Genomic DNA, 57,671 nt, shown 5'->3' on the forward strand with positions numbered 1-57,671 from the left:
CATGATAATACCTAAATCATTAGGAGAAAGCATGGATAAAAACAGCCGTCGTCCTGCTAAAAAACAGGATTGTAAGGTAAAAAAAGAAGGGCAATTTCTTGCCCTTCCTGAAAAAATCGATATTGGAACTACTCGGATATTCAAACCTTCGTATGAGGCAAAAGAGGCATTTGTAGATGTCAATGACATTACTCCTAATCTGCTATTGAAGGTTGTTAGATACATGCTTAAGCATTAGTTCTTCTCGTAATAGAAAGAGTAACGACGCTTATATCCAAGATCTTTGTAATTAATAACCTGCTCTGTAGAGCCAATAAATAGAATGCCACCAGGACGAAGTGATTTGCAGAATTTGTCATATACTTCGTCCTTTGCTTCATCTGTGAAATAAATCAATACATTTCGACATACAATCATATCATAGTTTGTAGGATATGAATCGCGAAGCAAATTATGCTCTTTAAATTCTACACACTTCTTTATCTCTTCACTAATCTGGAACGAATTTCCAACTGGTGTAAAATATTTCTTTTTTAAATCTGCAGGAACGTTAGCAATACTCTTGGCATTATATAAGCCAACCTTTGCAGTTGCGATAACCTGTTTATCAATGTCTGTGGCAAGAATCTTAATCTTGTTAAGAGGAAGATGCTGTGATAATGCCATTACTAACGAATATGGCTCATCTCCAGTAGAACATGCAGCACTCCAAATCTTAAGATTCTGGCCAGAATGTTTCATTAATTCTGGAATGAATTCTTTTGTAAGAAGGTCCCACTGCTCTGGATTTCTATAGAACTCAGAAACATTAATGGTAAGGAAATTTACAAACTCATCAAAAACTTCCTTATCACTCTTTAAAAGTGCAACATAATCGTGATATTCCTTACATTTATGTTTTGTTACAAGAGAATCTATACGTCTACGCATCTGTTTCTCTTTATAGGAACTTAAATCGATTTTAGTGAGATCATAAACCTCTTTCTTGAATCCATCGTAATTCTCCATGCAATCTTCTCCTATCTATATAATTTATATCCTTCTGTAACTCGTAATAGATACATTATATACATCATTTGTGTATTTATTGTTATTTTTCTAAGAATAATTTCACTCTAAAAGAAAAAAGGTCTAGATTTAAAACCTAGACCTTAAAATAGCCAACGAATTATTCTTCTGTAGCAGCTACTTCTTCGATATTTACATCTGCAACATCTGCATCATCAGAAGCTTCTGGCTCAAGAAGTGCCTTTATAGAAAGGCTAATCTTCTTCTCAGCATCGTTGAATTCAACAACCTTTGCTTCGATATCCTGACCAATTGTAAGAACATCTGAAGGTTTTTCAATACGATCCTTAGAAATCTGTGATACGTGAAGGAGTGCATCGATTCCAGGAGCAAGCTCTACGAAAGCACCAAAGTCCTTCATACGAACTACTTTACCCTTTACTACAGAACCTACTGCATACTTATCTGCAGCGCCATTCCATGGATTCTCGTCATCGAACTTGCAAGAAAGAGCAATTTTGCCATCCTTGATTTCCTTAACGAATACTTTGATTTTATCGCCAACGTTAAGAGTCTTTGTAGGATTCTCAACACGGCCCCAGCTCATCTCTGAGATATGGAGAAGACCATCAGCACCACCTAAATCGATGAATGCACCGAAGTCTTTAACATTCTTAACTGTTCCTTCGAATTCCTGTCCAACAGCGATCTTAGCCATAAGCTCTTCCTGAGCCTTTGCTCTATCAGCAACAAGAAGTGTCTTTCTGTTACCAATGATTCTACGACGCTTTGGATCGAACTCTGTGATTACAAAGCTGATTTCCTGACCCTGGTACTTTCCAAGATCCTTTTCATAAACATCTGATACGAATGAAGCTGGAATAAATACTCTAGCCTCATCAACAACAACTGTAAGGCCACCCTTAAGAACCTTATCAACTGTAGCTGTAAGAACCTCTCCACTTTCAAAAGCTTCTGCAAGTCTTTCGTTGCCCTTTTCCTGAGCAAGTCTCTTGTATGAAAGAAGAACCTGACCTTCACCATCATTTACCTTGATTACGATAGCTGATAAAGGATCACCAACTTTAACTACAGTAGTAAGATCGACGTTTGACTCATTTGTGTACTCTGAACGTGTTATGATACCATCTGACTTGTAACCGATATTTAAAACGATTTCATCTGGCTTTACGCTAATAACAGTACCGTCTACTACCTCTCCATTGTGTATAGTTTTAAATGATTCCTCCAACATTTGTTCAAAACTCATTTCTGACATTTCTTTTGAACCTCCTCGATAATATTGTTTGGGGTGGATGCCCCTGCGGTAATACCTACACTTTCAATGGAACTAAGGTCAGATGGCTGGAAATCATCAGCCGTCTGTATATAGTAAGTATTGTTGCATCGTGTTTTGCATATTTCGTACAACTTTTGTGTATTGGATGAATTTTTACTTCCAATAACAAGCATAGCATCGACCTGTGACGCAATGTCAAAAGCCTCAACCTGCCTTTTATTAGTCGCATCGCATATTGTATTCAAAACAATAATATGATAACCTTTTTGCTTTATAATTTCAACTAATTCTTGAAATTTATTGTGGTTAAAGGTGGTTTGAGAAACAATACAAATAGTATCATGAGAATTAACTGAAAAGTCTTTAGCGCTTTGCTCTCCTGAAATGACAGTATATTTATCTCCGTTAATCCATCCAACTATACCTCGAACCTCAGGATGATCAGGATTTCCAATGATTACAATGTACTCACCATTCTTAGAATGTTCATCAACTGCACGATGAATCTTTTTTACAAATGGACATGTTGCATCAATAACATTGTGACCAGCAGCCTTCAAACCTTCCTCAACAGCTTTTGTGACACCGTGAGAACGAATTATAACAGTTCCTGGTTTATAATTTTCATTAGAATCCTCTTCCATAACCTGAACGCCATGACTTTCAAAGTCTTTTACAACTTCTTCATTATGGATAATAGGGCCATAGGTATAAAGTGGAGAAACTCCCTCTTCTATTTGTTTGTTTACAACATCAACAGCTCTTTGTACTCCAAAACAAAAACCTGCAGATTTAGCTAAGATTACTTCCATATAAAATACCTTTATTTACATAAATCTATAATTGCAGCAACTACTTCATCAATAGTCATATCTGAGCTATCAACTAATACTGCATCGTCAGCCTGCTTCAATGGGCTTATCTCTCTATGAGAGTCTCTGTAATCTCTCTCTTCGATATCTTTTGCGATCTGATCAAAATCAGGATTTGCACCCTTAGCTTTAAGCTCATCAAAACGTCTCTTTGCTCTGCACTCAACAGATGCTGTAAGAAATACCTTAACATCAGCATTAGGAAGAACTACAGTACCGATATCTCTTCCGTCCATAATTACGTCTGTAGTTTTAGCAAGCTCCTGCTGTAAAGCAACAAGCTTTGTTCTAACTGCAGAGTAAACAGAAGTTGCACTAGCCATATTGCCAACCTCTTCTGTTCTGATGAGACCTGTAACATCCTCGCCATTAAGAATTACATGCTGAGCACCGTCTTCATATTTAATAGAAACAACTATTTCATCTACCTTTTCAGAAATAGATTTCTCATCGTCAGAAGCGATACCTGCTCTAAGGAAATAAAGTGCCATTGCTCTATACATAGCACCAGTATCTACATATACATATCCTTTCTTTGCCGCAACAGCTTTTGCTATTGTAGATTTACCTGCTCCTGCAGGTCCGTCGATTGCAACATTCATTGCCATAATATATATCCTCCGTAAATTAATTAAATACTAAGTCCAGCAAGATAACCTGTAGACCATGCTATCTGAAGATTGAATCCACCTGTAAATGCATCCAAATCCAGAACCTCTCCAGCAAAAGAAAGGCCATTTATATTTTTACATTTCATAGTGGATGGGTCAATATCCTTGACGCAAACTCCACCCTGAGTGACAATTGCTTCTTTGAATTCTCTCAGTCCTGTAATAGTAAAAGGGAAATTCTTAAGGAGCTTAATAATATTGTTTCGCTCTTCCTTGGTGATTGAGTTGATCTGTCTATTGTCATCGATATCTAATAATTCGATAAAGACAGAAACCATAGATGAAGGAAGAAGTCCTCTAAGAACGGAACTAAGATGCTTATTCATATTGTCATTAAAGTCCCTAAGTATTCTGGCATCCAACTCCTCAACAGAAAGCGCAGGCTTCAAGTCGATAAAAGCATTAAGCTTACCTTCGCTCTGTAAAGTCTTTCCGATAATAGAGCTGGCAGAAAGCACCAGCGGGCCGGAAACACCAAAGTGAGTGAATAGCATTTCACCGAAATTATCATAGAGCTTTTTCTTTCCATTATATATAGAAAGATTTACATTTTTCAAAGAAAGGCCCTGCATAGACATAACATAGTCTTCTTTTACATTAAGCGGAACTAAAGCCGGTCTTGTATCGGTAACACCTATACCGATTTTTTTAGCCCAGCGAAGACCATCACCTGTAGAACCGGTGGTCTGATATGAAAGCCCTCCCGTGCAAACAATAACATGGTCAGCCCTTAACTGAGTTTTATCCTTAAGTGATACTCCAACAGCTGTATCATTTTCTATTATTATATTAGAAACTTCCGTGTTAAGAAGAATTTTTACATTGTATTCATCAAGACCGTTTTTTAAGGCCTTCGTAATATCTGAAGCGTGGTCTGAAACTGGAAAAGCTCTATTTCCTCTTTCGACTTTTGTCTCAGTGCCATGCATATCAATAAAGCCAATCATAGCATCGGAATTGAAGGTATACAGTGCACTGTATAAAAACTTAGGATTGCTAACGACATTCTTGAAGAAATCTGTTTCATCGCAGGCATTGGTGAAATTACATCTACCCTTGCCTGTTATATAAATCTTTTTTCCAAGCTTTTCGTTTTTTTCTAACAATGTGACTTCATGACCACACATGCCAGCAGCATAAGCTGCCATCATGCCGGCAGCTCCGCCGCCAACAACAATAACTTTACTCATTAAAAATCTCCTGAATAATTCATTTTAATAGAATCATCCACCAAATCTATTTCATCATTTTCGTAGAATTGATAATCATTCCAAATGTTTTCTATCATATCTAAATTGTTTGCAACCGTAGCTTGATTACGATTACAAAGCTCAACGATTAACGCATTTATAACAGACAAAGGAGCCACTAGCGAATCTACTACATAATGCATTCCGCTTTCTGCAATAAGATTGCAAGAACTGTAAAGGTTCATAGGGGAATGAATGGAATCTGTAATAGTAACAACATTAGCTCTTCGATTATTTGCAAACTCCAAAGCCTTCAATGTACGCATTGAATAGCGTGGGAAGGAAATACCAATGATACAATCCTCCTCACTAATATGAATCATCTGCTCAAAAAGCTCAGAAGTAGAGCTTGTTTGAAGATTAATTACATTATCAAATATCATATTTAGATAAAATGCTAAAAATGAAGCCAATGGCGCGCATGTACGCAAGCCTACGATGTATATTCTTCTGGCACTATTAATTGCTTCAACTGCATTTTCAAAAGCAGCTTCATCAATGGACTCCATGGTGTTTTTAACCTTTAAAGCATCTGCGGATAATACAGAACGCAAAACTCCATTTTGCTCGATGCCTCCATTTGTAAGCTCAATTCTATCTGTTGTATTGAGCTTTGTGCGAACCATTTCTTCTAATGCTTGCTGGAACTCTGGATAACCTTTATACCCAATAAAAGAAGCAAAACGAACTACCGTGGATTCAGATACACCGATAATATCCCCTAATTTAGCAGCAGTAAGAAAAACAGCCTTATCAAAATTATCAATAATATAATTTGCAAGAAGCTTTTGTCCCTTTGACATTCTGCCATAATTTTCATTAATTTTTGATATTAAATCAGTTGTAGTAGCCATAAATACTCCTTTTACTAATCATTGAGATATTTATTATACTATGCAAAAAAAGGCAATGCAAGAAATCTTGCATTGCCTCATCAATGTTGAAATTAAACTGGATAAGCTTTATTTTCCTTATCTGCCTTTGCAGGATCAATCTTTGTCTGCTGAGCTTCACGATACTCGAAGAACTCTGTAGCAACCTTTGGGAATAATGCATATGATAACACATCCTCATCCTGCTGTTTCCATCTAGCACATTCCTCTTCAAACTTCTTAAGTCCTGGCTCAAGTAAGTCTGCTGGACGGCATGTGATAGCTTTATCTTTGTCATCACCAAGTGCCTTCTCTACAACCTCTGGGTTGAAAGGCTTAACTGTCTGACCGTATTTTCCAAGGAGAATATCCTTTGTCTGCTCTGTAACAACCTTGTATCTCTCACCCATAAGAACATTGAATACAGCCTGTGTACCAACAATCTGAGAAGAAGGTGTAACAAGTGGTGGCTCACCAAGATCCTTACGTACACGTGGTACTTCTTCAAGAACCTCACGAAGCTTATCTTCCTTGCCCTGCTCTTTAAGCTGGCTGATAAGGTTTGAAAGCATACCGCCTGGAACCTGATAACGAAGTGTGTTGATGTTTACGCCAAGTACCTTTGTTGACATAAGGCCACTCTCGATGCACTCTTCTCTGTATGGTCTGAAGTAATCAGCAATTTCTGAAAGAAGTTCCTGATCAAATCCTGTATCATAAGGTGTTCCTTCGAATGCTGCAGCCATAACTTCTGTTGCAGGCTGAGATGTACCAAGTGCGAAAGGTGAAATTGCGCAGTCGATAATATCACAACCAGCTTCTACAGCCTTTAGGTATGTCATACTAGCAACACCTGATGTGTAGTGAGTATGAAGCTCGATAGGAAGGCTTGTAGATTCTTTTAATGCTGAAACAAGCTCTGAAGCCTTAGCTGGAACAAGAAGACCAGCCATATCCTTGATACAGATTGAAGATGCACCCATATCTTCGATACGCTTTGCAATATCCTTCCAGTAATCAAGTGTATAAGCCTCTCCAAGAGTGTATGAAAGGGCAACCTGTGCATGTCCTTTCTCTTTGTTTGTAGCATTAACTGCTGTCTGAAGGTTTCTGATATCGTTAAGGCAGTCAAAAATACGAATGATATCGATACCATTTGCAATTGACTTCTGAACGAAGTATTCAACAACATCATCTGGATACTGGCTGTATCCTAAGATGTTCTGACCTCTAAAAAGCATCTGAAGCTTTGTATTCTTAAATCCATCACGAAGCTTTCTAAGTCTATCCCATGGATCTTCCTTAAGGAAACGAAGACATGCATCAAATGTAGCACCACCCCAGCACTCTACTGCGTTATATCCAACCTGGTCCATTTTATCAATGATAGGAAGCATAATTGAGGTAGGCATACGTGTTGCTATAAGAGACTGATGTGCATCACGGAGCACTGTCTCTGTAATTTTAACTGGCTTTGGACTAATATCTGCCATTTGTAATTCCCTCCTGAATAATTAATATGTAAGAACTAAACACCGAAAATTGCCATAAATACACCGGCTGCAACGGCTGTTCCGATAACGCCTGCTACGTTAGGTCCCATAGCGTGCATAAGCAAGAAGTTTGTAGGATCCTCTTCTGCACCAACCTTCTGTGAAACACGGGCTGCCATTGGGACAGCAGAAACACCTGCTGATCCAATAAGTGGATTAATTTTTCCGCCAGTAACATGGCAAAGAATCTTTCCGAATAATACACCAGCAGCTGTACCAAAAACGAATGCAACAAGACCAAGAACAACGATCTTGATTGTAGCTGGATTCAAGAATGCTTCAGCTGATGTAGAAGCTCCTACTGATGTACCAAGTAAAATAACTACAATGTACATAAGAGCATTTGATGCTGTCTCTGTAAGCTGATTTACAACACCTGACTCCTTGAACAAGTTACCAAGCATAAGCATACCAACAAGAGGAGCTGTTGTAGGTAAAATCAAACATACAATAATTGTAACAACAATTGGGAAGAGAATCTTTTCAAGCTTTGATACAGGTCTAAGCTGTGCCATCTTGATTGAGCGCTCTTCTTTTGTTGTAAGTGCCTTCATAATTGGTGGCTGAATGATTGGAACAAGTGACATATATGAGTATGCTGCTACAGCAATAGGTCCCATAAGCGCTGACTGTCCAAGTTTACCAGCCAAGAAAATAGATGTAGGTCCATCTGCTCCACCGATGATTGATACAGCAGCTGCTGCCTGATCTGAGAATCCTAAAAGGATTGCAAGAAGGTAAGCTGTGAAAATACCAATCTGTGCTGCAGCGCCAAGCCAAAAGCTTATTGGATTGGCGATAAGTGGACCGAAATCTGTCATAGCTCCAACGCCCATGAAAATAAGCGAAGGAAGAATTGAATACTCATCAAGAGTATAGAAATAATAAAGCAAGCCGCCTACACCATTAGATGTTTCCTCTGGTGATGCAATAATGTCAGGGTAGATATTAACCAACAACATACCAAATGCAATTGGTAACAAAAGAAGTGGTTCATAACCCTTTTTGATTGCAAGATAAAGGAAAACACAGGCAACCGCTATCATGACAAAGTTTCCCCAAGTCAAATTTGCAAATGCAGTTTGACCGGCGAGATTTAACAATGTCTCTCCAACGTAACTCATGTGTAATCCTCCTATTAGTTCATAGTTGCAAGTAATGCACCAGCCTCAACCTGCTGTCCTTCGTTACAATTGATTGATGCAACAGTACCATCCTGTGGTGCAACAACAGGTGTTTCCATCTTCATAACCTCAAGTACTACTACAGGATCACCCTTCTTTACTGCTGTACCAGCTGCAGCTGCAATCTTTACAACCTTACCAGCTGCTCCAGCTTCGATTTTAACACCGCCTGCAGCGCCTGTAGCAACTGGAGCTGGTGCTGCTGCCTTAGGTGCAGCTGCAGGAGTAACTGGGGATACGCCAGAACCTCCCTTATCTTCTACAGTAACATCATAAACTGTTCCATTAACAGTGATTGTATAATTTTTCATGGAAAAATCCTCCTAATTCTAATGTCTTTTCTTGATAGAACGAACTACAAACGAATCTGTAGAAGCTCCTGTACTAGCAGCGATTGCTGCGGCAATTACAGCTACAAGCTGTAAATCATCTGTTTCGTTTTTAACTGGTGCAGGTGTCTTGCTAACAACTGGAGCAGCCACAGCACCCTCTTTCTTTTCTTTAGATTTCTTTTCAAGCTTTGGAATAATTTCAAAAAGCTTGATTACACCAGACATAACAATAAGCATAATGAATACAATCAAAATACCCATAACTGTATTCAAACCGGCTTTTTGCATTGTCTCCCCTAAAGTGTATACTGGCTCGATGTTCATTGCTGTTGGAGTAGATGCATCTAAAGTGCTGTATACAAATGTCATCTTTAAATCTCTTTTTGAGTAATCTCCAACAAGTGTTGCAGTGATTGTCTTGCCAGATTTTTCGACATTAAATTCGCCGATGCCAACATATTCATTGGCCTCATCATAACAATCCTTGTAATCCTCAAGAAGTGTTACAAGTGTTGCACCATCTTCATATGACGAAATATATGAAATATTGTAGTCAATTGCTGCTTCATCAAGTGTTGAAAGCTGTGTTAACATACTAGACAATTCTGATTGGTAGTCAGCTTCTGTACGACCACCTAAAGTATCGTCCTTTTGACCGCCACACGCCATCAAACCAAGAGCAAGCGCTAAGGTGCATAAGCAAATCTTTAATTTATTTTTCATATGTTCACCTTCCTGCTCTTAAAAGAACATTTCAAATCCTGCAATAATATATTTTCTAGCATCTGCCATTGAAACTATTCTATCGATATGTCCGTGAGCAGCTGCTGTAAGGGCACTATCCTGAAGCTCAGCATAATCTTTCTCGATTGCTGCAGCATCTGTACCATTATCTGCAAGAATTTTTGCAGCCTTAGAAGCTTCCATTGCTCCAACAGATGTGCTATCAAAAGCGTAAACTAAATCTGCACCAAGTGACTTTGAATTCATAAGTACATATGGTGTGCCATAGCCCTGCTTTGTAATAAGGTTAATCTTTGGAACACTAGCATCTACAAAGCGCTGTGTCATTTGAGAAAGAGCTCTTGGAAGTCTCTTTTCCTGACATGTGCATGATTTGAATGCTGCAACATTTGTAATTGAAAGAACTGGGATTTCATACATATCACAAAGATCTACGAAATCAGCTGCTTTCTCACAGCCAGCAGCTGAAAGAACTGCCTCACCATCAATCTCTCTATTACCAACAACGCCGATAGTAACACCATCAAGCTTAATAAGACCTGTTACCATTTCCTTGGCAAAGCCAGCCTTAAGTTCAACAAACTGTCTGTTATCTGCAAGCTCTGTTGCAACTTCAGCTGCATCTGTAAGCTTGCTCTCAAGACCTTCTGCTGCTCTATTAAGATCATCACTTGCTTCTACGATATCGTTTGGAATCATAGAAATAACCTGTCTCATAGATGAAACAACCTCTGCAAGTGAACCATGCATGTCAACTGTACCAGCCTCTTCAAACTGGAATTCTGCTGAAGAAGTATCGCATTTATCAGAACTGTTTCCAGAAATTGTATCTGGTGAGTTAATGAAAAGCTTTGCTCCATCAACCATAAATGTGAAATCTGCAAGTGCAGGTAATACTGAAAGACCTCCACCACAGTTGCCAGCTACACAAATAAGCTGTGGAATAACCCCTTTAACATCGGCAGCTCTTTCAATAACAGAACCAAGTGCCTCAAGTGCATCAAATGACTCCTGAAGACGAACTCCGCCGCAATCAATAAAGCCAATTACTGGTGCACCAACCTTAAGTGCCATGTCGTATACAGAAAGAATCTTTTTAGCGTGCATTTCGCCAATTGTGCCACCCAAAACATCGGCATTCTGGCTAAATACGAATACTAAAGTTCCATCCACAAGACCATGTCCGATAATTACTCCGTCTGATGGTTCCTTTTTCGCATCAAGGTTAAAATCAGTGTTGCGACTTGTTACTAATGACTGAAGCTCAACAAAGCTGTTGTCATCAAGTAACGCGTTAATTCTAGCCTGAGCCTGACTTAAATCATTACCCATCTTATACCTCCATTTATATAAATTATTTCAAAATTTCTCGCAAGTTTAATGATAACCATTTTTATCACCCATTTCAATGCGAATGTGTTAAAAAATTGTCATAAATTTATGAAGAAAAGATTGGTCATTATTTTCCTTGAAAAATAGGCATAAAAATAGCCAATCCAAAGAATGGATCGGCTATATAAAATACATGTAAAATTAAATGGTAACTTCAACATTATTTGCTTCGTTTTCGGCCTCGATTTTGAACTCTTCTATTTGGGTTTGAGATAACTCTGGAAGCTCCTCAATTGAGCTTACTCCAAACGAGCGAAGGAACTCTTCTGTAGTACCAAAAAGCATAGGTCTACCAGGCGCATCAAGACGTCCAAGCTCTGTACAAAGACCAAACTCAACAAGCTTGGAAACAGCAAAGTCGCAGGAAACACCACGAATCTTTTCGATTTCAGATTTAGTGATAGGCTGCTTGTATGCGATGATAGAAAGAGTCTCAAGCAAAACATCAGTAAGAACATATTTCTTAGGCTGTTTTGCTATACGAATAAGATATTCGTAAATATCAGGGCTAGTACACATCTGGTATGCCCCATCAATTTCAGTAATTGTGATACCTCTGTTCTGCTCTTTGTAGCTGCTTTTTAATGACTCAATAGCCTCTACAACTTGTTTTTCATCTATTTCAAGAGCCTTTGCGATTTTAGATGGCTCAACAGTGCCACCCATTGCAAAAAGTATACCCTCAACTATGTTTTCGATTTCTTTTAATTCCATAATACCCCTTCAAAAGCTGTCTAGGCAGCAATCTTTGATTCTATAAGAATATCTGTAAATGTATCTTCCTGAGTGATGTTGATTTGACCAGCCTTCATCATCTCTAAAATGCAAAGGAAAGTAACAATAACCTCTGTCTTTGAATGAGCTTCCTCAAGAAGATTTCTAAAACTAAATGTATTGTGAGCCTTAGCAAAAGCAATGGTCCATTCCATTTTCTGCTCTAGGCTAACTTCTTCTTTTTTGATTTTACCGAATGTAGAACGAATTGGATCTCGACGGTTATCCTGTCTCTTTAGAACCTGGTTAAAAATATCATTGAGCTTGTTAAGTGTCAAATCACTCATAAGCTCCTCTAAATCAACTGGCTGCTCATACTTTAGGACTTCGTCAGGAATAGTTGGCTCCTTGTAAAATACAAGGCTAGCATCCATCTGTCTATCCCTAAGCTGGTAAGAAATTGTTTTGTACATTTTGTATTCCAACAACTGCTGTACCAATTCTGCACGTGGGTCCTCAGCTTCCTCTCCATCCTCTTCTTTTTCTTCACGAGGGAGAAGCATACGACTTTTGATATCCAAAAGAGTTGTTGCCATAAGCAAGAACTCGCTCATGACATCCAAATCACTTTGTTCCATCGCACGGACGTATTCCATATATTGATCAGTAATCTCTACGATTGGAATATCGTATATATCAACTTTATTTTTATCTATCAGGTGAAGAAGCAAATCCAAAGGACCCTCAAACGCCTGAAGCTTAACATTCATCTCCAAGTTATCTCTCCCTATAGTCCGTCTGTTACGCCTACAGACTCATATAAATAATAAAAAATGGTCTCGTACGCCTAGACCACGTATGAGACCATTATAAAAGACTATATTGTGCTTGTCAACACGATATACCACTATATGTAGTTGTCAGATAATTTTAAAGTAACTCTAAAGTCTTGCGGATTTCAATGATGAAATCACGTGAATTAAGGACTGTTGGGTTTTCGATAGATGTGATGAGAGCTAAATCCTTTGTCATCTTACCATCTTCAATCGTTTTGATGCATGCTTTCTCAAGCTTATCAGCAAATGCAGAAAGCTCAGGAATATTGTCTAATTCACCGCGCTTTCTAAGAGCACCTGTCCAGGCAAAAATGGTGGCCACAGAGTTTGTTGATGTCTCCTCGCCTTTTAAATGCTTGTAATAGTGGCGCTGAACAGTACCGTGAGCAGCTTCATACTCATAGTAGCCAGCTGGTGAAACAAGTACTGATGTCATCATGGCAAGTGAACCAAATGCTGATGAAATCATATCACTCATTACATCTCCATCATAGTTCTTACAAGCCCAAATGAAACCGCCTTCAGATTTCATTACACGAGCAACCGCATCATCGATAAGTGTATAGAAATATTCGATTCCTGCCTTATCAAATGCGTCCTTATAATCTTTATCAAAGATTTCCTGGAACACATCCTTGAATCTATGATCATATTTCTTTGAAATAGTATCCTTTGTAGCAAACCAAAGATCCTGCTTTGTATCTAAAGCGTACTTAAAGCAACTATGAGCAAAGCTTTCGATAGAATTATCAAGATTGTGCTGTCCCTGAACAACACCAGGACCATTAAATGTATGAACAAGAGAACGCTCTTCTGTTCCGTCTTCAGCTGTGTATACAAGCTCAACTTTTCCAGCTCCTGGAATTCTCATTTCAGTGTTCTTGTATACATCACCGTAAGCATGACGAGCAATTGTAATAGGCTTTTTCCAAGATTTAACATTTGGTTCGATTCCTTTTACAACAATAGGAGCTCTGAATACTGTACCATCAAGGATTGCACGAATTGTACCATTTGGACTCTTCCACATTTCCTTAAGGTTGTATTCAGTCATGCGTGCTGCATTAGGAGTGATTGTTGCGCACTTAACAGCAACTCCATATTTCTTTGTGGCTTCAGCTGACTCCACTGTAACTTTGTCGTCTGTCTCGTTTCTATGCTCTAAACCTAAGTCATAATACTCTGTCTTCAAATCAATAAATGGAAGCAAAAGCTCATCCTTAATCATCTTCCAAAGGATACGAGTCATCTCGTCGCCATCCATCTCAACCAAAGGTGTCGTCATCTGAATTTTGCTCATACATTATCTCCTTAACCCAGTCCGCCAGTAGCTATCAAGCTACTGGCTCAATTAACAATCAAATTACAGTACTACTTTACCACGAGGTTTACGATTTTGTTTGGAACGTAAATCTCTTTAACAAGGTTCTTGCCATCGAGAGCCTTTGCTACATTTTCGTCAGCCTTTGCAGTTGCAAGAGCTTCATCCTTATCGCATCCGTTAGGGATTGTGATTGTAGCCTTAAGCTTTCCATTTACCTGAACAGCGATTTCAATTGTAGATTCCACAATCTTCTTAGGGTCATATTCTGGCCACTGTGAAAGTGAGCAGTATCCTTCACCGCCAAGCTCAGCGTACATTTCCTCGCAAAGATGAGGAGCAAATGGGCAAAGAATCTTTACAAGAAGTATAAGGTTATCCTTTGTGATATGACCTTCAGCAACAATATCATTAAGAAGTCCCATCATCGCAGCAATAGCTGTGTTGAACTTCATAGCTTCGATATCTTCTGATACCTTCTTGATTGTCTTATGAATACCTGTTTCAATCTTTTCGCTATTTGCTTCATCTGTAACGATGTCAGTAAGACCTGCAAATCTCTCAAGGAATCTCTTACATCCACGAACTGAAGCATCTGACCAAGGAGCAGCTGCGCCGTAGTCGCCCATGAATAATACGTATGTACGAAGTGTATCGGCACCGTATGCATCTACGATATCAAGTGGATCGATTACGTTTCCACGTGACTTAGACATCTTCTGTCCATCCTCGCCAAGGATCATACCCTGAGCACTTCTCTTCTTGTATGGCTCTGGAGTATTAACAACACCAAGGTCATAAAGGAAGTGATGCCAGAAACGTGAGTAAATCAAGTGACGAGTAACGTGCTCCATACCACCGTTGTACCAATCTACTGGCATCCAGTAGTTGAGCTTTTCTCTAGCAGCAAATTCGTTGTCATTATGTGGGTCGATGTAACGAAGGAAATACCAAGAAGAACCAGCCCACTGAGGCATAGTATCAGTCTCACGCTTTGCAGCGCCGCCACACTTAGGACATTTGCAATTTACAAAGCTTTCTACTCTAGCAAGTGGAGACTCTCCATCTGTACCAGGCTCAAACTTCTCCATTACAGGAAGTTTAAGTGGAAGCTCCTCATATGGAACTGCAACATCGCCACATGTAGGACAATGTACAATTGGAATAGGCTCACCCCAGTAACGCTGTCTGTTAAATGCCCAGTCTTTCATCTTGAACTGAACACCAGCCTTACCGCAGCCTTTTCTTTCAAGCTCCTGAATCATTCTATCGATTGAGTCCTTTTTGTTGTTAAGACCATTAAGGAACTCAGAGTTAATCATGTTTCCTTCGCCTGTGTAAGCTTCTTTTGTAACATCTCCACCCTCAATAACAGGGATGATATCGATACCAAACTTAGTAGCGAAATCCCAGTCACGCTGATCATGAGCAGGAACGGCCATAATAGCGCCAGTACCGTAGCCCATCATTACGTAATCTGAAATGAATACAGGAATCTTCTTTCCTGTGATTGGGTTGATTGCATCGAAGCCCTCAACACGAACCCCAGTCTTGTCCTTTGAAACAAGCTGTGTACGCTCAAACTCAGACTTCTTCTGGCACTCTGCTCTGTAAGCCAAGATAGCGTCCATGTTAGAAATCTTGTCTGCATATTTATCAATATATGGATGCTCAGGAGCAATAACCATAAATGTAACACCGCAAAGTGTATCTGGACGTGTTGTGTAAATCTCAAGCTTATCTTCGATTCCTTCAAGTGTGAAGTTTACGAAAGCACCCTTTGATTTACCAATCCAGTTAACCTGCTGCTGCTTGATATTCTCTGGGAAATCAAGACCATCAAGTCCCTGAAGAAGCTTATCAGCGTACTCTGTAATACGAAGATACCAAACGTCCTTTTCCTTCTGGATAACATCTGTATCGCAGATATCACATTTACCACCCTGTGAATCCTCGTTTGAAAGTACTACCTTACAATGTGGGCAGTAGTTAACAAGAGTCTTATCTCTGAAAACAAGGCCCTTCTCGAACATCTTAAGGAAAATCCACTGAGTCCACTTGTAGTAGTCCTCCTGTGTAGTGTCGATTGTACGACTATAATCAAAAGAGAATCCTACACTCTTAAGCTGAGTAGTAAATTTCTTGATATTGTCATCTGTAATTTTTCTAGGATGAGTGTTTGTCTTTACAGCGTAATTCTCTGTAGGAAGACCAAATGCATCAAAACCGATAGGGAATAATACATTGTATCCCTGCATTCTTCGCTTTCTAGATACTACCTCAACTGAAGAATAAGCCTTGATATGTCCAACGTGCATACCAGCACCAGATGGATATGGAAACTCTACAAGACCATAGAATTTTGGCTTATCAGAACCGTCAACAGCTTTGAAAATCTCGTCCTTTTCCCAAGCTGCTTGCCATTTTTTCTCAATAGCTTTAAAGTTATGTTTCATTTTCTCACCTCGTAATCTATACAACTAACCGAAATTATAATAAAAGCTGTAGAGTTTTGCAATGAAAACATCTACAGCTTTTTAATAATTATCGCTCTTGTCCTGTGGTAACACGGCCTTCTTCCTCGGGGTCATACCCTGTCCAAATGTCGTCACCAAAATTGTAATAATAAATGCTAAATCGCTCTAATGAATTACCTTCAAAAACATATGAAGATAAATCTTTCAATAAATAGTCTTTATATTTTACCAGATGCCCTCCATTAATAAGGCTATCTGGATATGATAGATATACATAAACAATTTTATTATCATCGTCATCAAGTAACGCATACTCATATACACTACTATGACCATCAGATGCAATATACGCAGGATAATTATAAGACTCCTCGTCATACAAAATCTCGTTTATGTGATAGTCACTATCTTCCTTGATAGTGTCATAGATAGTACATCTAATTTCAGATAAACGTTCTACTTCCTTATCATAATTCTCATCTGTATACGTGGCCTCTAAAATTATGTCGCCATCTGTATCAAAAAGCCCTGTTTTAAGAAAATACTCATAGTCTGAGGATAACATATCAGATACATCGTCAGGAAATATTAATAAACTACTGTTTATATCTCCTCCGTATTCCTCTAATATGTATTCTTTATCATAGTTTTCAATTCCCGTTTTATGTACATAAGGTTGCGACATTTCATAAAAGCAAAGAACATATATAAATAAAAATACAAGAATAAATCGCAAACTAAATATAGCAAGAACACCTACAATAACTTTTACAACTAGACCAAAATGCTTTTTCTTCGCCAGCTTTTGCAAAATGCCATTAGTATACAAAGTGGTTATTGCCATACCAACAAAGCCAAGAAAAGAAAATAGAATTGCCAATGCTCTCATAAAATTGGGCTCATAATTAATACATTGAAGCGCAATTGCAAGAGTAAGTAAAAATGTCCCTGTTAAACTAAAGCCTCTTACCCAATTAAGCAGGTTAGTCTTTTCAGCATCTGCATAATCAGCCATTTTTTCAGCAACATCATGTAATTCTTCATTCATCATATCGCTTTTTCTTTCACCTTCAATTATCTCGCGAACGTCTACATCAAAAAAGTCAGCGATTTCTACCAGCAAAGATATATCTGGTAAATTACTTCCAGTCTCCCATCTTGATATAGTTCTTGAGCTCACATTGAAAACCTGGGCAAGCATTTCTTGAGTCATTTGTTTTTCATTTCTAAGTTGTTTTAAAAACTTGCCAATTTTCTGTTGATCCAAAGTGAATTTCCTCCTTTCGTTGATAATTGAAGTATAAAATACAAGCTAAAAATTAACAGGACACAAAACGAGAGTGCCCTGTTTTAAGCCATTAGACAAGGTTGTCTAATTTATTTTAATTCAAGCGAATGTGATATGTATGGGATATAACCCATTTTGCTAGCATAGTTATATGCCTCTTCTTCTACCTCGGAATCATTTGTATATTCCAGTACATATGCATCTTTATTATCATCCAAGACCATATTTAAGTAATCGCTAAAATACTCTCTGTCTTCATCGGTATTAACACTAAAGGAATCGTTTTCCCAATCAATGCAAGTGTAAACACTCTCCTGATTAACACCATCTAAAATAGCATCCAAAGAATAATAGCGATTATAATACTCGGTTACATAGGAATCCCCGCCGTTAATAAGAACATATCCGCCTTTATCTTTTAAATCCTCCAGTATGTTTGATACACCAGAAAAGATTTCTTCTGTAGGATACTGATAATAAACATCGCAATTATCTACAAAAAATCCATCGACGCCCTTATCCATAAGTTCATCGGCCTTGGCGGAAATAAACTGCTGCCATTTTTCCTGAGAAACATCAACCCACTGTTCATCCTCCCAGTTTTCATATGTTCCTAGAGTTATATCTTCATAATCGCTGTAATAATCTCTAAAATTCTCTATAGAACCTATATTAAGATACGTATAAACGATATGACCATCAACTTGTAAACTTGAAATCTCTTCAGAAGAATAATACTGAGCATCAATAACAATTGTAGATGGTAAATCTCTGTCCTCTAAATCCTCAGGATTAGCCCCTATGTATACGCCATATTCATGGGAGGGCTCAATGCTGCCACAGCCAAGAAAACATAATAATGTTGATAAGCAAACAGAAATAATACAAATCTTACTGAACTTCATCTATGTAATATACCTCTACACCCAAAATATCTTTTGCAATATATAATCTTAGTTCATCCTCATAACCTTCGGTGGCCAGATAATATATTTCATCCGAAACACTCATTTCTTCTTCAGTAAATGACTCTGAATCAACTGTCAGATAATGAGTATCTGGACCTCTGTTACTATGATGTATTTCAGCATCTACAATAGTTAACTCTTCCTCAGATTCAACTTGCGCTGTAACTACAGATATTGAATCTGATAAAAGCCATCCGCTATATACTCCAAGAATTGCCACACAAACATAAAAATATTTTTTATATTCTCTTTCTTTTGGAAGAACGCCAAACAGTAAAGTGACAATAACAGCAAAGCAAATAATTTCAATCGTAAATACGGTATAATTCACATGATTAATATTCAAAAATACCTTTAACAAACCAAACAAAGATGCAACAGCTGCGCACCAGATAGGAACTTCACCCGATGCATACATACTTTTATCATAATTAGTTTTGTCTTTATGCTCGAAAACCATGTAATTTCTGAATATTATAAAGTATACCCATGCTACGAGTATGCAAATAATATAAATCATGCAGAATAATTTGGTGTCAATAATCAAAGAAATACAAGGCACTGCAAACAGAAGAAATCCTAAAACATAATTTACATTTTGAAGAATCTTAACTTTATTTCTTCTTGATTCTTTTTCTTCTTTAGTGATGGTTTTGTCTGTAGACCAATTGTCTTCTACGAAATAATCTCCAACTGATTTATTAGCATCCTCTTGGATACGAGCATCTACTTCCTCTGCACTGGAAATCTCCTCGGCAAATCTTCTGGCGTTTACCATATTAAGTTCAAGACCTACAAGCTTTTTTCCTTCGTAATCATATAAAACAATACATTCATCCTGTGGTGAAAGCTTAACTGGACGAATTTCATATCTGGCAATATCAGCTCTACTGAAGCTCTTAGATAAACCTATAAAAGGTGTATATAAATATTCTCTTCCTTCTTTAATGACATATAATCCACGTCTGAAGTAATCCAATAATATAAGTCCGCCTAAAAGCGCTACTATTATAGCAGCTCCAAAACATACTGACTGTCCATTTTCAGGACTTATAAATAGGCCTAGAATAGCTAATCCAATTGCAACTATCTCAACAAAAATACCCAAACCTATAACGATACCAGACTCATGTACTTTATAATCATATTCTGTCATTGAACTATATCCTCCCGCATATTAGGTGTAATCTCTTACCATGTCTGCAGCCTTATCTACAGCATCTACGTAGTACTTTTTGAAATTATCAGGATCCACATAAATATCAATGGAATCTCCGGTCTTGTAGGAATCCCATGGATTGAAATCTAAAGTATCACTCTTAAACTTATAAATATAACCGTCTGTAGGATTCTTATACTTGCAATAAATTCTAAAAGGATGTCTACCATTAATTGTTATGCTGTAATCCTGCTCCATAGATTCGATTTCACCATAAATATGCTGGCCACGTTCCAGCAATCCTGCCTTCTTTTTCTTGTTAAGAATACTAACAATAAGAATAATGTAACCAATTAAGGCAAATAGTCCTCCTAAGCCAACAAACATCAAAGTAAAGAATAAATCACCGTCGCTGGTATGAACATCTGTAGGGTTATCAGGGTCAATAAGCAAATCTATTTCTTGCCCCTCATACATACTACTTGAATAGAAATCCAAGTGGACATCCTCGTAATATTCTCCGTCAAATTCAAACGAAACAAAAACATCATAATCAGTTTCATCTCCACGATCATCAACGATGATATTGTCAATTACACCATTCACTTCAACTGCGGATTCTTTAAACTGAGACGATTTTACATTTGTCATAATTCCAACGATAATTAAAATCGTTCCCACTAGCGCAAATATACCGCCAAAGATAGCCATAAAATACTTTGTCATAAACTTATTCATAAATATATTCCTCCCGTTAAACAAAATATATTTTCGTATAATACTTAAAAGAATTCAAGTATTGTCATATAAAAATTTATTCTATTGCAATTCCTACATGTGCCTAATAAAATACCCATATGAAGAAATTATATTTAGCTCCACTTGAGGGCGTAACAGACAGCATTTATAGAAATACTTTTTGCAAATATTATGGCGGCGTAGATAAGGTTTACACCCCATTCATATCTCCTAATTCTACTTTTAAATTTACAACAAGAGAATTCAAAGATATTGATCCTGATAAAAATGATGTCAATATCACCGTTCCTCAATTATTAACCAATAACGAAGATCATTTTTTATGGGCAGCTGCTGAAATAGCAGCTTTAGGCTTTAAAGAAATCAATTTTAACCTTGGTTGTCCAAGTGGTACTGTAGTTGCCAAGAAAAAAGGTTCAGGACTTTTGTATTACCCTGAGGAATTGGATATGATGCTTGATAGCGTCTTCAATAGACTTGAAACAGAATGTGCAATCAAAAATGCTAAGGTACCAAATATTTCAATTAAAACTCGCCTTGGCAAGGTAGAACCAGAAGAATTCTATGAAATACTTGGTATTTATAATAAGTATCCTATTTCAGAATTGACTATCCATCCAAGAATTCAATCAGATTATTATAGAGAGCCAATCAAAATGGAATTCTTTGATTATGCAATGGCAAATTCCAAACACCCTATTGTATACAATGGAGATTTAACCTCAGTAAATGATATAAAGCTTATAGAGGAAAAATATCCCAACGTAAATGCGATAATGCTTGGACGCGGTTTGATTTCAAATCCAGAATTAGCGTCAAACTACAATAATCAAATAGATAACCAAACTATTGATTTAGATACATTCAAAAAGTTCCACGATGAATTGCTAAATCAATATATTGAAATCCTTTCAGGTGAAAAGCCTGTATTACACCGTATGAAAGAGTTCTGGTCTTTCTGGCAATCAAATTTTAATAACTGTGAAAAAGCAATCAAAAAAATCAGAAAAGCAAACAAAATCCAGGAATACAAAGATTACGTTGCTCTTCTGTTAAATAATTACTGATTAACTGCTATAGCTTCTGGAGCTACAATTGCTTCTTTAGCTATAGCTTTTGTTATAATTCCACCTCTTTCGCAGATTGGGCAAACCTCATAATATGTTGACGACAACGGAAGAACCGGAACAAAGAATAATGTAAAATACAGCCTATTTCTTACAATCTTGTAATGGGAAACATTGTTACAATGTGGACATTTGTACAACTGACGATTGTCTACTCCCATCTCTTTATTCATTCTTCTGGTACCAAATAAAATTAACATAACTTTTCTCCTTTTAATTGTTTATCTAGGTAGTATATTAATACTTACTATACGTAAAGTCAATACTAAAGTTGCAATTAACTACTAAAAAAGAGGCTACCATTCGGTAGCCCCTTAGTTTACTTTTTATCTGTTATTTATTCCTCATCAACATCCTTTATCTTGTTAGCACGACGCTCAACTTCTTTGGCCTGAACATCTGATGGAACCTGCTCGTAACGAGCTAATTCATAAGAGAATGTTCCATATCCACCAGTCATAGAACGAAGTGTTGTGTCGTATCCATAAAGCTCTGCCATAGGAACCTCAGCAAGTACTTCTGTCTTGCCAGCTGTCTCTGTAGGATTCATTCCAAGTACACGGCCACGGCGTTTGTTCAAGTCGCCCATAACGTCACCTGTGTAAGCATCCGGAACTATAACCTTAAGAGTTTCAATTGGCTCCAACAGGATAGGATTAGCCTTCATAATACCATCCTTGAAAGCACCTTTTGCGGCAACTTTGAATGCCATTTCAGAAGAATCAACTGGATGATAGCTTCCATCGTAAAGATTAGCATGAATTCCAACTACAGGGTATGCTGCAAGTGGACCAGCAAGTACTGCTTCCTGCAAGCCTTTTTCTACAGCTGGGAAATAGTTCTTAGGAACAGCACCACCTACAACTGATTCTGTAAAGTTGTAATGCTCTTCCATGTTTCCTGAAGGTTCGAAAGTCATCTTTACGTGTCCATACTGACCATGTCCACCAGTTTGCTTCTTATACTTGTATTCAACATCAGCCTTACCTCTGATTGTCTCTTTAAATGCAATCTTTGGCTGGCTCAGTTCAATATCAACTTTATACTTTTCATTGAGCTTTTGAACAAGCATATCGATATGTCTGTCGCCAATACCATAGATAAGTGACTGACTATTTTCGCCATCGTTAACTACTTTTAATGTTAAATCTTCGGCACAAAGCTTTGCAAGGGCCTGAGCAATCTTATCCTCGTCCCCCTTATTTTTTGCCTTATATCTCTTGTATGTATAAGGTGTAGATAAAGGTGTTCTGATGTAAAGGATTGGATTAGCCTTTGTAGAAAGAGAATCAGTTGTAGCAACCTTTGAAAGCTTAGATAAAGCACCGATATCACCAGCGTGAAGCTCAGGTACTTCCTCTGCCTTACTACCTGTTAAAATGTAAAGTTTGCCAATTTTCTCTTCTGTTTCCTTATGCTTGTTGTAAAGCAAATCATCAGTTTTAAGAACGCCGGAATTAACCTTAATCAATGAATACTTTCCAACAAATGGATCTACGATAGTCTTGAATACGTATGCACTCTTTGGCTTAGCAAAATCATAATTTGCTTCGTAAACCTCATTCGTATTTGCGTTAATTCCAGAAACCTTACGATCCTCTGGACTAGGAAGATATTTTACAACGTCTGTAAGCATTGTGTACTGTCCGCGATTTGTAAGATTTGAGCCCATCATAACAGGAACAATGTCGCCTGTGCCTACATTTGCACGAAGAGCCTGACGAATTTCATCCTCAGAAAATTCTTCGCCGCCAAAATATCTATCCATGAATTCCTCTGATGTCTCGGCAACAGATTCCATCAAAGCCTCACGATATTTCTCTAAGTATTCCTTGCTATAATCAGGTACATCGCAATGTTCTACAGTGCCATTTGCCTTCCAGCGCTTTCCGATTTGCTGTATAACATTTACATAGCCAACAAACTCTCCATTTTCACGAATTGGCAAATGGAAAGGAGCAATCTTTTTGCCATACAAGCCTTGAAGTTCTTCAACGATTTCTCTATAGCTGGCATCATCTATATCCATGTCAGTTACAAATACCATTCTAGGAAGATTAAACTTATCGCACATCTCCCAGGCCTTTTTTGTACCAACTTCAATTCCACTTTTTCCAGATATAACAATAATAGCTGCGTCAGCTGCACTAACAGCTTCCTCAACTTCTCCAACGAAATCAATGAATCCTGGTGTATCTAGGAAATTAATCTTGGTATCGCCCCATACGATAGGTGCTAAAGATGTGTAGATAGAAAACTTGTTTTTTTGTTCCAATTTGTCATAGTCACTAATGGTATTACCAGCCTCGATAGTGCCCGGCTTGCTGATTTGACCAGCTAGAAAAGCCATTGATTCGATGAGACTGGTTTTGCCCGCCCCGCTGTGACCAAGTAACACAACATTTCTAATCTTGTCCGTAGTAAAAACCTTCATGTGCCGTACCTCCCAATAGTTATTTGACGCCTTCACCCCGCCGCGCCATGTTGTTTATAAAACTTATAATTATTATATTTAATATTCAGACTATTTACAATGAGTAAATGTGATATTATAAAAGAAAATAATCGCTTTAAAGTGTGAAAGTGAATTAGAGGTGAGGGTAATTATGAAAAGTAAAACAATAGGATTTGTTGGGCTAGGTTTAATTGGAGGTAGTATCGCAAAAGCGATATTGAAAACATATCCAAACACTAGAATTCTTGCAACAGCTTCAAGAGAATCAACTATTGAAACAGCATTTGAAGAACGACTTATAGATAATAACGGATTGCTTAAGATTCACCAGTTTGGTCAGTGTGATATTATTTTTCTTTGCTCTCCTGTTAAAGTTAATTGTGACTATTTAAGAAAGCTTAAAGACGTAGTTAAGCCAGATTGTATCATCACAGATGTAGGCTCAGTAAAAGGGGATATTACTGCAGTTGCCAGAGAGCTTGAAATGACCAATCAATTTATTGGTGGACATCCAATGACAGGTTCTGAATTAACAGGTCTAGAGCACTCTTCTGCTTCACTTTTAGAAAACGCTTATTATATCCTTACAGCTGATTCAGAAATGAATGCAGATACATACTCTCAATTTGCAGATTATATAAAAAGCCTTGGAGCCATTCCAATCCAGCTTACTCCTGAGGAGCATGACGAGGCTACCGCTACTGTTTCCCATCTACCTCATGTAGTTGCAGCAGCTCTTGTAAATCTTGTAAACGATACTGACGATGACCGCAAAATATGCAAAACCATTGCAGCAGGCGGTTTTAAAGATATTACTAGAATCGCATCCGGTTCACCTACAATGTGGCAGCACATTTTTCTAAGTAATAAAGATGCAGTGCTTAAACTGATAGGTGATTTCAAGGATGAATTGAGCCAATTCGAAAATGCGATATCTTCATCTGATCCTGATGAGATAATAAATCTTTGGACAAAAGCAAAGGATTATCGTGATTCTATAACTATTCCAGACAGTGCCCACTCAAGATTCTTCGAACTGTACTGTGATATCGACGATAAACCTGGTACACTTGTAGGAGTGCTTCAATTGCTTGCCAATGCAGAAATAAGTGTTAAAAATATAGATATCATTCATAACCGTGAGTTTGAGCCTGGTGTTCTTCGAATCGAATTCTACACCCAGGATGCTTTAGATAAGGCCCGCACAGTTCTTACTCACAACAATTACTATACTAGACAGAGGACAAATTAATGGCTATTACAAAAGTAAAAAGCTTAAAAGGTGAAATAACAGTTCCAGGTGACAAGTCTATTAGCCACCGCGGTGTAATGTTCGGAGCTATTTCCGAAGGGATTACTGAACTTACAGGATTCTTGGATGGCGCTGACTGCCGTAGCACCATCAGTTGCTTTAAGGCTATGGGCATTGATATCACTCAAGAACATGATCATGTAGTTATTCATGGAAAGGGTCTAAAAGGACTATCCGCACCTTCAAAAATGCTTGATGTAGGAAACAGCGGAACTACCACCAGATTGATTTCAGGAATTCTTGCAGGACAGAGATTTATTAGTTCTTTAAATGGTGATGAATCTATACAGAAGCGACCAATGGGACGTATCATAACCCCGCTTACAAGTATGGGTGCTCATATCAAATCAATTAAAGATAATGGCTGTGCTCCTCTAGAAATAGGAGGCGCTCCTCTTCATGCAATCCACTATGACTCACCTGTTGCCAGCGCTCAGGTAAAATCCTGCGTACTTTTGGCTGGATTGTATGCAGACGGTGTTACTTCAGTAACTGAGCCAGTTATCTCTCGAAATCACACAGAATTGATGCTAAAGGGATTCGGAGCAGATATAAAATCAGAAGGATTAACAGCATCAATAGTTGGAGGACCAAGATTAATTGGTCAAAAGATTACAGTACCTGGAGACATCTCTTCTGCTGCTTATTTCATTGTTGCCGGTTTAATTTGCCCTAACGCAGATTTACTTATCAAAAACGTAAATACGAATCCAACCCGAGCAGGCATTATTCAGGTTGCAAAGAATATGGGCGGAAACATTGAATTATTAAATGAGCGCATAGTTTCAGGAGAACCAGTTGCTGATATTCATGTAAGTTCAAGCGATTTACATGGTTGCGAAGTATCCGGTGAAATCATACCTACTCTTATTGATGAACTTCCTGTTATTGCTGTTATGGCAGCATGTGCAAAGGGCACCACTGTTATAAAGGATGCAGCTGAGCTTAAAGTAAAAGAAAGTGACCGTATTGCTACAGTCACCGAAAATCTTAAAAATATGGGTTGTGACATCACACCAACAGAGGATGGAATGATAATTGTTGGAGGGAATCCTTTGCATGGAGCATTGATTAGCACATACAAAGATCATCGTATTGCAATGTCTTTCGCTATTGCTGGCCTTGTTGCCGATGGTGAGACCTCATTTGATGATGAAGGATGCTGTGTAATCTCATATCCAGAGTTCTTTGAAACATTAAAAGCACTATCGTAAATGCGATAGTGCTTATTTTTAATCATCAACCTAGAGCAACATCAAGAACCATCATCAGAACAAAACCGATAGAAAAAGCAATAGTTCCCAGGTTCGAATGTTTTCCTTCAGACATTTCAGGAATCAACTCTTCTACAACTACATACATCATTGCACCAGCAGCAAATGAAAGGAAATATGGCATCAACGGAACAACTAATCCTGCCGCTATAATTGTAATAAATGCAGCAATAGGTTCCACTATACCTGACAAAACGCCCCATAAAAATGTTTTATGCTTAGGCATACCTTCAGATAAAAGAGGCATCGATACAATTGCTCCTTCAGGAAAGTTCTGTATCGCTATACCTATAGCAAGCGCCAAAGCTCCAGTTGCTGTAATTCCAACTTGGCCTGATTTAACACCTGCAAAAACAACACCAACAGCCATGCCTTCTGGAATATTATGAAGAGTTACTGCCAATATTAATTTTGTGGTCCTTTGCAATCTACTACGAGGACCTTCGTCCTGCTTATCCATATGCATATGAGGTGTAACGCAATCTAGGAAAAGCAAAAATCCTGTACCAATAAGAAAACCTATTGCGGCAGGTAAAAAAGATAGCTTGCCTAGATACTCACTACTCTCAAGTGCTGGAGAAAGTAAACTCCAAAATGAAGCAGCAACCATTACTCCAGCAGCAAAGCCTGTAAGAATCTTTTGTAATCTATCAGAAATCTCATCTTTTAGTATAAATACCATTCCAGCACCAAGGCTTGTTCCAACGAATGGTATTAAAATTCCAAGTATTATATTTATATTCATATTAGCACCAAAAGCCCCTCCCTATTCAAACTATAAATAGCTTAACATAAGGGAGGGGAATCTTATCAAAAAATAATGTTGTTGAGAAATTTTATTGGAAGAATGCCATTTCTTCCTCAAGAGTATTTGCAACCTTATTTAAGCTGGCCGCTTTAGTGGTAAGAGCCTCCATTGTATCTGCTAATTCTGTCATAGAAGCTCTCGTTTCTTCTGAGCTTGCTGCATTCTCTTCTGAAATCGAAGAAAGTGAAGAAATAGTATCTGAAATCAGATTGCTTGCTTCTTCTGTTTTGTGCACGTTAGATACGATATCTTTAGTCAATTTAATAGATTTATTGATATCTTCAATCAAGTTGTCAACCTGCTCAATTGTTCTATGAATAGTATGGCGCTGTGTGGTCATAGTCTCCTGAACCTGTCCAGCCTCTTCCATTGTCTTATTAGAATCAGATGAAAGTCCCTTCATAGCCTCTTGGATATTTTGAGCTGCCTCAGCAGATTGATCAGCTAATTGTCTTATTTCATCAGCAACAACTGCAAAGCCTTTACCAGCCTCACCAGCTCGAGCAGCCTCGATACTTGCATTTAATGAAAGCAAGTTTGTCTGGGCTGCGATTGCATCAATAATAGATACTGCTTCGCTAATTGTTGTAACAGCTGTATTTGTGTTACCGATGAGTTCTACAATGCCATCAATTGCAGTAATACTTTCCCTGGTAGTCATTCTAAGCTCTGTAAGCTTATCTTGGCTGGCCTTTGAATTCTCCTGCATTGAATCAGCAAGGCTTTGCATCTCCACTGCATTGGCTGTAATCATTTCTACTGCATCATTAATACTATTTACAGATTCCACTGCGTCCTGCAGCGATTGAGCCTGGTTTTCAGCACCTGTTGCAACCTGACCAACAGCTATACTAACGCTTTCTGTAGTATCTGTAATAGTCTTTACTGTATTAGATAAATAGCTAGCAGATTCATCCACTTCATCAGAAGATATTCTTGCGTTTCCGATAACAGATCTAATTCTAGCTGCCATGTCAAACAATGCCGATGACATTTCACCTAATTCATCATTTCTGTTTTTAACCTTATCGCTAAGAATAATCTCCAAATCACCAGTTGCCATCTGACGAACAGCCTTAACATTTTCATCAATAGCTTCTATGATTTTTATAGTATATATAATTGCAAGAACAGTAAATAATATAACAATAGCTAAAGCTAAAGTTACTGTCCATGCAACTCTCTTACTAATATAATGAGTAATTTCTATTTTCTTTAAACCAACAAAAGCCATACCATATACATTGCCAGAATCATCAACTAATGGCTGATATGCAACATAGTATGGTTCGTTATCAATCATTACATTCTGAGCTTGATAACTTTGCTTGCCATTTAAAACTGTAGCAATAACAGCATCTCCCGCTTTTGTACCAACTACACCTTCAATACTTGAACGTACTCTAGTGTCTCCAAGGAAAAACGTGTAATCATAACCTGTTTCAGCAGACATCTCTTTTTCTAATGTAGATGACTCATCTACTTCAACACCATCATAAGTGTAGTCAAGGACCTGAGCATATGAAGTACAAGTAGCCATTACACCCGTTTCGACCTCGTATTCCATACCACGTCTTAAGTTGGCACACCCAACAATAGTAGCAGCCGTACCAACACAAGCTAGTGATACTACAACCAAGCCAATTAACATAATCCTCAAAGACGCCCTTTTGCTTTTCTTATCCATATTCGACCTCCGTGTTTTCTCCCTTCTGGTCGATTGAACAGTATTACTTTCCTCAGCGAGTAAACCGACTATTTGGATTATATCTGAAATGTGAGTATATTCTGTGTATATTCTGTTAATTCTGACAAATGTGCGACATTTTGAAAATAAAAAAGCACATCCAATTACGGATGTGCTAAATGTCATGAATTATTTCTTGTTCATGCAGCAGTGCTTATATTTCTTTCCTGAACCACATGGACATGGATCATTACGTCCAACCTTTTTCTCTGAACGGATGATTGTGTGCATGTTCTTAGCTTCCTTTGTAAGGGCCTTTCTCTTGTCCTCATCAAAGATCTGCTCCCACTGTGGAAGGCCATAAAGCCAATCAGCCTTTGCATCAATCATGTTCTTGAAAAGCTTTTCCTTATCGAACTTAAGAGAAACTATTGTATCCTCTTCCATTGTCTCGATAGGGTTTGGTGTAACGAGGGATTCATTGATGCCATCTAAGAAACCAACCATAGGCATAACATCAATTTTATATTTCTCAGCAAGCTCCTTAACAGTACCCTTTACTTCTGTATCAGGATCGTCAAGTAACTGCTCGTAAATGCCTTTCTCTAAAAGAAAATAATTCTGCCAAAATCTCTGTAAATCAGCCTGAGACTGATTCTGATTGTAGGCAACCTTCTGCCAATTTTCTAGTAAACTCATATTATATTCCTCTCCAATTTGTAATCTAATCCGTGGCTAGCCACGCCTAAAATTATACCATACACAATAATAAAAGGCTAGATACTATGCTGTATCTAGCCTATGAATACTAATCATAAATTACACGAACACATTTGATCGGTGTTCGGTATGTATAGTTGGAAATCTTGATTCCATCACGCTTGTTAGAAGCATGAACAATCTGTCCACCACCAATATAAATGGCAACATGATTGATGTAGCTTCCCTTGCCGTAGAATATTAAATCTCCTGGCTTTAATTCTGATGTAGAAATGGTTGTTCCTTCATTAGCCTGAGCTCTAGATGAGTGGGATAGATAAACACCATACTGAGCCATGATTTGCATTGTGAATCCAGAACAATCGCAGCCATTTGTAAGGGATGTACCTCCCCAAACATATGGGTTTCCAACAAACTGAAGGGCGTAATCACAGATAGCTGTACGAACGTCAGAAACGCCCTCACCATATCTAGCTTCTGTAAGCGTCATAGCAGTCTTAAGGGAAAGGTCAACATCTACGTATTCAGCAGAAACGTAACCTTCATCACCATCAACGTCTACTTTAATCCAGTCATCATCCTGAGTATTATCAAGGATGGCTACTTCTTCACCATCAGCAAGTTGATAGATAATCTCACAATCGGTGTTAGGCTCCACACGAACACGAAGACCACCAGTATTTGATGTAGCAACGTATTCTGCAAGCTCTGCAGCCTTTTCCCAGGCCTCATCGCCAGTCAATAGATACTCAGATAAAACATATCCTTCTACCTCGCCTGACTTGATATAGCTCCAATCGCCCTCAGTGCTAACAATTTCGCAGGCAGCATTTGCTGGAAACTTGCCGACGAGCTTTCCTTCTGTATCTGCTGACTCACGAATGTTTAAGTTACCTTCTGAAACATTACAAATACCGATGTTAGTGTATCCGTAAATATCACCGAGTGATTTTGCTGTAGCAACAGCATCTGAATCTGTAACTGAAAGTGACTCTAAAGAAGCTAAATCTACAGCACCTGCAGTCATAACACCAGCAATAGCTGTGCTAGAAGCATCTGTGTCAGAAGCAACATCTATATTATTTTTAGAATCAATACAATAATCAAAAATTAGTGCCGCGGCACAAACTAATGAGAAAGCTGAAATAATACGCTTTTTCATAGTACCTCCAAAGTAAAACTTTTAACGCAACACGCAAATTATAGCAATCAAATAGATAAATGTCAATATTTCGTAACATTTTTGCAATAATTATCTATTGAAGAATGCCTTTGCTGTAGCTTTGTCCTTATTCATTTGATTTTTAAGCTCTTCTACTGAGCCAAATTTCTGCTCTGGTCTGATGAATGTATGGAAAGCAACTCTCACATATTTACCATATAAATCTCCATTATAATCAAGAATATGTGTTTCGATTCCTACTATTTTTTCATTTTGAACAGAAGGTTTTGTTCCAACATTGGTAACACCGTGATATATTCTTCCATCGAAATCAATGGAGGTTGCATAAACACCGAATTTAGGCACCAGCTTAATCTTTTCAGGCATAATATTGATTGTAGGAATGCCGATTTTAGTGCCTAAATGAGCACCATGAACAACCTCTCCCCAGACGAAATAGTCATACCCAAGCATATCATTAACTATATCAATATGTCCTTCCTTAAGCTCCTCTCGGATATATGTACTACTAATATCTCGATTATTTTTTTGAATTTTGTCATAAACTTTCAGTTCAAAATCAAAATCCTTAGAAAGCTTTTTAAGAAGCTCAACATTACCAGCACCTTTGTAACCAAAAGTGAAATCTGCGCCAACAACCATATATTTCATATTGAGATTGTCGACTAATAGCTTTATAAAGCTTTCTGGAGCAGTTTCCATAAGCTTTGAATCAAATGGGCATTCAACCAAATAATCCAGGCCATTATTTTCTAGCATAAATACTCTCTCTTTATTAGTAATAAGAGAAGGTGTTTTGTCGTCTGAAACAATAGCTCTTGGAGTATTTGTAAATGTCACAAGACATGAGCTTAGCCCATCCTTCGATTTGCTGATAATATCAGAAGTTAAAAGATGATGCCCCTTATGAATACCATCAAACTTACCTACGGTAATTGCCGTAGGAGTTGAAATTTTAGCGTCAAATAATGAATGTAAATATTCCATAGTTTATTCTGTTCCTTCAAGAAAGAACTTCTCCAGTGTAAAAATAGAATCCTTGTAGTTATATACTCCCAAAAACCTATTATCAGGCAAGTAAATCCTATATTTATTATCCTCTTCAAATGCGCTTACAGCTTCCGCAAATACGTGAGTATCCGGAATTGGTGCGCCATTTATTGCATGCTTAATAGCATCCTCAGTCGGAACAACAAATACTGTACCCATTCCCTCAAAGGCATGATCTATAGGCATCATAATGCCGTCTATATTGCCAGCCTTTACAATTCGCTCGATTTCATCCAAAGTGTGGGCATCACTAATGTCAAACATGCTCACCTTTGTACGAACAAGAGACTTCATGACGCAGCCACAGCCTAATAGTTCACCTACATCATGACATATGGATCTGATATAGGTGCCCTTACCACAATGAACTCGTATTGTAACTAATGGCAATTCCATAGAAATAACATCTATGCTGAAAACCTTTACTGGACGAGGCTTTCTTTCTACTTCCTTGCCAGCTCTAGCAAGCTCATAAAGCTTTTTGCCATTAACCTTTAATGCAGAATACATAGGAGGAACCTGCATGATATCACCAATAAAGGAATCCAAAGCATTTTTAACCTGTTCCTCTGTCACATCTACAGATTTACGATTTAGAATACGACCGCTCATATCGTAGGTATCAGTCTCAATACCAAGCTGCATTACGCACTCGTAGACCTTATCTTTATCTGTAAGCATATCGCAAAGCTTAGTAGCTTTGCCAACACAAACCGGAAGCACACCAGTCGCATCTGGATCAAGTGTACCTGTATGCCCGATTTTTTTTATTTTTAATATACCACGAAGCCTGGCAACCACATCAAATGAAGTATACCCGGCTTCTTTATAGACATTGATTATGCCACTATTCATTTAATATAATCCTAACTCTTTAAGCTGTTTTTCAACCATGGAAACGATATTATCGATAACATCCCATGGTTTGTCGGTATCTACTGAAAAACCAGCAGCTTTCTTGTGGCCACCGCCTCCATAAATACCTGTTATAACTGTTAAATCTACATCTCCAGTTGCTCTAGTGCTGCCCTTGAAATCTCCATCAGCAAGCTCATATAAAAATACAGCAACCTCAACGCCTGTTGTATCACGAAGCTGTTGAACAATGCCCTCTAAATGCTTGCTTTCAGCACCAAATTCTGCCATGTCCTCAGCTGTAATAACAGCTGCAATTACCTTACCATCAAGATATGTTTTGCATCCCAGTAAAGCTTTGCCAAGCATACGATTCTGAACCATAGTCTTAGCAAAATAAGTATCTGTGCAAATCTTAGGATAATCTATGCCCTTAGTCATAAGGAAACCTGCAGCGGCCATAGTAGCCTCTGTAGTACAAGAATATTGAAAAACACCTGTATCATGGATAATTCCTAAATAAAGGCATTCTGCAATGTCCTTTGTAATTTTCTCCTTGCCAATTTGGTTGTAGACTAATTCGCATGTAGAACTGTCATCTGGAATAATGTAGCTAAATTCCGAAAATCCATTATTGCTGAAATGATGATCGATACATACTGTATGCTTCGCCTTCTCAAAGAAATTAAAAGCATCTCCAAGTCTTGAGCCCTCTGAACAATCAAGAGCTATATATAAATCGAAAACAGTGTCCTCTGAAACAGTATGTATATCCTGAATCTTATCAGCGTTCTTTAAAAATTTGAAAGTGTTTGGGATGGGATCAAGATAAACATGAGCTTCCACATTTGGGTAGTAAGTAACAATATAGTTGTACATAGCAAGGCATGAACCTACGCAATCTCCGTCAGGTCTGATATGCCCGCTTATACCTACTGTCTTCGCATTTGTCAAAAGCTCATGTAAATTATCTATCATATTCCCGTCTCCAATTTAATGTATTTTAGTTTTCTTCGCCGTTCTGCTCTCTTTCATGAAGAGGAGCATTGACTTCATCAATAAGCTTGCTCATCTTTGCAGCATATGCAATAGACTGATCACTAACAAATGTAATCTCAGGTGTGTTTCTAAGATTTACTCTGTGAGCAAGCTCCCTGCGGATGAATCCAGCAGAGCTCTTAAGACCCTCGAGAGTCTTTCTAGCTGCTTCATCATCCCCAAGAACTGAAATATAAGCTTTGCATGTCTTAAGGTCAGGAGCAACCTCAACAGATACAACAGATGTAACTGGTGAAATGCGAGGATCCTTTACCTCAAGACGAATAATATTGCTAAGCTCACGCATAACTTCTTCATTTATACGTGTATTTTTAACTGAATTTTTTCTCATTATCTAGGTACCTCTACCATGATGTAAGCCTCGATAATATCCATCTCCTGAACATCGTTGAAGTCTTCAATTACGAGACCACACTCAAAGTTTGACTTAACTTCCTTAACGTCATCCTTAAATCTCTTAAGAGAACCAAGCTTACCTTCGTGAATAAGCTCACCCTCACGAGTTACGCGGACCATACAGTCTCTCTGGAAGTAACCATCTGTAACATATGAACCAGCAATGTTACCAACGCCAGAAGCCTTGAAGATCTGACGAACTTCAGCATGACCGATAACTTTCTCCTCGTAAATAGGATCAAGCATACCCTTCATAGCAGACTCTACATCGTTGATAGCATCGTAAATAACCTTGTAAAGACGAAGATCTACGCCTTCTCTATCAGCTGTAGCCTTTGCCTGAGGATCGATACGTACGTTAAATCCAATGATGATTGCATTTGAAGCAGATGCAAGAACTACATCGGATTCGTTGATTGTACCAACACCACCGTGGATTGTCTTAACAACAACCTCTTCGTTTGAAAGCTTCTCAAGAGACTGCTTAACAGCCTCAACAGAACCCTGAACGTCAGCCTTAACAATGATATCAAGTTCCTTAAGATTTCCTGACTCAATCTCACTAAAGAGAGCATCAAGAGACATCTTTGACTTAGTCTGCTCAACAAGCTTGTTCTTGTGCTCTGCAACGAATGTATCTGCAAATGCATGAGCTTCCTTTTCAGAATCAAATGCCATTAATACCTCACCTGCATTTGGAACCTCAGAAAGACCAAGAATCTCTACAGGAACAGATGGACCTGCGCTCTTTACGCGAGCACCAGTGTCATCAAGCATTGCACGAACCTTACCATGACAGCTACCACAGGCAACAGGATCACCAACGTGAAGTGTACCCTTCTGAACAAGTACAGTTGCAACTGCACCACGTCCCTTATCAAGCTGAGCCTCGATAACAAGACCACGAGCCTTACGATTTGGGTTTGCCTTAAGCTCAAGTACTTCTGCTGTAAGAAGAATCATTTCAAGAAGGTTGTCGATACCTTCCTTTGTGTGAGCTGAAACTGGACAGAATACTGTGCTTCCACCCCAATCCTCTGGGATAAGCTGATACTCTGAAAGTTCCTGCTTAACTCTATCAATATTTGCATTAGGCTTATCAATCTTGTTGATTGCAACAATGATTTCGATTCCAGCAGCCTTTGCATGGTTAATAGCCTCTACTGTCTGTGGCATAACACCATCATCAGCAGCAACTACAAGGATAGCGATATCTGTTGAGTTAGCACCACGCATACGCATAGCAGTAAATGCCTCGTGTCCTGGTGTATCAAGGAATGTGATATCCTGTCCATTAATAGATACTGTATAAGCACCGATGTGCTGTGTGATACCACCAGCCTCACGGTCTGTAACCTTTGTATCACGAATTGCATCAAGAAGTGATGTTTTACCGTGATCAACGTGACCCATTACACAAACAACAGGTGGACGTGATGGGAAGTTTGATGTATCTTCTTCCTCTTCCTTAAGAAGCTCTGCGATAACATCTACCTTTTCCTCTTCTTCACAGATACAGTTGAATTCAAGAGCGATTTCCTCTGCCTTTTCGAAGTCAACTTCCTGGTTAACTGTAACCATTGTACCCTTCATGAAAAGAGTCTTAACAACTGCAGATGCCTGAACCTTCATCTTGTCAGCAAGATCCTTGATAGTAATTCTTTCAGGAATTGTGATTGTAAGAACTTCGTCCATGTTACGCTCTGGAGCCTTAGGAGCATTGTTCTTTTTCTTCTTTCCACCATTCTTTTCAAGATTGATGAAACGCTCCTGCTTCTTGCCGCCTAAGTTGTTGTCTCTATCGTTGTTCTTCTTTTTCTTATCATCGCGACGACCGCCCTTTGAGTTTGAAGAAGGTGCCATATCAGGAGCAGATGCCTGCTGCGATGGACGATTGTTTCTTCCTGCTGATGGTCTGTCGTTGTTGCGATCATTGTTACGATCGTTGTTTCTATCGTTTCTGTTTCCAGGTCTATTGTTGTCGCGTCTATCATTGCGATTGTCGTTACGATTATCGTTTCTGTCTCTTCTATCGTTACGCTCTGGACGCTCTGAACGCTCTGGGCGCTCATTTCTATCCTGCTTCTTTGCTGGACGTGTGTTTTCCTGTCCTTCAGCTGGCTTCTTCTTTGCTACAAACTCTGTATCAGTAGACTGTGCAGATGCACGCTGAGATGGACGAACTCCATCAGCGAATGAACGTGGTCTGATTGGTCCTCTAGGCTGCTGAGCCTGCTTCTCGCGATTGTTATCACGATTATCATTTCTCTCGCCTCTAGAAGAATTGTCAGAGCTACGACGTCTTCTGTCATCGCTACCGCGAGTAACAACGAAAACGTTCTTTTTCTTCTTTACAGGATTTCCGTCTTTGTCTACAGGACGTGGCTTCTTAGCCTTTGGAGCTTCGGACTTTGAGAAATTCTTGCGAATTTTATCAGCCATATCGTCCTCCACACCACTCATTGCTTTTGCTTCTATTCCATTAGAGCCAAGGAAAGCAATAATATCTTTGCTTTCTTTTCCAAGCTCTTTGGCTAATTCATGTACTTTAATTTTTGCCATCTAATATCCTCCTCATCAAGCTTTATCTATCTTATCAAGGATGCTTAAGGATAGATTTTCATCGCACACTACGATTGATGCCCGATATTCTTTTCCAATTGCATGACCTAAAGATTCTTTAGTTCCGTATTCTATGTATTTAACATCATAGAACTCACACGAATTTGAAAATGATTTCTTAGTGTTATCTGAAGCATCACCAGCAACAATACAAAGAAAACCACTACCTTCTTTAATGGCTTGCTCGCAAGCGAATTCACCACTAACAAGAGCGCCAGCTTTCATTGCTATGCTAATCATATTAAGTGCTTTATCTGTCATTTTCTAACTCCGTATATAAAATATTAAATACCTCTTCATTGACTGCCTGTCTAAGGGATCTGTTTAAAGATTTTTTCTTTAAAGCATTATCTAGGCAGGCTTTGTTTTTGCAGATATATGCTCCGCGGCCCTGTGCCTTATAGCTTTTATCAAGCTGGACGCCTTCAGGGGTTTTAACCAATCGAAATAACTGATTCTTTGGAAGCATCTGTCCGCATGAAACACATTTTCTAAGAGGTAGTTCTTTGACTTCCATTACTCTTCCTCAGACTCTGCAGCGTCAGACTCTACTTCAGCGTCCTCAGCGTACTCGTCCTCGTCATAGTACTCATCCTCATCATAATACTCGTCATCATCATCGTAATCTTCTTCGTAATCAAGGAAATCACCAGCTTCCTTAGCCTGTGTTTCGCTCTTGATATCAATCTTGAAGCCTGTAAGACGAGCAGCAAGACGTGCGTTCTGTCCTTCCTTACCAATAGCAAGTGAAAGCTGATAATCAGGAACAACTACGCGAGCGCTCTTTTCATCAGCGTCAGCAACAACTGCAACAACCTTTGCTGGTGAAAGTGCATTTTCAATAAGGTATGCTGGGTTCTCATCCCACTCTACGATATCGATTTTCTCGCCACGAAGCTCATTAACGATTGCGTTTACACGTGCACCGTTCTGACCTACGCATGCTCCAACTGGATCTACATCCTCGTCGTTTGACCAAACAGCAATCTTTGTACGGCTACCAGCCTCACGAGAGATTGACTTGATTTCTACGATACCATCGCGAACCTCTGAAACTTCCTCTTCGAAAAGCTTCTTAACAAGCTCAGGATGTGTACGAGATACAAGAATACGTGGTCCCTTGTTTGATGTCTTAACTTCTACGATATAAACCTTAATACGATCCTGTGGCTTGTAGAACTCGCCCTTAACCTGCTCAGACTCTGCAAGGAATCCCTCAAGCTTACCAAGGTTAACATGGATATTGCTTCCTGAGAAACGAGTAACAACACCTGTAACAACCTTGTGTTGAAGCTCATAGTACTCCTCGTAAAGAACCTTACGCTCTTCCTCACGGATTTTCTGTGTGATTGTGTTCTTAGCTGCTGTAGCTGCGATACGGCCAAAATCCTTTGACTTAACCTCGATGTGAAGAACATCACCAATCTGGTGCTTACCATTGATGTTCTGAGCATCAGCAAGTGAAATCTCCTCAACAGGATCCATAACCTCATCAACTACTGTCTTTGCAAGAAATACATGATAAGCACCAGTCTCTCTGTCGATTTCAACTGTAGCATTATCTGCCTTTCCATAATTGTTCTTACATGCAATAAGAAGTGAATTCTCGATTGTCTCGATTAACACGTCCATGCTGATATTTTTCTCTTTTGCGAGATCTGTAAGAGCATCCCAAAAATCATTTGTATTAGCTGCCATTATTTCCTCCTATTTCTACTAGAAATCTATTGATAATTTGATTTGTGCAACGTCTGATCTATTAAACACCTCTGTGCCATCTTCAAATTCGATTGTAAAAGTATCCTTATCGAAGGCCTTAAGTGTTCCAGTAAATTCCTTAGCACCATTAACCGGCTTGTATGTCTTAATATCAACATCAAGTCCAATGGCTTTTTCAAAATGCTTATCTTTCTTTAAAACTCTGCCAAGACCTGGTGAACTAACTTCGAAGATATATCCTTCGTCTCCACCAATCTGTGGCTCTGCGTCAAGTAAATCGTTCATGCGGCGACTTACATCTACGCAATCATCAATTGTGATACCACCTTCCTTGTCGATGTAGGCTCTAAGATAATAATCTGCGCCCTCTTTAACGTATTCAACGTCATAGAGCTCAAAGCCCATCTCATCAAGAATAGGAGTTATCAATTCTTCCGTACGTTTTTCGTAATCGGTGTGTTTTGACATAAATGTCCTCCTTATTCAGTTGTGCATGTTAAAAGTGAACAAACATAGTAAAAGAGAGAGCAAAAACGCTCTCTCTTTCAGTCGCTCTCTTCAATAACAATAATCATTATATCAGAATTATTTGATTTTTCAAGCTTTTTAGGGAAAAACCCATATTAATGATGGAATAGACGAAGTCCAGTAAACGACATAACCATTCCGTACTTGTTACATGTCTCGATAACATTGTCATCACGAACAGAGCCGCCTGGCTGAGCTACATACTTAACACCTGACTTATGGGCACGCTCAATATTATCGCCAAATGGGAAGAATGCATCACTACCAAGTGCTACATCAGACATCTTATCAAGCCATGCACGCTTTTCAGCTCTTGTAAACTCGCTTGGTCTTGTCTTGAAAGTCTTCTCCCATACATCATCTCCGATTACATCCTCGAATTCATCTCCAATGTAAAGGTCGATTGCATTATCTCTATCAGCTCTCTTGATTCCATCAACAAAATCAAGGTTAAGAACCTTTGGAGACTGACGAAGCCACCAGTTATCAGCCTTCTGTCCTGCAAGACGAGTACAGTGAATACGTGACTGCTGGCCAGCACCAATGCCGATTGCCTGACCATCCTTTACGTAGCAAACAGAATTAGACTGTGTGTACTTAAGAGTAATCATTGCAATGGCAAGATCAATCTTAGCCTGCTCTGTAAGTTCTTTATTGTCTGTAACAATATTTGCAAAGAAGTTGTCGTCGATAACAAGCTCATTTCTTCCCTGCTCAAATGTAATACCAAATACTTCCTTACGCTCAAGCTGCTTTGGAACGTAGTTTGGATCAATTTTGATTACTGCATAGTTGCCGTTTTTCTTAGCTTTAAGAATTTCAAGTGCTTCTGGCTCGAAGCCAGGTGCAATGACACCATCAGAAACCTCTCGCTTAATAAGCTTTGCTGTAGCAACATCGCAAACATCAGAAAGTGAAATAAAATCTCCAAATGAAGACATTCTGTCTGCACCTCTTGCTCTAGCATAAGCATTCGCAAGTGGAGTAAATTCCATATCTAAATCGTCACACCAGTAAATTTTGCGCTCTACATCTGAAAGAGGAAGACCCACAGCAGCGCCTGCTGGTGAAACATGCTTGAATGATGTAGCAGCTGCAAGACCAGTAGCCTTTTTAAGCTCAGAAACTAACTGCCAACCATTAAAAGCATCTAAAAAATTAATATAACCAGGCTTACCAGAAAGAACCTCAATTGGAAGATCCCCATCTTCCATATAGATTCGTGAAGGCTTCTGATTAGGGTTACAACCATACTTTAATTCCAATTCTTTCATTACAAAATCCTCCAAAATACAAAATTATTTATTCTTGTTTATGATACGAGTTTCTACGGCACCACTAGCGATATCGATGTAGCGTACAAAAAGTGAAACCTTGTTATCTTCATTAAGGTTCTCCCAAATAAGTGCTGTAAACTCATCGATGTTTCCCTTTATTTCAATTGGAGTTGGCTCTCCCTCATATGAAGGAAGTGGATTGCCATCATTCATATATGTGTGAATAAATCGGCCTGAACCAGCCTTAGGATTAGAATAATCAAAAGTATATCTGTTACATGAATCGCTATCGCTCATGTTTGATTTAAGAATTGACATTAAATAATTGAATTCACCATTTTCGATGTGAATAAGACCTGAAATACGAGGTGTGAAATTAGGGCCATCTGGCTCGAACTCACGAAGGCGAAGTGCTTGTTCAAATGTCTTGCCTTTCTTCATTTCGTCGTAAATAGTGTCTGTCTGGTCTCCGTTTGTAACAATGGTATCATTTCCAAGTACTCGAACTGGTGCATAGATAATAAGCGAAGGGTCTGTAAGCTTTGAAGGATCGAAAGCCTGTGTGCGGATGCCCTCACCGTCCTCTACGAATACTCTGTTTCTGGAATTCTCAGAACGCCCCATAATAAAATAAGCAGAGACAGCCTTGGTTCCGTCTTCTGAACGACCAATGACAATGCCTCTGCCTGGATACGTGGTTTCTGATAATTCTCTTGCTAAAGATTTTACTACCATGGGTTCCTCCTTTAATACATTTTCCGCAAAAATTATAACCGAACCCAATGTTAAAGTCCACCATATTTTTAAGTTGTAGTATTGAATTTGCTAATCATATCATCTGCAGATAATGAATAATCTCCGCTATTGGTATATGACTTACGGCCAGTGATACTAGCAAGTTCATTGCCTGCATAGGAATTAGCCATTGATGACTTTGTGGCTACCTGATAAGCATAGCTACCAGTTCCATTAAACAAATCCTTTACATAAGTCATATTTGCTTTATTCTTCAGGAAATCCTCATCTACATTAAGATGATTCTTGTTATCAATGGTAATGCCAGCCTTTCCAAGGGTCTGGGCTGTCTTAGCTGAAGTTGTAACCATCGCTGCAACCTGAGAAAGAATTCCAGTACTCTCTGACTTCTGGCCACTATCTACAAGCTCATTATAAGCATCTGCAAAGCCCTTTATAGCGCTATAAATCTTATCTTTGTCATAGTCCTTTGTAACGTTTCCTTCATCGTCAGTAGATTCGACCTGATCCCAAATGGAATTCTTACCTTTTGCTAAAAGCTTATCTGTAGCTTTGCTCAAATCTGATGAATCATTTCTAATCTCACTCAAATTAGAGTCTGCAATCTTTGACTTTTTAGATGTATCAGACTTTAGGTTTCCATCGTTATCATACTTTGAATAATATGACTTAACCAGCTTTCCATATGAACCTGATTTAATCTGAGATAAGCTTGTTAGAGAGCCTTCTAATCCTCCAAACATTGAATTAATGCCCGAAGAATTGTTGCCTCCAAACAATGAATATATAGAATTGTTTCCAAATGAATTAATAGTTAAAGACATAAACATCACTCCTTTGATAATAAAACATGAACATCCTTGTTCTACTGTTTTGTCTCTTACTTACATTTATACTTACTAACATAATAACAGGGACATGTGAAACTTTTGTTAAAACATATCCCATCTTTTTATAATCTTACAGAAACCCCCTGATTCCTAAGATATTTCTTTAAATCAACGATTTCCAGTTCCTTATAATGGAACAAAGATGCCGCAAGAGCTGCGTCAGCACCACCAATTGTAAGAGCATCCTTGAAGTGTTCCATATTGCCAGCACCACCTGATGCAATGACAGGAATATTTACAGCATCAGAAACAGCCTTAGTAAGTTCCAAATCAAATCCTGCTTTTGTACCATCACAATCCATAGAAGTAAGAAGAATCTCGCCCGCTCCAAGCTTTTCGCACTTAATAGCCCATTCTACTGCATCTATGCCGCAATCTAATCTACCGCCGTGCTTATAAATGTTAAAGCCTCCATCAGGACGCTTCTTTGCATCAATAGCAACAACGACACATTGGCTGCCAAATTTATCAGCAGCATCTGAAATAAGACGAGGATTGTCAATTGCAGCAGAATTGACAGAGATTTTGTCTGCGCCCTCACGTAAAAGAGCTTTGAAATCATCTACAGTACGAATACCACCGCCAACAGTAAAAGGAATAAATACCTGTTCTGCAACACGACGAACCATATCCACAACTGTATTTCTACCATCAGATGAAGCTGTAATATCAAGAAATACTACTTCATCCGCTCCTGCTTTATCGTAAGCTGCTGCGATTTCTACAGGATCCCCAGCATCTCTTAAATCAACGAAATTAACACCCTTAACGACTCTTCCATCTTTGACATCCAAACATGGGATAATACGCTTTGTAAACATAACAATTCTCCTATATAACAAACAACTAGCAACAGAATTAAATCTCTGCAAAGTTCTTCAAAATCTGAAGTCCTACAGATGATGACTTTTCTGGATGGAACTGACAAGCAAATATATTGTCTTTCTCAACAGAAGCATGAATATGACAACCATATTCAGTTGTAGCTGTAACAATAGAGTCATCCTTTGCTTTCAAATAATACGAATGAACAAAGTATACAAATGAACCCTCATCTATACCATTAAACAAACGTCCCTGATTTGGATAATCCAAAGAATTCCAGCCAATGTGTGGAACCTTTAAGCCTGGTCCATCAGGAATTCGCACAACCTCACCATTAAGTAAATGAAGTCCCTCAACCCCTGGAGATTCTTCGCTTGAATCAAATAAAAGCTGTAGGCCCAGGCAAATACCAAGAAATGGCTTGCCGCTGGCAACATATTCTTTTATAGCTTTATCAAGTTCGTATTTTTTAAGATGGTTCATAGCATCAGCAAAAGAGCCGACCCCCGGTAACACCACATGGTCGGCTTTTTTAATTACACTAAAATCCCTGGTAAGGACAGTTTCCTTACCAAGGATTTTAAATGCTTTTTCTACACTTTTAATATTTCCTGCATCGTAATCTAGTATTGCAATCATAAATCTGGTAAACCTAAGCCTCTCAGCACCTTTCTAAGTTCTATTGTATAGTAATGACGGTTTGGCTGATTATATATAGCTAAGGCTTCCTCCTCTGATAATCCAAAAGTCTCAGAGAGTTCAGCAATCATCGTGGTGCCATATGCATCATATTGATCTGCTATACCATATTCTGCAGCATCATCCTTATATTTTTCGTATCTTCCAACACCAATGATTAAAGAATCCAATGCATAATTGTACTGCTCATACTGAATGAATGCTTCGTATTGCTGCTGACAAAGCTGCAAATCAGCAAGAGTTCTTGCTTGATTTCTGAGTAAGGCAACATCCTCATCAGATAAATCAAAACCATTAAGCTTTTCATATGCTGCTATATAATCGCCCGCTTCGAACAATTCATTAGCCTGTGCCATATGACGCTTAAGACCTGTAAAGGTCATCCCAACCATTACTACACCAATTATTGATATAGATAATACCAAAAATGTGGCAATAATGGAAATAGGAATTTTAGGAGAATTATCAGGTTCCTTTGGTTTCTTTTCTTTTTTAGGCTTTGGTTCCTTCGGTTTCTTCTCCTTAGCCTTTTCTTTCTTGGCAGCTTCCTTCTCTTTTTTTGCCGCTTCTTTTGCAGCTTTCTTTTCTTCTTTAAGTCGTTTTTTCTTTTCCTTTGGATCTTCCTCAGGCTCAGGAACTATTGGATTTCCATCTTCATCATAGGTAATCTCAACTGTGGTATTCTTTGCTGCTTCCTCTGCAAGCTCATCCTCATCAGGAGGTCCAAAAAGTATAAGTAAAAGCTTCTGGATAATAGGGTTAGGTTCTTTCTCACCCTTTTCACCTTTTTCTTTTTTATCTTTTTTCTTCTTCTTTTTCTTTTTACCTTTGCCTTTGCCTTCTTCTTCCTCTTCTTCCGGCTCAGATTCCTCGGCAGATTCATCGATGTCTGCAGCTTCTCCAGCACCTTCTTCATCACCACTTAAAAGTGATTGAATATCAAGAAGGTCCTCATCATCACCTTCAAGAAGGTTTTCGAGATCCAAATCGCCATCTCCCGATAAATCAGGCTCGTCTCCATCACCGTACTGAGCCTCATCCAAAGCATCCATCTCATCCGGAAGGAATTCTTTAAGGGAATCATCGAGAGGTTCTTCCTCTCCAGAATCCTCGATAATATCATCTAATGACAAGCCAAAATCATCTGAATCATCTGAATCAGCAGGACTTTCCTCATCTAAAGGAGCATCCTCGGGCTCTTCAATAAAGTTGGATAAATCTATTTCTCCATCATCTGGTATCTCTATAGGTGAATCATCTGCAGCTAAATCAATCTGAGGTTCATCATCTTCAAGAATGTCCTTTAAGCTAAGCTCATCAGAATCATCCTCAGCTTCTTCTGTATCAGGCTCTAACGACTCAAACCCATCTGAAGCCATTTCTTCCTGAGAATCCATTTCAGATTCGCCTTCGTCTTGGGCAACTAGTTCTGGTTCATCCAGTTCATCCTGTGCCTTATTGACAACACTTTTAATATTATTAAGAAGAGAATTTACAACACCTTCAGAATCAGGCAATTCACCTGTTTCCTGGAAAATGCGCTCTTCCTCGTCGATTTCCTGTTCAAAATTACTAATAAATAAATCTACATCATCAGTATCCAATTCTTCTTCAAATTGGCGCAAAAAATCCTCCTCGGAAAGAACCTTTCTGAGGTATGGATGGGAAGTCTTAGTCTGTGCCTGAGAAGAATCAATTCCTGTTGCAGTAAGAAAATCCTCATCAGGAGCAACAGCCTTGCGGCTCTCAACAACCTGCTGTTGCTTCTTCATAGCATTCTCCTGGACCTGCATAGCATCAGTCTTAGCCTTATTTATTGAATTCAGTAGTCCATCTAAGTAGTCCTCTGACTGAGACATCTACATGTCCTCCCTTAAATTTAATTAAGGGGTATGCAAAGCACACCCCTCAGTTTTAAAAATATTAATTGCCTTTACGAGCGACTTCGTATTTAGCAACAAGCTCATCAACAACTGAAATAAGCTTACCAATTTCAGGCTTTGTAAGCTGAGCATCGGCACCAAGGCTTTCGCCTTTACGTCTAATCTCGTCGTTAATAAGTGATGAGAAAATAATAAGTGGAATGTTCTTCATGGTGTCATTTTCTTTAACGAGCTTGCAAAGTCTGTGACCATCCATAAGAGGCATCTCGATATCAGTGATAATAAGATGTACGTCGTTAAGAACTGTACCTCTCTTGTGGAACTCAACAAGCTTGTCCCAACCTTCCTGACCGTTCATATTAACGATAAGGTTAGTGTAACCAGCCTTCTTCAAGCACTCAACAATAAGCTTTGAAAGAAGAGGTGAATCCTCACAAAGTAAAATAGGTGATTTACTACGATCTTTTGTCTCGTAATCATCCATTTCTGAAACCTTAAGACCAGTCTCAGGATTGATATCTGTAACAATCTTCTCGAAGTCAAGAATAACTACGAGTCTGTCTTCTAACTTAATAACACCTGTTGAAACTCCAGATTCATCAGAACTGATAGTTGCATCAGGCTTGATGATGTCTTCCCAAGAAACACGATGGATTCCAAGAACCTCATCAACGTGGAAAGCTGTATTCAAACTGTTGAAGTTTGTAATGATGAATAAGCCGTCTGTATCAGCTTCATCTGTAATATTTAAGCACTTGCGAAGAGAAATGACAGAAATCATAATATCTCTTGGCATGAAGATACCTTCTATAGAAGGATGCGCGTTAGGTAGAGGTGTTACTGGTTGATATAACAAAATCTCCCTAATCTTGGCAACGTTAATTCCATAGAAATTCTTGCCAACCTTAAATTCAAGTACTTCGAGCTCGTTAGTGCCCGACTCTAATAAAATATTAGTATCCATGCAAATCTCCTCTCATTTAAATCAATTATATGATTTATATGGTTGTCCCTCTTGTTGTGCCATCACTTGTAATGAATAATTCAAGTGAGGATATATTTTCTACTGACGAATCGCTGAATAGAAAGACCAAAATAAATGATTTTGATTCTCCAGCTGCCAGTATGCCATCATAGTTAGCTAAATCATTTGACAATGGTGTGTACTGGGTACTTGCTTTTGCTCCACCATTCAATGATAAATTGTATGTTCTTCCTGTATAATTTGAAAAATTAACAGATGAATCTGATGTATTTTTCGCTTCAATAGAAAGTACTACGTATTTTTTGCCAGAAACCTGTTGTAGAACAAAATTGTTTGTTTTGTAATCGGAAGTCACATCAAACTCAGAGCAAGTAAATTCTACACCTGGTATCTCAATTGCATCAGTCATAGAATATCCTGCATCTTCAGAACCTTCTTCGGTAGTGCCTTCTTCAGTCTCATCTGTAACTATAGGTTCACCAGTTTCTGGATCATATTCGACTTCTGTATTTTCCTCGTCAATTACCTCTTCTGTTTCCTCTGAATCAGCTTCATCAGGCTCATATTCATCATCCAACTCACCAGCTTTTACGCGGGCATTGGCAATTCCTGTTGTCTGATTTTTATTGAATTTTGAAACAGTTTTTGAGGCATAAGCTGTGATTACCGCCTCTTCTTCCTCTGTCATAGTGTACAAAGGTTCACCACAAGCGGTGAAAAGTAGAGAAAAACACATAACCGAAATCAAAAGGAAAAATCTTTTAATTTTCATGCTATCTCCTAGAAGAATAAACTAATCATTAATGGTATGTTAGCATTAATATGTGTATTGTTCAACACAAAAAATCAGAAAATTCTATGAATTTTGTTTGATTTTTGTGTCTTTTGTCAAAGTTAACTCAAACCAAAATTCAACTCCATTTGGCAAGTTTTCAACACCAAATTTTTCATGCATCAAATCCATTGTAGCTTTAACAACTGACAAGCCGATACCACTGCCGCCATATTCACGGCTTCTAGCCTTATCAGCTTTGTAAAACTTCTCCCAAATGTGCTTGATGTCCTTCTTGGCAATGTTATTTCCGGAATTGAATACACTGATTCGAACTTTGCCTTTTTTAACAAAATCATATCTTACATTAATGATGTTTTCATTTAATACATAGTGAATTGCGTTACTAATAAAGTTAGTAATAACCTGCTCCACTAAGAATTCGTCTGCATGAACCACACAAGGTTCTTTGTTGATAAATGAATAGGTAATATTCTGTGCTTCGAAATTGATTTTATTGCTATCAACAACACTATCAATCATTTCTGTCACATCAAAATCAACCATATCCATATTCATCTGACCAGCTTCAAGCTGATTAAGAATGAGCATTTCTCTAACCAAACGGTTCATCTTGTTTGCTTCATCAATGATGATATCAAGATAAATCTGACGGCTGTTCTCATCCTCCATAATGCCCTCCTGCAGCCCCTCGGCATAGCCTTGGATAAGGGCAATTGGTGTTTTAAGCTCGTGCGAAACATTTGATACGAATTCCTTTCGCATATTTTCATTTTCTTCACGAACTTCAAGATCGTGTTTCAGGCTTTCATTAGCAGTACGAAGCTGGCTAATTGCACGTTTTAATGTAGTAGACATTTCATTAACATGCTCACCCAAATCATCCATCTCATTATATATAACCTGAGGCGTGTACTTTGCTTCGAAATCGAAGTTTGAAATACGCTTCGTTATATCAATTATGTTAAATAATGGCTGAGTAAACTTTGCAATCGCAAAATGACTAAATATTGCAGTCATAAGAATCGCAATCAGAACCATATATAGGAAAAACTTGTTTGTGATTGAACTGGTATGCTCCATTGCAGATAAAGTAGCTCTAATAAAAACGATACTACCATCAGGGAGCAGTCCTAATAGAACAAGATAATCATCCTCTGAACCTGGAAAAGCCTGCTTAAAAATCTCGTAATTATCATTCTTGTTAATGACATCTACAGATTCATCGTTTGAAAACATTGAATAATTGAGTTGATTCAATAAAATCTCAGAATTAGTATTAGACGAAATTAAAGGCTCTCCGCTAGCGCCTGTAACAACGCAATTTACAGAAAACCTATCAAATAAGGCTGCTATTTCTGCTTCATAATCTTGTCCGTATAAAACACCCTCATTGCACTTATTAGACATGATATCGTAAAGCTGTACCATATCATGTCTCTTTGTTAAAAGATAATAATCGCCTAAAAAGCAGGATGATAGAATACTAACAATAACAAGTGAACCAAGTATGATTGTAACTATCAATCCTACAATTTGGCGATTAATTTTATTAGACCTTTGCGTCGACTTCAAATTTATACCCCATGCCCCAAATAGTCTTGATGTAGTTTCCCTTATCGTCTAACTTACTACGAAGCTTTTTAACGTGAGTATCGATTGTTCTAGCATCTCCAAAGTAATCATAGTCCCAAACATGATTGAGAATCTTTTCTCTTGAAAGAGCAATTCCTTCATTATTGATGAAGTAATAAAGCAACTCGAATTCCTTAACAGAAAGCTCTACAGGAGTACCATCGTTAGTTGCTACATGTGCATCAACATCCAGCTGAATGCCACCAGCTTCAACGACCTTCTTGCCGATTGAATCATCTGTGCTTCTTCTAAGAACTGCATTAACTCTGGCCATAAGAATCTTTGGAGAAAATGGCTTGTTAATGTACTCATCAGCACCAAGCTCAAAACCATTAAGAACATCATTTTCCTCGCCCTTAGCTGTAAGCATAAGAACAGGTATAGAAGAAGTCTCTCTGATTTCTTTCAAAACGGCAAACCCATCAACCTTTGGCATCATAACATCCAAAATGATAAGTGATATCTCGCTGTCCATATAGAACATGTCGAGAGCCTGTTCCCCATTTTCGGCCTCTATGACCTCGTAATCCTCTCTTACCAAATAATCCTTGATAAGTTTTCTCATTCGGCTTTCATCATCAGCCACAAGAATTTTGTTTTTAGACATAACACCAACCCCAATCCTTGAAATAATATTATTGTTGTTCCTATTCCTTCTCCCTGATAGCTTCTTCTCTTTCGGTAAGATCCTGCTCCCAAGAAGAATACTTGTCGATTAGCTTTTCTTCATAATCGAGTATGGTCGGGCTGTTTATTGTGGTACTCACATAAAACATTCCCAAAACGCAAAGCAACAATGCAATGCAAAAAATTAATAGGACTTTGTTGATAGCTTTTAGTCTTTTGATTTCTGAGGAATCATTTGTGACTTTAGCCACAACTTTTTTATCGGCTTTTTCCTTCTTAGCTTTAGATACTTTTTCATCAGAAAATGAATTTGTATCTTCTGTTTTTTCTTCTGGTGTCACGTCTTTAGGGGGTTCTTCTAAAGAATAAACAGGAGGAATATCCTCTGGCGTAAAAACCTCTGAATCTAAAAGATTCTGCCTAAGCTGAGCTAGAAAACTCATACCGATTTCAGTGGAAAACATTCGCTGATTCAAAAGCTTTTTATATACAGTGAGCACAGCATTCTCATCGCTGTCTTTAATCTGCCCCAAGATATACTCAACTGCCTTAAGCTCTTTGGCGGCTTTTTTTGCTTTATTCTCATCATCGAAGATGTATCCACCAATATTATACTTAGCCATATTAATCCTTTAAAATAATTGTATATAATTATTTTAGCAATTTGTACCAAAAAAATCTATCTTTTATTTAATTATTTTCGCAGATTTTTGCTAATCCAAATATAGCTATTATCACTCCTGCAAAAGTGACCAATGTGCCAAACCATAAAGCAGGTGTTACACCAATAATTCTAATTAATACACCACCAAGTAAGCTTGAAAGTAAATTACTAAATGTCATAGCTATAGTTACAAAAGCCTGACCTTTAACAGCATCCTGCTTATTCATGATTTCATCTACAAAATGAACAGATGCTGGTATGAAAATTGCAAAAGCCAAAGCTTGGAACAACATACTGAAATATAAAAATCCAACAGATGTTGCCAAGGTTGTAACAAGAATTTTAACAAAATAAAATACCGCAGAAACACTAAGAAGCTTTTTGGTGCCAAATTTATCCTTAAGCTGATTAAAGAAAATCATAGCAGGAAGCTCTACGATTGCCTGTAGTGCTAGGAGCCCTCCGTTGCTTGCCTCGTTTCCTCCAACATTGACGGTGATTTGATATAAGAAATTGTTTATCAAAACATGTCCAAAATAAAAGCAAACAACACCAATTAAAAATACGAAAAACATCTCATATTTACTAATAAACTTCTTTACTGATTCTAAACTGAAACTATCTGATTTTGACTCTTCGGAAAATGGATCATAATCTTCATTAATTTCAATTCCCGAATTCTTTAATTCTCTATATATAAGAATGATTACAACAACAAAGGCAGCAGAAACAATAAATCCAAGAATAGTTACTGCCCTTTCAGATGTAAGAGTCATGAAATTTCCAACAAGCAAACTCATTATAAAAAAGAAGAAAGACCCGCTTGCTCTGGCAACTCCAAAGTTCATTTTCACATTGTATTTTTCAATATGGAAATTAAGCGCATTTAAAAATGGCTGTATTACTGTGGCAACCATAGCTCCAATAAAGAATGTGAAGCTAGTCCCAAAGCCCTTAGAATTTGTTCCTATAGCAAAGAATAAATCCAAGGTAACAATAGCACCAAGCAAAGCTAAAACATCTACCACGTCAAAGCTAGCAGCTTTTTCTGTCAGATATGAAACAACCTGTTGTAACACTGTAGCTACTAAAAAGGCGATAGCAAATAAAGCACCTATCCCAACTGTGGAATAACCTCTGTTAGATAAATAAGCTGAGCCCATGCTGATTGTACAGCATACCATCATCCAGTATAGACCCTGAGCTATTATGTAGTATAAATTCAGTCTGTACTCTCTTGACTCTTTAATTTGAAAAATCATGTCTAACTCCTTAAAATTATTTTAATATATTATGAATTTTAGAATTCTAACAAGCTTTTATGATATATTATTAATGAATTTTTAAACATCTGAAAGGAAAGAATATATGGCAAAAAAAGTTTTAAAAACCATTCTTATTATTCTACTAATCATCGTTCTTTTATTTGTCGGATATTTAGTTTATGTATTCGCTTCGTATTATCGTTTAGACGATAATCTAGAACTCGAAATCGAAGGTTCAGCATCTACAGATACTCTTTCAATCGGAGAAACCTATCGAATATCATCTGCAAATCTTGGATTTGGCGCATACTCTGCAGACTATTCATTCTTCATGGATGGCGGCACAGAGTCATGGGCCTACTCAAAAGAAGCTGTGTACGATAACATCAATGGCTCAGTAAATAGCGTTATGTCATTAGACCCAGATTTAATGTTGTTCCAAGAAGTAGATATCGATTCTACAAGAAGTTATCACGTAGATCAGAAAGAACTTATCATTTCAGATTTAGCTGATGCTGATATAAGTGATGTAAACTACATTTTCGCCCAAAATTATGATAGTCCATTTTTGATGTATCCTTTTACTCAGCCTCACGGTAAGTCAAAAGCTGGACTCTTAACAGTTTCACCAGCCACAATAACAAGCTCTATCCGTCGCTCTCTTCCAATCGAAGAAGGCTTATCAAAGTTCATCGACCTAGATAGATGCTATTGCAAAAACTATATTGATCTTGATAATGGCAAGCAGCTTGTTTTATACAATGTTCATTTGTCTGCATATACTACAGACCCATCAACAGCTGAAAACCAGGTTGTCATGCTCAACGAAGATATGACCGCTGAGGTTGAGGCTGGCAATTACGTTATTGCCGGTGGCGATATGAACAAAGATATGCTTGGTGATTCATCTGCATACTTCGGAACAACTAGCGAAGCAAATTGGGCTCAGCCATTCCCAGAAGATTTATTATCTGATGACTTTAGTGTAGTAGGTCCACTTGATGAAGCAAATCCTGTTCCATCATGCAGAAACGCCGACACACCATACACTGAGGATTCCTTCGTATTAACAATCGATGGTTTCATTGTTTCTTCAAATGTTAAGGTTGAATACTCAAATGTATTAGATACAGGCTTTGCATATTCAGACCACAATCCAGTTTATATGGACTTCATTTTAGAATAATATTAAGCATTCTTTCTGGCACTGCTTGAGCTTGTGCCACAGAGCTTATCAACTGATTTGATGATTTCCTGAATTTCAGGTAGATAGTGCTCATGGTTAATCATGAGCCTATCTATTTCATCTCTTTCTTCTTGAACAATCCTACGATGATCATCTAATCTATCCCTAATCTTCTTTCTTCGCATAACAAGTCTATGTCTGCATTCTGACATATCCTGTCTATCAACAAGGGCATTTACCTGATTCAACCAGATCTTATCATCAGCAAGTCCGATTTCACCTAAAATTCTCTCCAATTTAGAATTGTAAAACTCAAGATCTTCGTTGTTTTGAATATATCTTTGCTGGTCTCTAAGCTTATCTTGATACTGTTCCCAAACGTATTGAAGCTCGGCTGAAGTTTTGACAAAATATCTATCTTTTGAATACTCAACCGAATTAGTCACATTAACGTATTTCATTCTTTCTACGTTGAGCATACTAATAGCCTGATTTAAATGCACAATGGCAACTTTATTTTCTCTGGCAATTGTATTCTGACGAACAAAAACAATAAATCCGCTAACAGCGCAGATAAATAAAACTATAAACACCCAGATAGAAATATCTGCCTGGGCCGCATTGTACATAGCAAGCAATAAAATAAGCAGCGTCATAAAGGATGCAAGAATGGCAACGGCCATCTTTCTAAAGAGTTTAATCTGCCCCTGAAGCTCTTCTCTTTCGATTTCCCATCGACTTTTTTCACCTTCAAGATAAGCAAGATTTCGCTTAAGCTTTGCCTGATATATTTCGTCTGATGCAAATCGATTAATGATTTCAGGCATATCAGCCTCATCATCAGAAATTACTTCGTATTGTTCATCTGTAATGTTTCGCTGGATTGATCTTGCATTAACAAGATTGTTTTCCAATTCGCATATACGTGACGCAGTATTACGAAGCTCCTTTGCTTTTTCCTTTGGCAGATTCTCTATAGCCTTTATGTCATTAAGATAACGAGTAACAATGCGATACTCCATCTTTTGGCGTTCCATAGCCTTAGTGGATGCAATAATCTGCTCGCAGGAATCCAAAATATAATGTTCAAGCTTCTTTGGATCTTCCCAACTATCGATTCCTTCGATTTGGGAATAAACTCTGTTAAAAGCATCATCAATTTTAGCTGCTCTAAGTTCTTTTTTCTTTTTTCTACTTGAAAAAAATCCCATACATTTCTCCCTTTAGGATATTAATTAAATCCTGCAGATTTTTATATATTCTTCTTTCCAATTATTGATAACATTTTGGATTGTTTCCTTTGACACTTGTGATGATTCACCATAAAGCAAATCATTTATAGCGCTATCAAAACCAACAATATCTTCTTTTATTGTGGACCTGGAAACAATCTGCAAAACTTCCTCTACATCGCTTCTAGGAACTTGATATTTAGCAACATACTCCTCAAATCCGAGCTTATCCTTGCCACAGCGAGCTGCGTATAAAAGACAATAAAGTGTCTGCTTCTTTTGATTACGTTTGTAGCCTTCATCAAAGCATTTGCTGGCCTCATCAAAAAAGAAAAGCTTTGCAAAAGCACATCCTAAATTGTGATAAACATCTCCTTCTACTGTACGAGGCATTGTCTTTGCAACATCCTCAGCAAGTAAAGTCTCGTATTCATAGATGGCATCTACAAGCTTGTTGCCAAGCATTAGTCTATCAGCCCTCAGCTTACGTCTTTCGGCCTCCGATTTGTTTTCAAAGGTAGAAATAATCGAAAGGGCATCCTTAATCTCTTTGTTGGAAGCGTATCCATTGGCACTTAAAATATGGCCTACAAAAATATGTAAAGGCGAATTGTTTTGCACCATTGACTGAAGCTCGCTAGCAAGCTTAGGAAACTTAAGCTCTCTGCCAATCCAATTACAAAGCTCCGTGTTCATCAGCTTAGTAGAAAGCAAATAAACATTATTTAGCATGTAATAGCTAAGCTCCTCAAGAGAATATACATTCAAAGACACTTCTTCTATGTAATAAGGTGTAGCTGCTATTGAATTTTTGCAATAAATCAATGTACTCATAAACTACCTACTTAATTGAAATAGTGTGTTCCCAGCTTTTGCCAGAGGATGGAGAAATTTCTCCGAATCCTAAATCCGTAATTACGATAGATACAGCCACATCAGAAATAGGACTTGCTTCTATTCGAAGACGAGTGGTTCTGTTTTCTCTTTTTGGCATATCTGTTAATTCAAGAACCTCTGTATGAGCTTCCCTTGATTCTGGCCTTTGGATATAGAATTCAAGCTCTGGCTCACCATCCAAAATTACTTCACACTCTCCCTTTGCATCGTACCAGCTTTGGCCGGCATCGATAAGGGTGAAAAATTTCATAACATTATTTTCTAAAATCTTTATTGAAAGATTAAGCTTTAAATCGTTGTCGCCAATGTAAATGAAAGGCCAGTCGCGTTTGCCATCCTTGGTGTAGCCTGCATAACATGCGCCCTTTGAATAAAGGTTTTTTCCCATGAACACCTTACGGCCCTTGCAAAGTCTAGCAAGGCTGACCTTCATCCACTCGCCATCAAAGCCGTCACCAACAAGATAAACTGATGAAAACAAAGTACTTCCAAAAGTATCTGCTATTATCTCATCAAACTTTTCATCTCGATTGTCGGTAATATCTCCATGATTAACTACATCAAGTGTAATCATCTGAGGACGAGTACTTTGATTACGATTCAACACACATGAAATCATGTTTGAACCGCTGTAATCAAAAAGGGCTACGCTATATAAAAACAACTCCGGCCTCTGTGATAATGCATAAAAGTAAAAGCATTCGTTGCGGTCGATAAGCATAAGCCTATTGGAATCTATGGATAGTCTGGAGATGATATAATTCATCAATTCCATGACCTCAAGATTTACCTGATCTACGCAAACAACAAGCTTTTCTATATCCCCCATGGCAGCCATAGGACCTGGAATAGCAAAAAGCTTATTAAAATATATAACCATAAGCTCTCTAGCTTGAAAGCTTTCTCCATCAACAAAAACTTCCTCATTCTTGAGAGCCAAAGTATATAAATCGTCTACAAGCATAGCCTCCTTTGTGCGGCTTTTGCTAATAGCTTCATCGCCAAAAAACCATTGTCCCATACCGTATCGCTTAGCAAGTACTGTAGGGATGGAATAATTTTCCTCACCAAGAATCGTGCTGACTGTAGCCGGCTCATCCATATTTGATTTATAAATACTAAGAACTGTGCTTCTGGCACTAATATCTATGCCAAGATAAGCCCCCTCAGAATTTCCCATATAAATCCTCTTTCACCATTAAATAATAGTAAATAAATCTCTTGTAACAGCATCCAAGCCCTGATAAGTCTTAAGGTCAGCAGCAAGCTCTCCTGCTTCCTCGTATAGGTTGTGGCGGCTGATACTATTCATTAGAGCGAATCGGCCATTCTTAACATCAGGCTCTTCACTCATAACTATTGTGTCGCTCTTTAAAGGATCTTCTGAAAGCTCATCACAATAAATTTCGTATCTAAGCTCGTCACCATAAAACAGGATAAACTGCTTTACATACAATCCGTCGTACATTTCAATCATATCCTCCTCAAGAGGCTCCTGACCGTTGATAGAGTATGTGATAACGACAGATTTTCTTTTATCAGTAGCAATTTCTATGAAATGCTTATCATACAAGTGATATTTAATTTTTAGTTTCTCATTACAATTAACAAAGAATCCAAAGTACTGGTTACGCAAAATAGCATCTGCCAAAAGCATATCCAACATGCTCATATCATCTTCATCTAGGTCTTTCTGTAGACAAAGATACTTAAGAAGAGCTATTCGCATACTTTCGTTAACTGTAAGGCCCTTTTTATATCTATTGTAAATATGTGAGAAAATCTCTCCTGGTACTTCCTTGTGCTCAGACAAATAACTATGTGCTTCGTATGTAAGGAAAGCCTCGACAATCATTTTGTTGTTCTTTCGAGCAACATATGAATCAAAGACTTCCATTATGCCATCGCAAAGGAAATCCCTATACAGAACCTGTGTAAGAATTCTTTCAGAGAATTCCACAACATCTTCACCGCGCTCATAAGCGTTGTTGTAAATCAGCATCATGACGTCTGTTGGGCCAACATAGAATTTGATGAGATACTTAATCATATCTCCATGTACAAATCCCTTTTGTACCAAATGAGCAGTCATCAGGATAAGGAAATCATCTGTTTTTTCAGAATCCTGATTTATCATAAACTGACAAAGCTTTGTGGCAACCTCTGGCCTTAGCTGAGAACCGTTTGTGTGCTGAAGCATGTAGTAGGCTTCCTCGTATTTGCTACGGCTGACAAACACCTCAAGAACATCGGCAATCACCTCTGCTCTAAGAGATTTCAAATCTGCCTCATGCATAAAATGACGCTCTATCAAAGCATCCTCTTCGTTTTTACGAAGTACCTTGATAATCTTTGGATACATGCTACGCAAATAATCCAAAGAAATCTGCTTAGAATCCAGTAACATTTTGATGCTTTCTGAATCTTCCAGATTGTCTAAATCCATAAGAACGAAAGCCATGCTCTGTGGCGCCAATTCCTTAAGGGTATTGAAATATGCAGTAGCATCTATAACGTCTTCCTTAAAGTATGCTTCATCATCTACAAACAGATAACCATCAT

General features: G+C 38.1%; 55 protein-coding genes (2 of these 55 cut by a window edge). 5 read left to right on the plus strand and 50 right to left on the minus strand.

Annotation, left to right across the window (positions count from 1 at the left end):
• Positions 1–238 carry the final stretch of a ribonuclease H-like domain-containing protein gene (locus E7274_RS00320; RefSeq protein WP_304172782.1) on the plus strand. 821 nt of this gene lie to the left of the window's left edge, so the window shows 238 of its 1,059 coding nt (coding positions 822–1,059); its start codon lies beyond the left edge, outside the window; the stop codon is at positions 236–238.
• On the opposite strand, the gene E7274_RS00325 is transcribed toward E7274_RS00320, so the two are convergent.
• The 19 genes from E7274_RS00325 to E7274_RS00415 form a co-directional block, all read right to left on the minus strand.
• Positions 235–1,008 carry a CheR family methyltransferase gene (locus E7274_RS00325; protein ID WP_304172784.1) on the minus strand — a complete coding sequence of 258 codons (774 nt, stop codon included), beginning with the start codon at positions 1,006–1,008 and terminating at the stop codon, positions 235–237. The two genes, E7274_RS00320 and E7274_RS00325, sit on opposite strands and share 4 nt — an antisense overlap.
• A gap of 160 nt (positions 1,009–1,168) precedes the next feature.
• The gene (rpsA, locus tag E7274_RS00330; protein ID WP_304172785.1) at positions 1,169–2,287 is read right to left on the minus strand and encodes a 30S ribosomal protein S1; all 1,119 of its coding nucleotides are present in this window, start codon (positions 2,285–2,287) and stop codon (positions 1,169–1,171) included.
• Complete coding sequence (gene ispH / locus E7274_RS00335; protein ID WP_304172786.1) at positions 2,275–3,120, minus strand: 4-hydroxy-3-methylbut-2-enyl diphosphate reductase; 846 nt, start codon at positions 3,118–3,120, stop codon at positions 2,275–2,277. Before ispH ends, rpsA begins: the two co-directional genes overlap by 13 nt.
• 11 nt (positions 3,121–3,131) lie before the next feature.
• Positions 3,132–3,788, minus strand: coding sequence for a (d)CMP kinase (gene cmk, locus E7274_RS00340; RefSeq protein WP_304172788.1), 657 nt, complete (start codon positions 3,786–3,788; stop codon positions 3,132–3,134).
• Between the two features lie 23 nt (positions 3,789–3,811).
• Positions 3,812–5,041, minus strand: a complete 1,230-nt coding sequence (locus E7274_RS00345) for an NAD(P)/FAD-dependent oxidoreductase (RefSeq protein ID WP_304172790.1) — start codon at positions 5,039–5,041, stop codon at positions 3,812–3,814.
• Positions 5,041–5,955, minus strand: a complete 915-nt coding sequence (locus tag E7274_RS00350) for a MurR/RpiR family transcriptional regulator (protein WP_304172792.1) — start codon at positions 5,953–5,955, stop codon at positions 5,041–5,043. The genes E7274_RS00345 and E7274_RS00350 overlap by 1 nt, the downstream gene beginning before the upstream one ends.
• A gap of 92 nt (positions 5,956–6,047) precedes the next feature.
• A complete protein-coding gene (locus E7274_RS00355; RefSeq protein WP_304172794.1) occupies positions 6,048–7,466 on the minus strand; it encodes an oxaloacetate decarboxylase subunit alpha in 1,419 nt (472 codons plus the stop codon).
• A gap of 35 nt (positions 7,467–7,501) precedes the next feature.
• Complete coding sequence (locus tag E7274_RS00360; protein ID WP_033154166.1) at positions 7,502–8,650, minus strand: sodium ion-translocating decarboxylase subunit beta; 1,149 nt, start codon at positions 8,648–8,650, stop codon at positions 7,502–7,504.
• A gap of 14 nt (positions 8,651–8,664) precedes the next feature.
• Complete coding sequence (locus E7274_RS00365) at positions 8,665–9,021, minus strand: biotin/lipoyl-containing protein (RefSeq protein ID WP_033154167.1); 357 nt, start codon at positions 9,019–9,021, stop codon at positions 8,665–8,667.
• Positions 9,022–9,039: 18 nt separating this feature from the next.
• Complete coding sequence (locus E7274_RS00370) at positions 9,040–9,765, minus strand: OadG family protein (RefSeq protein ID WP_304172796.1); 726 nt, start codon at positions 9,763–9,765, stop codon at positions 9,040–9,042.
• A gap of 18 nt (positions 9,766–9,783) precedes the next feature.
• Positions 9,784–11,118: a carboxyl transferase domain-containing protein gene (locus E7274_RS00375; RefSeq protein ID WP_304172798.1), complete on the minus strand. Its 1,335-nt coding sequence runs from the start codon at positions 11,116–11,118 to the stop codon at positions 9,784–9,786.
• 201 nt (positions 11,119–11,319) lie between these two features.
• A complete protein-coding gene (scpB, locus tag E7274_RS00380; protein WP_304172799.1) occupies positions 11,320–11,892 on the minus strand; it encodes an SMC-Scp complex subunit ScpB in 573 nt (190 codons plus the stop codon).
• A gap of 20 nt (positions 11,893–11,912) precedes the next feature.
• A complete protein-coding gene (locus E7274_RS00385; RefSeq protein WP_304172801.1) occupies positions 11,913–12,668 on the minus strand; it encodes a segregation and condensation protein A in 756 nt (251 codons plus the stop codon).
• 154 nt (positions 12,669–12,822) lie between these two features.
• A complete protein-coding gene (locus E7274_RS00390; protein WP_304172803.1) occupies positions 12,823–14,028 on the minus strand; it encodes an NADP-dependent isocitrate dehydrogenase in 1,206 nt (401 codons plus the stop codon).
• Between the two features lie 71 nt (positions 14,029–14,099).
• Complete coding sequence (gene leuS / locus E7274_RS00395) at positions 14,100–16,505, minus strand: leucine--tRNA ligase (RefSeq protein ID WP_304172805.1); 2,406 nt, start codon at positions 16,503–16,505, stop codon at positions 14,100–14,102.
• Between the two features lie 88 nt (positions 16,506–16,593).
• Positions 16,594–17,793, minus strand: coding sequence for a helix-turn-helix domain-containing protein (locus E7274_RS00400; RefSeq protein ID WP_304172807.1), 1,200 nt, complete (start codon positions 17,791–17,793; stop codon positions 16,594–16,596).
• Between the two features lie 110 nt (positions 17,794–17,903).
• Positions 17,904–18,719 (minus strand): endo alpha-1,4 polygalactosaminidase, encoded by an 816-nt coding sequence (locus E7274_RS00405; protein ID WP_304172808.1) that lies wholly within the window; start codon positions 18,717–18,719, stop codon positions 17,904–17,906.
• Positions 18,706–19,938, minus strand: a complete 1,233-nt coding sequence (locus tag E7274_RS00410; RefSeq protein WP_304172810.1) for a hypothetical protein — start codon at positions 19,936–19,938, stop codon at positions 18,706–18,708. The genes E7274_RS00405 and E7274_RS00410 overlap by 14 nt, the downstream gene beginning before the upstream one ends.
• Positions 19,939–19,959: 21 nt before the next feature.
• Positions 19,960–20,679 (minus strand): DUF3592 domain-containing protein, encoded by a 720-nt coding sequence (locus E7274_RS00415; protein WP_304172812.1) that lies wholly within the window; start codon positions 20,677–20,679, stop codon positions 19,960–19,962.
• Positions 20,680–20,798: 119 nt separating this feature from the next.
• Here E7274_RS00415 and E7274_RS00420 point away from each other — a divergent pair, with 119 nt between their 5' ends.
• Positions 20,799–21,767 (plus strand): tRNA dihydrouridine synthase, encoded by a 969-nt coding sequence (locus tag E7274_RS00420; RefSeq protein WP_304172814.1) that lies wholly within the window; start codon positions 20,799–20,801, stop codon positions 21,765–21,767.
• On the opposite strand, the gene E7274_RS00425 is transcribed toward E7274_RS00420, so the two are convergent.
• Both E7274_RS00425 and E7274_RS00430 read right to left on the minus strand, forming a co-directional pair.
• On the minus strand, positions 21,761–22,027 hold the full coding sequence (locus E7274_RS00425; RefSeq protein ID WP_049960262.1) for a zinc-ribbon domain-containing protein: 267 nt from the start codon (positions 22,025–22,027) through the stop codon (positions 21,761–21,763). The genes E7274_RS00420 and E7274_RS00425 overlap by 7 nt on opposite strands.
• A 137-nt stretch (positions 22,028–22,164) precedes the next feature.
• Positions 22,165–24,261, minus strand: coding sequence for an elongation factor G (locus E7274_RS00430; protein ID WP_304172816.1), 2,097 nt, complete (start codon positions 24,259–24,261; stop codon positions 22,165–22,167).
• Positions 24,262–24,433: 172 nt separating this feature from the next.
• Between E7274_RS00430 and E7274_RS00435 the strand changes: the two genes are divergently transcribed.
• Complete coding sequence (locus tag E7274_RS00435) at positions 24,434–25,534, plus strand: prephenate dehydrogenase (protein ID WP_044934603.1); 1,101 nt, start codon at positions 24,434–24,436, stop codon at positions 25,532–25,534.
• Positions 25,534–26,808, plus strand: coding sequence for a 3-phosphoshikimate 1-carboxyvinyltransferase (aroA, locus tag E7274_RS00440; protein ID WP_304172818.1), 1,275 nt, complete (start codon positions 25,534–25,536; stop codon positions 26,806–26,808). The genes E7274_RS00435 and aroA overlap by 1 nt, the downstream gene beginning before the upstream one ends.
• Before the next feature lie 25 nt (positions 26,809–26,833).
• On the opposite strand, the gene E7274_RS00445 is transcribed toward aroA, so the two are convergent.
• From E7274_RS00445 to E7274_RS00565, 25 genes are all read right to left on the minus strand, one after another.
• Positions 26,834–27,613 carry a ZIP family metal transporter gene (locus E7274_RS00445; RefSeq protein WP_044934611.1) on the minus strand — a complete coding sequence of 260 codons (780 nt, stop codon included), beginning with the start codon at positions 27,611–27,613 and terminating at the stop codon, positions 26,834–26,836.
• A 91-nt stretch (positions 27,614–27,704) separates the two neighbouring features.
• Positions 27,705–29,363 (minus strand): methyl-accepting chemotaxis protein, encoded by a 1,659-nt coding sequence (locus tag E7274_RS00450; RefSeq protein WP_304172819.1) that lies wholly within the window; start codon positions 29,361–29,363, stop codon positions 27,705–27,707.
• A gap of 189 nt (positions 29,364–29,552) precedes the next feature.
• On the minus strand, positions 29,553–30,062 hold the full coding sequence (locus E7274_RS00455) for an SEC-C metal-binding domain-containing protein (protein ID WP_304172821.1): 510 nt from the start codon (positions 30,060–30,062) through the stop codon (positions 29,553–29,555).
• Positions 30,063–30,171: 109 nt separating this feature from the next.
• Positions 30,172–31,245 (minus strand): C40 family peptidase, encoded by a 1,074-nt coding sequence (locus E7274_RS00460; RefSeq protein WP_304172823.1) that lies wholly within the window; start codon positions 31,243–31,245, stop codon positions 30,172–30,174.
• Between the two features lie 90 nt (positions 31,246–31,335).
• Complete coding sequence (locus tag E7274_RS00465) at positions 31,336–32,253, minus strand: bifunctional riboflavin kinase/FAD synthetase (RefSeq protein WP_304172825.1); 918 nt, start codon at positions 32,251–32,253, stop codon at positions 31,336–31,338.
• A gap of 3 nt (positions 32,254–32,256) precedes the next feature.
• A complete protein-coding gene (gene truB, locus E7274_RS00470; protein ID WP_304172827.1) occupies positions 32,257–33,171 on the minus strand; it encodes a tRNA pseudouridine(55) synthase TruB in 915 nt (304 codons plus the stop codon).
• Positions 33,172–34,149 carry a DHH family phosphoesterase gene (locus E7274_RS00475; RefSeq protein WP_304172829.1) on the minus strand — a complete coding sequence of 326 codons (978 nt, stop codon included), beginning with the start codon at positions 34,147–34,149 and terminating at the stop codon, positions 33,172–33,174.
• Between the two features lie 25 nt (positions 34,150–34,174).
• On the minus strand, positions 34,175–34,561 hold the full coding sequence (gene rbfA / locus E7274_RS00480) for a 30S ribosome-binding factor RbfA (protein ID WP_033154189.1): 387 nt from the start codon (positions 34,559–34,561) through the stop codon (positions 34,175–34,177).
• Positions 34,561–37,188, minus strand: coding sequence for a translation initiation factor IF-2 (gene infB / locus E7274_RS00485; RefSeq protein WP_304172831.1), 2,628 nt, complete (start codon positions 37,186–37,188; stop codon positions 34,561–34,563). The genes rbfA and infB overlap by 1 nt, the downstream gene beginning before the upstream one ends.
• A gap of 15 nt (positions 37,189–37,203) precedes the next feature.
• Positions 37,204–37,509, minus strand: a complete 306-nt coding sequence (locus E7274_RS00490) for a L7Ae/L30e/S12e/Gadd45 family ribosomal protein (protein ID WP_102048062.1) — start codon at positions 37,507–37,509, stop codon at positions 37,204–37,206.
• Positions 37,499–37,765 carry an RNase P modulator RnpM gene (rnpM, locus tag E7274_RS00495; protein WP_304172833.1) on the minus strand — a complete coding sequence of 89 codons (267 nt, stop codon included), beginning with the start codon at positions 37,763–37,765 and terminating at the stop codon, positions 37,499–37,501. The genes E7274_RS00490 and rnpM overlap by 11 nt, the downstream gene beginning before the upstream one ends.
• Entirely contained in the window at positions 37,765–38,946 is a 1,182-nt protein-coding gene (gene nusA / locus E7274_RS00500) for a transcription termination factor NusA (protein WP_074788971.1), read from the minus strand. Before nusA ends, rnpM begins: the two co-directional genes overlap by 1 nt.
• 18 nt (positions 38,947–38,964) lie before the next feature.
• The gene (rimP, locus tag E7274_RS00505) at positions 38,965–39,435 is read right to left on the minus strand and encodes a ribosome maturation factor RimP (RefSeq protein ID WP_074788972.1); all 471 of its coding nucleotides are present in this window, start codon (positions 39,433–39,435) and stop codon (positions 38,965–38,967) included.
• Between the two features lie 155 nt (positions 39,436–39,590).
• Complete coding sequence (locus E7274_RS00510; protein WP_044934637.1) at positions 39,591–40,769, minus strand: phosphoribosylaminoimidazolecarboxamide formyltransferase; 1,179 nt, start codon at positions 40,767–40,769, stop codon at positions 39,591–39,593.
• Between the two features lie 24 nt (positions 40,770–40,793).
• Complete coding sequence (locus tag E7274_RS00515; protein WP_304172835.1) at positions 40,794–41,507, minus strand: IMP cyclohydrolase; 714 nt, start codon at positions 41,505–41,507, stop codon at positions 40,794–40,796.
• A gap of 68 nt (positions 41,508–41,575) precedes the next feature.
• The gene (locus tag E7274_RS00520) at positions 41,576–42,352 is read right to left on the minus strand and encodes a hypothetical protein (protein WP_304172837.1); all 777 of its coding nucleotides are present in this window, start codon (positions 42,350–42,352) and stop codon (positions 41,576–41,578) included.
• A 128-nt stretch (positions 42,353–42,480) separates the two neighbouring features.
• The gene (gene hisF / locus E7274_RS00525) at positions 42,481–43,239 is read right to left on the minus strand and encodes an imidazole glycerol phosphate synthase subunit HisF (protein ID WP_304172839.1); all 759 of its coding nucleotides are present in this window, start codon (positions 43,237–43,239) and stop codon (positions 42,481–42,483) included.
• Between the two features lie 37 nt (positions 43,240–43,276).
• Entirely contained in the window at positions 43,277–43,882 is a 606-nt protein-coding gene (gene hisH / locus E7274_RS00530) for an imidazole glycerol phosphate synthase subunit HisH (protein ID WP_090393891.1), read from the minus strand.
• Positions 43,879–45,801, minus strand: coding sequence for a hypothetical protein (locus tag E7274_RS00535; protein WP_304172841.1), 1,923 nt, complete (start codon positions 45,799–45,801; stop codon positions 43,879–43,881). The genes hisH and E7274_RS00535 overlap by 4 nt, the downstream gene beginning before the upstream one ends.
• 64 nt (positions 45,802–45,865) lie before the next feature.
• A complete protein-coding gene (locus E7274_RS00540; RefSeq protein WP_044934656.1) occupies positions 45,866–46,789 on the minus strand; it encodes a chemotaxis protein in 924 nt (307 codons plus the stop codon).
• Positions 46,790–46,823: 34 nt separating this feature from the next.
• Entirely contained in the window at positions 46,824–47,582 is a 759-nt protein-coding gene (locus tag E7274_RS00545) for a hypothetical protein (protein ID WP_090393889.1), read from the minus strand.
• A gap of 84 nt (positions 47,583–47,666) precedes the next feature.
• A complete protein-coding gene (locus E7274_RS00550; RefSeq protein ID WP_304172842.1) occupies positions 47,667–49,178 on the minus strand; it encodes a sensor histidine kinase in 1,512 nt (503 codons plus the stop codon).
• Complete coding sequence (locus tag E7274_RS00555) at positions 49,156–49,845, minus strand: response regulator transcription factor (protein ID WP_033154202.1); 690 nt, start codon at positions 49,843–49,845, stop codon at positions 49,156–49,158. Before E7274_RS00555 ends, E7274_RS00550 begins: the two co-directional genes overlap by 23 nt.
• Positions 49,846–49,885: 40 nt before the next feature.
• Entirely contained in the window at positions 49,886–50,488 is a 603-nt protein-coding gene (locus E7274_RS00560) for a hypothetical protein (protein WP_304172844.1), read from the minus strand.
• Between the two features lie 67 nt (positions 50,489–50,555).
• Positions 50,556–51,791 (minus strand): MFS transporter, encoded by a 1,236-nt coding sequence (locus tag E7274_RS00565; RefSeq protein WP_304172846.1) that lies wholly within the window; start codon positions 51,789–51,791, stop codon positions 50,556–50,558.
• Positions 51,792–51,897: 106 nt separating this feature from the next.
• On the opposite strand from E7274_RS00565, the gene E7274_RS00570 reads away from it, so the two are divergent.
• Entirely contained in the window at positions 51,898–52,980 is a 1,083-nt protein-coding gene (locus E7274_RS00570; RefSeq protein WP_304172848.1) for an endonuclease/exonuclease/phosphatase family protein, read from the plus strand.
• 2 nt (positions 52,981–52,982) lie between these two features.
• Here the strand turns inward: E7274_RS00570 and E7274_RS00575 are convergent, their stop codons facing one another.
• The 4 genes in view from E7274_RS00575 to E7274_RS00590 are tightly spaced (at most 24 nt apart) and all read right to left on the minus strand, a layout consistent with a single transcriptional unit that may run on beyond the window.
• Positions 52,983–54,191: a hypothetical protein gene (locus E7274_RS00575; protein ID WP_304172850.1), complete on the minus strand. Its 1,209-nt coding sequence runs from the start codon at positions 54,189–54,191 to the stop codon at positions 52,983–52,985.
• 24 nt (positions 54,192–54,215) lie between these two features.
• Positions 54,216–55,046, minus strand: coding sequence for a hypothetical protein (locus tag E7274_RS00580; RefSeq protein ID WP_049960265.1), 831 nt, complete (start codon positions 55,044–55,046; stop codon positions 54,216–54,218).
• A 7-nt stretch (positions 55,047–55,053) separates the two neighbouring features.
• Positions 55,054–56,289 (minus strand): DUF5716 family protein, encoded by a 1,236-nt coding sequence (locus E7274_RS00585; RefSeq protein WP_074788988.1) that lies wholly within the window; start codon positions 56,287–56,289, stop codon positions 55,054–55,056.
• Positions 56,290–56,307: 18 nt separating this feature from the next.
• On the minus strand, positions 56,308–57,671 hold the 3' portion of the coding sequence (locus E7274_RS00590; protein WP_304172852.1) for a DUF5717 family protein. It continues 2,146 nt past the right edge of the window; the window shows 1,364 of its 3,510 coding nt (coding positions 2,147–3,510); its start codon lies beyond the right edge, outside the window; the stop codon is at positions 56,308–56,310.

The organism is Pseudobutyrivibrio ruminis, assembly GCF_015057245.1.
GTDB lineage: Bacteria > Bacillota > Clostridia > Lachnospirales > Lachnospiraceae > Pseudobutyrivibrio > Pseudobutyrivibrio ruminis_E.

Bases quoted from the DNA above. Each gene is read 5' to 3' on its own strand.
- E7274_RS00325 (WP_304172784.1), bottom strand. From the start codon at position 1,008: ATGGAGAATTACGATGGATTCAAGAAAGAGGTTTATGATCTCACTAAA.
- rpsA (WP_304172785.1), bottom strand. From the start codon at position 2,287: ATGTCAGAAATGAGTTTTGAACAAATGTTGGAGGAATCATTTAAAACT.
- ispH (WP_304172786.1), bottom strand. From the start codon at position 3,120: ATGGAAGTAATCTTAGCTAAATCTGCAGGTTTTTGTTTTGGAGTACAA.
- cmk (WP_304172788.1), bottom strand. From the start codon at position 3,788: ATGGCAATGAATGTTGCAATCGACGGACCTGCAGGAGCAGGTAAATCT.
- E7274_RS00345 (WP_304172790.1), bottom strand. From the start codon at position 5,041: ATGAGTAAAGTTATTGTTGTTGGCGGCGGAGCTGCCGGCATGATGGCA.
- E7274_RS00350 (WP_304172792.1), bottom strand. From the start codon at position 5,955: ATGGCTACTACAACTGATTTAATATCAAAAATTAATGAAAATTATGGC.
- E7274_RS00355 (WP_304172794.1), bottom strand. From the start codon at position 7,466: ATGGCAGATATTAGTCCAAAGCCAGTTAAAATTACAGAGACAGTGCTC.
- E7274_RS00360 (WP_033154166.1), bottom strand. From the start codon at position 8,650: ATGAGTTACGTTGGAGAGACATTGTTAAATCTCGCCGGTCAAACTGCA.
- E7274_RS00365 (WP_033154167.1), bottom strand. From the start codon at position 9,021: ATGAAAAATTATACAATCACTGTTAATGGAACAGTTTATGATGTTACT.
- E7274_RS00370 (WP_304172796.1), bottom strand. From the start codon at position 9,765: ATGAAAAATAAATTAAAGATTTGCTTATGCACCTTAGCGCTTGCTCTT.
- E7274_RS00375 (WP_304172798.1), bottom strand. From the start codon at position 11,118: ATGGGTAATGATTTAAGTCAGGCTCAGGCTAGAATTAACGCGTTACTT.
- scpB (WP_304172799.1), bottom strand. From the start codon at position 11,892: ATGGAATTAAAAGAAATCGAAAACATAGTTGAGGGTATACTTTTTGCA.
- E7274_RS00390 (WP_304172803.1), bottom strand. From the start codon at position 14,028: ATGAGCAAAATTCAGATGACGACACCTTTGGTTGAGATGGATGGCGAC.
- leuS (WP_304172805.1), bottom strand. From the start codon at position 16,505: ATGAAACATAACTTTAAAGCTATTGAGAAAAAATGGCAAGCAGCTTGG.
- E7274_RS00405 (WP_304172808.1), bottom strand. From the start codon at position 18,719: ATGAAGTTCAGTAAGATTTGTATTATTTCTGTTTGCTTATCAACATTA.
- E7274_RS00410 (WP_304172810.1), bottom strand. From the start codon at position 19,938: ATGACAGAATATGATTATAAAGTACATGAGTCTGGTATCGTTATAGGT.
- E7274_RS00415 (WP_304172812.1), bottom strand. From the start codon at position 20,679: ATGAATAAGTTTATGACAAAGTATTTTATGGCTATCTTTGGCGGTATA.
- E7274_RS00420 (WP_304172814.1), top strand. From the start codon at position 20,799: ATGAAGAAATTATATTTAGCTCCACTTGAGGGCGTAACAGACAGCATT.
- E7274_RS00425 (WP_049960262.1), bottom strand. From the start codon at position 22,027: ATGTTAATTTTATTTGGTACCAGAAGAATGAATAAAGAGATGGGAGTA.
- E7274_RS00430 (WP_304172816.1), bottom strand. From the start codon at position 24,261: ATGAAGGTTTTTACTACGGACAAGATTAGAAATGTTGTGTTACTTGGT.
- E7274_RS00435 (WP_044934603.1), top strand. From the start codon at position 24,434: ATGAAAAGTAAAACAATAGGATTTGTTGGGCTAGGTTTAATTGGAGGT.
- aroA (WP_304172818.1), top strand. From the start codon at position 25,534: ATGGCTATTACAAAAGTAAAAAGCTTAAAAGGTGAAATAACAGTTCCA.
- E7274_RS00445 (WP_044934611.1), bottom strand. From the start codon at position 27,613: ATGAATATAAATATAATACTTGGAATTTTAATACCATTCGTTGGAACA.
- E7274_RS00450 (WP_304172819.1), bottom strand. From the start codon at position 29,363: ATGGATAAGAAAAGCAAAAGGGCGTCTTTGAGGATTATGTTAATTGGC.
- E7274_RS00455 (WP_304172821.1), bottom strand. From the start codon at position 30,062: ATGAGTTTACTAGAAAATTGGCAGAAGGTTGCCTACAATCAGAATCAG.
- E7274_RS00460 (WP_304172823.1), bottom strand. From the start codon at position 31,245: ATGAAAAAGCGTATTATTTCAGCTTTCTCATTAGTTTGTGCCGCGGCA.
- E7274_RS00465 (WP_304172825.1), bottom strand. From the start codon at position 32,253: ATGGAATATTTACATTCATTATTTGACGCTAAAATTTCAACTCCTACG.
- truB (WP_304172827.1), bottom strand. From the start codon at position 33,171: ATGAATAGTGGCATAATCAATGTCTATAAAGAAGCCGGGTATACTTCA.
- E7274_RS00475 (WP_304172829.1), bottom strand. From the start codon at position 34,149: ATGATAGATAATTTACATGAGCTTTTGACAAATGCGAAGACAGTAGGT.
- rbfA (WP_033154189.1), bottom strand. From the start codon at position 34,561: ATGAGAAAAAATTCAGTTAAAAATACACGTATAAATGAAGAAGTTATG.
- infB (WP_304172831.1), bottom strand. From the start codon at position 37,188: ATGGCAAAAATTAAAGTACATGAATTAGCCAAAGAGCTTGGAAAAGAA.
- E7274_RS00490 (WP_102048062.1), bottom strand. From the start codon at position 37,509: ATGACAGATAAAGCACTTAATATGATTAGCATAGCAATGAAAGCTGGC.
- rnpM (WP_304172833.1), bottom strand. From the start codon at position 37,765: ATGGAAGTCAAAGAACTACCTCTTAGAAAATGTGTTTCATGCGGACAG.
- nusA (WP_074788971.1), bottom strand. From the start codon at position 38,946: ATGGCAGCTAATACAAATGATTTTTGGGATGCTCTTACAGATCTCGCA.
- rimP (WP_074788972.1), bottom strand. From the start codon at position 39,435: ATGTCAAAACACACCGATTACGAAAAACGTACGGAAGAATTGATAACT.
- E7274_RS00510 (WP_044934637.1), bottom strand. From the start codon at position 40,769: ATGAAAGAATTGGAATTAAAGTATGGTTGTAACCCTAATCAGAAGCCT.
- E7274_RS00515 (WP_304172835.1), bottom strand. From the start codon at position 41,507: ATGGTAGTAAAATCTTTAGCAAGAGAATTATCAGAAACCACGTATCCA.
- E7274_RS00520 (WP_304172837.1), bottom strand. From the start codon at position 42,352: ATGTCTTTAACTATTAATTCATTTGGAAACAATTCTATATATTCATTG.
- hisF (WP_304172839.1), bottom strand. From the start codon at position 43,239: ATGTTTACAAAGCGTATTATCCCATGTTTGGATGTCAAAGATGGAAGA.
- hisH (WP_090393891.1), bottom strand. From the start codon at position 43,882: ATGATTGCAATACTAGATTACGATGCAGGAAATATTAAAAGTGTAGAA.
- E7274_RS00535 (WP_304172841.1), bottom strand. From the start codon at position 45,801: ATGTCTCAGTCAGAGGACTACTTAGATGGACTACTGAATTCAATAAAT.
- E7274_RS00540 (WP_044934656.1), bottom strand. From the start codon at position 46,789: ATGGATACTAATATTTTATTAGAGTCGGGCACTAACGAGCTCGAAGTA.
- E7274_RS00545 (WP_090393889.1), bottom strand. From the start codon at position 47,582: ATGAAAATTAAAAGATTTTTCCTTTTGATTTCGGTTATGTGTTTTTCT.
- E7274_RS00555 (WP_033154202.1), bottom strand. From the start codon at position 49,845: ATGTCTAAAAACAAAATTCTTGTGGCTGATGATGAAAGCCGAATGAGA.
- E7274_RS00560 (WP_304172844.1), bottom strand. From the start codon at position 50,488: ATGGCTAAGTATAATATTGGTGGATACATCTTCGATGATGAGAATAAA.
- E7274_RS00565 (WP_304172846.1), bottom strand. From the start codon at position 51,791: ATGATTTTTCAAATTAAAGAGTCAAGAGAGTACAGACTGAATTTATAC.
- E7274_RS00570 (WP_304172848.1), top strand. From the start codon at position 51,898: ATGGCAAAAAAAGTTTTAAAAACCATTCTTATTATTCTACTAATCATC.
- E7274_RS00575 (WP_304172850.1), bottom strand. From the start codon at position 54,191: ATGGGATTTTTTTCAAGTAGAAAAAAGAAAAAAGAACTTAGAGCAGCT.
- E7274_RS00580 (WP_049960265.1), bottom strand. From the start codon at position 55,046: ATGAGTACATTGATTTATTGCAAAAATTCAATAGCAGCTACACCTTAT.
- E7274_RS00585 (WP_074788988.1), bottom strand. From the start codon at position 56,289: ATGGGAAATTCTGAGGGGGCTTATCTTGGCATAGATATTAGTGCCAGA.